Origin of the sequence: Mesorhizobium sp. B2-4-19 (assembly GCF_006441315.1) — a bacterium.
Classification (GTDB): Bacteria; Pseudomonadota; Alphaproteobacteria; order Rhizobiales; family Rhizobiaceae; genus Mesorhizobium.
The window spans coordinates 166,050-220,740 of sequence record NZ_VFUV01000003.1; the positions used below are offsets into that span (position 1 = coordinate 166,050).

61 protein-coding genes and 1 tRNA gene (2 of these 62 only partly in view) are annotated in these 54,691 nt (G+C 63.2%); 20 read left to right on the plus strand and 42 right to left on the minus strand.

Features of this window, described 5'->3' with window-relative positions:
- Together FJ546_RS06860 and FJ546_RS06865 are read left to right on the plus strand one after the other, a co-directional pair.
- Positions 1-457, plus strand: partial view of an O-antigen ligase family protein gene (locus FJ546_RS06860; RefSeq protein WP_140888644.1) — the 3' end only. 815 nt of this gene lie to the left of the window's left edge; 457 of the gene's 1,272 nt are visible here — the last part of the coding sequence; the start codon falls outside the window, past its left edge; it ends in the stop codon at positions 455-457.
- A gap of 54 nt (positions 458-511) precedes the next feature.
- Positions 512-588 (plus strand) — tRNA-Pro (locus FJ546_RS06865).
- A gap of 738 nt (positions 589-1,326) precedes the next feature.
- On the opposite strand, the gene FJ546_RS06870 is transcribed toward FJ546_RS06865, so the two are convergent.
- The 5 genes from FJ546_RS06870 to FJ546_RS06885 form a co-directional block, all read right to left on the minus strand.
- Positions 1,327-1,521: a DUF1059 domain-containing protein gene (locus FJ546_RS06870; protein WP_080643723.1), complete on the minus strand. Its 195-nt coding sequence runs from the start codon at positions 1,519-1,521 to the stop codon at positions 1,327-1,329.
- A gap of 118 nt (positions 1,522-1,639) precedes the next feature.
- Entirely contained in the window at positions 1,640-1,858 is a 219-nt protein-coding gene (locus tag FJ546_RS06875; RefSeq protein WP_140888645.1) for a hypothetical protein, read from the minus strand.
- Between the two features lie 70 nt (positions 1,859-1,928).
- Positions 1,929-2,105 (minus strand): hypothetical protein, encoded by a 177-nt coding sequence (locus tag FJ546_RS31100; RefSeq protein WP_181167838.1) that lies wholly within the window; start codon positions 2,103-2,105, stop codon positions 1,929-1,931.
- A 164-nt stretch (positions 2,106-2,269) separates the two neighbouring features.
- Positions 2,270-2,728 (minus strand): YbaK/EbsC family protein, encoded by a 459-nt coding sequence (locus FJ546_RS06880; protein WP_140888646.1) that lies wholly within the window; start codon positions 2,726-2,728, stop codon positions 2,270-2,272.
- A gap of 185 nt (positions 2,729-2,913) precedes the next feature.
- Positions 2,914-3,198 (minus strand): helix-turn-helix transcriptional regulator, encoded by a 285-nt coding sequence (locus tag FJ546_RS06885; protein WP_140888910.1) that lies wholly within the window; start codon positions 3,196-3,198, stop codon positions 2,914-2,916.
- 281 nt (positions 3,199-3,479) lie between these two features.
- Here FJ546_RS06885 and FJ546_RS06890 point away from each other — a divergent pair, with 281 nt between their 5' ends.
- Complete coding sequence (locus FJ546_RS06890; RefSeq protein WP_140888647.1) at positions 3,480-4,094, plus strand: hypothetical protein; 615 nt, start codon at positions 3,480-3,482, stop codon at positions 4,092-4,094.
- 163 nt (positions 4,095-4,257) lie between these two features.
- On the opposite strand, the gene FJ546_RS31105 is transcribed toward FJ546_RS06890, so the two are convergent.
- From FJ546_RS31105 to FJ546_RS06930, 8 genes are all read right to left on the minus strand, one after another.
- The gene (locus FJ546_RS31105; RefSeq protein WP_181167839.1) at positions 4,258-4,572 is read right to left on the minus strand and encodes a hypothetical protein; all 315 of its coding nucleotides are present in this window, start codon (positions 4,570-4,572) and stop codon (positions 4,258-4,260) included.
- A 129-nt stretch (positions 4,573-4,701) separates the two neighbouring features.
- Entirely contained in the window at positions 4,702-5,004 is a 303-nt protein-coding gene (locus tag FJ546_RS06900; RefSeq protein WP_140888649.1) for a hypothetical protein, read from the minus strand.
- A gap of 116 nt (positions 5,005-5,120) precedes the next feature.
- On the minus strand, positions 5,121-5,660 hold the full coding sequence (locus tag FJ546_RS06905; protein ID WP_027046741.1) for a MerR family transcriptional regulator: 540 nt from the start codon (positions 5,658-5,660) through the stop codon (positions 5,121-5,123).
- A 211-nt stretch (positions 5,661-5,871) separates the two neighbouring features.
- Positions 5,872-6,195 carry an integration host factor subunit alpha gene (locus FJ546_RS06910; protein WP_010915609.1) on the minus strand — a complete coding sequence of 108 codons (324 nt, stop codon included), beginning with the start codon at positions 6,193-6,195 and terminating at the stop codon, positions 5,872-5,874.
- 102 nt (positions 6,196-6,297) lie between these two features.
- Positions 6,298-7,269 carry a beta-ketoacyl-ACP synthase III gene (locus FJ546_RS06915; protein WP_140888650.1) on the minus strand — a complete coding sequence of 324 codons (972 nt, stop codon included), beginning with the start codon at positions 7,267-7,269 and terminating at the stop codon, positions 6,298-6,300.
- Between the two features lie 9 nt (positions 7,270-7,278).
- Positions 7,279-8,349, minus strand: a complete 1,071-nt coding sequence (gene plsX, locus FJ546_RS06920; RefSeq protein ID WP_140888651.1) for a phosphate acyltransferase PlsX — start codon at positions 8,347-8,349, stop codon at positions 7,279-7,281.
- A 113-nt stretch (positions 8,350-8,462) separates the two neighbouring features.
- A complete protein-coding gene (locus FJ546_RS06925; RefSeq protein ID WP_140888652.1) occupies positions 8,463-9,011 on the minus strand; it encodes a DUF177 domain-containing protein in 549 nt (182 codons plus the stop codon).
- Positions 9,011-9,556 (minus strand): ubiquinol-cytochrome C chaperone family protein, encoded by a 546-nt coding sequence (locus tag FJ546_RS06930; RefSeq protein WP_140888653.1) that lies wholly within the window; start codon positions 9,554-9,556, stop codon positions 9,011-9,013. Before FJ546_RS06930 ends, FJ546_RS06925 begins: the two co-directional genes overlap by 1 nt.
- A 115-nt stretch (positions 9,557-9,671) precedes the next feature.
- Between FJ546_RS06930 and FJ546_RS06935 the strand changes: the two genes are divergently transcribed.
- Positions 9,672-10,187, plus strand: a complete 516-nt coding sequence (locus tag FJ546_RS06935) for an outer membrane protein assembly factor BamE (protein WP_027046739.1) — start codon at positions 9,672-9,674, stop codon at positions 10,185-10,187.
- 234 nt (positions 10,188-10,421) lie between these two features.
- Here FJ546_RS06935 and FJ546_RS06940 read toward each other — a convergent pair whose 3' ends face one another.
- The 19 genes from FJ546_RS06940 to FJ546_RS07030 form a co-directional block, all read right to left on the minus strand.
- On the minus strand, positions 10,422-12,563 hold the full coding sequence (locus FJ546_RS06940; protein WP_140888654.1) for a sodium-translocating pyrophosphatase: 2,142 nt from the start codon (positions 12,561-12,563) through the stop codon (positions 10,422-10,424).
- A gap of 260 nt (positions 12,564-12,823) precedes the next feature.
- Complete coding sequence (locus FJ546_RS06945) at positions 12,824-13,573, minus strand: ABC transporter permease (RefSeq protein ID WP_140888655.1); 750 nt, start codon at positions 13,571-13,573, stop codon at positions 12,824-12,826.
- Positions 13,570-14,508 carry an ABC transporter ATP-binding protein gene (locus tag FJ546_RS06950; RefSeq protein ID WP_095788441.1) on the minus strand — a complete coding sequence of 313 codons (939 nt, stop codon included), beginning with the start codon at positions 14,506-14,508 and terminating at the stop codon, positions 13,570-13,572. Before FJ546_RS06950 ends, FJ546_RS06945 begins: the two co-directional genes overlap by 4 nt.
- Positions 14,505-15,668, minus strand: coding sequence for an ABC transporter permease (locus tag FJ546_RS06955; RefSeq protein WP_140888656.1), 1,164 nt, complete (start codon positions 15,666-15,668; stop codon positions 14,505-14,507). Before FJ546_RS06955 ends, FJ546_RS06950 begins: the two co-directional genes overlap by 4 nt.
- A 55-nt stretch (positions 15,669-15,723) precedes the next feature.
- Positions 15,724-16,635, minus strand: coding sequence for an ABC transporter substrate-binding protein (locus FJ546_RS06960; protein WP_140888657.1), 912 nt, complete (start codon positions 16,633-16,635; stop codon positions 15,724-15,726).
- 180 nt (positions 16,636-16,815) lie between these two features.
- On the minus strand, positions 16,816-18,033 hold the full coding sequence (locus FJ546_RS06965) for an MFS transporter (RefSeq protein ID WP_140888658.1): 1,218 nt from the start codon (positions 18,031-18,033) through the stop codon (positions 16,816-16,818).
- Complete coding sequence (gene nusB / locus FJ546_RS06970; RefSeq protein WP_019857616.1) at positions 18,030-18,530, minus strand: transcription antitermination factor NusB; 501 nt, start codon at positions 18,528-18,530, stop codon at positions 18,030-18,032. Before nusB ends, FJ546_RS06965 begins: the two co-directional genes overlap by 4 nt.
- Positions 18,527-19,021 carry a 6,7-dimethyl-8-ribityllumazine synthase gene (gene ribH, locus FJ546_RS06975; protein ID WP_140888659.1) on the minus strand — a complete coding sequence of 165 codons (495 nt, stop codon included), beginning with the start codon at positions 19,019-19,021 and terminating at the stop codon, positions 18,527-18,529. Before ribH ends, nusB begins: the two co-directional genes overlap by 4 nt.
- A 109-nt stretch (positions 19,022-19,130) precedes the next feature.
- On the minus strand, positions 19,131-19,748 hold the full coding sequence (locus tag FJ546_RS06980) for a riboflavin synthase (protein WP_140888660.1): 618 nt from the start codon (positions 19,746-19,748) through the stop codon (positions 19,131-19,133).
- Positions 19,749-19,760: 12 nt separating this feature from the next.
- Entirely contained in the window at positions 19,761-20,891 is a 1,131-nt protein-coding gene (ribD, locus tag FJ546_RS06985; protein WP_181167840.1) for a bifunctional diaminohydroxyphosphoribosylaminopyrimidine deaminase/5-amino-6-(5-phosphoribosylamino)uracil reductase RibD, read from the minus strand.
- A 2-nt stretch (positions 20,892-20,893) separates the two neighbouring features.
- The gene (nrdR, locus tag FJ546_RS06990; RefSeq protein ID WP_010915593.1) at positions 20,894-21,373 is read right to left on the minus strand and encodes a transcriptional regulator NrdR; all 480 of its coding nucleotides are present in this window, start codon (positions 21,371-21,373) and stop codon (positions 20,894-20,896) included.
- A gap of 95 nt (positions 21,374-21,468) precedes the next feature.
- Positions 21,469-21,798, minus strand: coding sequence for a GlpM family protein (locus FJ546_RS06995; RefSeq protein WP_019857610.1), 330 nt, complete (start codon positions 21,796-21,798; stop codon positions 21,469-21,471).
- 26 nt (positions 21,799-21,824) lie between these two features.
- Positions 21,825-22,403: a hypothetical protein gene (locus FJ546_RS07000; RefSeq protein WP_181167863.1), complete on the minus strand. Its 579-nt coding sequence runs from the start codon at positions 22,401-22,403 to the stop codon at positions 21,825-21,827.
- Positions 22,404-22,500: 97 nt separating this feature from the next.
- On the minus strand, positions 22,501-23,814 hold the full coding sequence (gene glyA, locus FJ546_RS07005) for a serine hydroxymethyltransferase (protein ID WP_095770440.1): 1,314 nt from the start codon (positions 23,812-23,814) through the stop codon (positions 22,501-22,503).
- A 193-nt stretch (positions 23,815-24,007) separates the two neighbouring features.
- Complete coding sequence (locus FJ546_RS07010; RefSeq protein ID WP_140888662.1) at positions 24,008-25,651, minus strand: Na+/H+ antiporter; 1,644 nt, start codon at positions 25,649-25,651, stop codon at positions 24,008-24,010.
- Positions 25,652-25,956: 305 nt separating this feature from the next.
- The gene (locus FJ546_RS07015) at positions 25,957-27,210 is read right to left on the minus strand and encodes a murein L,D-transpeptidase (protein WP_140888663.1); all 1,254 of its coding nucleotides are present in this window, start codon (positions 27,208-27,210) and stop codon (positions 25,957-25,959) included.
- 507 nt (positions 27,211-27,717) lie between these two features.
- Positions 27,718-28,233 carry a winged helix DNA-binding protein gene (locus FJ546_RS07020; protein ID WP_140888664.1) on the minus strand — a complete coding sequence of 172 codons (516 nt, stop codon included), beginning with the start codon at positions 28,231-28,233 and terminating at the stop codon, positions 27,718-27,720.
- Between the two features lie 238 nt (positions 28,234-28,471).
- On the minus strand, positions 28,472-28,894 hold the full coding sequence (locus FJ546_RS07025; protein ID WP_019857605.1) for a DUF6163 family protein: 423 nt from the start codon (positions 28,892-28,894) through the stop codon (positions 28,472-28,474).
- The gene (locus FJ546_RS07030; RefSeq protein ID WP_140888665.1) at positions 28,891-29,934 is read right to left on the minus strand and encodes an enoyl-CoA hydratase/isomerase family protein; all 1,044 of its coding nucleotides are present in this window, start codon (positions 29,932-29,934) and stop codon (positions 28,891-28,893) included. Before FJ546_RS07030 ends, FJ546_RS07025 begins: the two co-directional genes overlap by 4 nt.
- A 185-nt stretch (positions 29,935-30,119) precedes the next feature.
- On the opposite strand from FJ546_RS07030, the gene FJ546_RS07035 reads away from it, so the two are divergent.
- The 3 genes from FJ546_RS07035 to FJ546_RS07045 all read left to right on the plus strand — a co-directional run bounded on the left by FJ546_RS07035 (position 30,120) and on the right by FJ546_RS07045 (position 33,105).
- On the plus strand, positions 30,120-30,941 hold the full coding sequence (locus FJ546_RS07035; protein ID WP_140888666.1) for a DUF2066 domain-containing protein: 822 nt from the start codon (positions 30,120-30,122) through the stop codon (positions 30,939-30,941).
- A gap of 149 nt (positions 30,942-31,090) precedes the next feature.
- A complete protein-coding gene (gene hemB / locus FJ546_RS07040) occupies positions 31,091-32,122 on the plus strand; it encodes a porphobilinogen synthase (RefSeq protein ID WP_140888667.1) in 1,032 nt (343 codons plus the stop codon).
- Between the two features lie 335 nt (positions 32,123-32,457).
- Positions 32,458-33,105, plus strand: coding sequence for a dihydrofolate reductase family protein (locus tag FJ546_RS07045; protein ID WP_140888668.1), 648 nt, complete (start codon positions 32,458-32,460; stop codon positions 33,103-33,105).
- Positions 33,106-33,129: 24 nt separating this feature from the next.
- Here FJ546_RS07045 and ppk2 read toward each other — a convergent pair whose 3' ends face one another.
- Positions 33,130-34,050, minus strand: coding sequence for a polyphosphate kinase 2 (ppk2, locus tag FJ546_RS07050; RefSeq protein ID WP_044550210.1), 921 nt, complete (start codon positions 34,048-34,050; stop codon positions 33,130-33,132).
- Between the two features lie 279 nt (positions 34,051-34,329).
- Here ppk2 and FJ546_RS07055 point away from each other — a divergent pair, with 279 nt between their 5' ends.
- Complete coding sequence (locus FJ546_RS07055) at positions 34,330-35,373, plus strand: aldo/keto reductase (RefSeq protein ID WP_140888669.1); 1,044 nt, start codon at positions 34,330-34,332, stop codon at positions 35,371-35,373.
- An 18-nt stretch (positions 35,374-35,391) separates the two neighbouring features.
- Here FJ546_RS07055 and FJ546_RS07060 read toward each other — a convergent pair whose 3' ends face one another.
- A complete protein-coding gene (locus tag FJ546_RS07060; protein ID WP_140888670.1) occupies positions 35,392-36,363 on the minus strand; it encodes a glycosyl transferase family 90 in 972 nt (323 codons plus the stop codon).
- Positions 36,364-36,559: 196 nt separating this feature from the next.
- Here FJ546_RS07060 and FJ546_RS07065 point away from each other — a divergent pair, with 196 nt between their 5' ends.
- Positions 36,560-36,706 carry a hypothetical protein gene (locus tag FJ546_RS07065; RefSeq protein ID WP_140888671.1) on the plus strand — a complete coding sequence of 49 codons (147 nt, stop codon included), beginning with the start codon at positions 36,560-36,562 and terminating at the stop codon, positions 36,704-36,706.
- A gap of 54 nt (positions 36,707-36,760) precedes the next feature.
- Here the strand turns inward: FJ546_RS07065 and FJ546_RS07070 are convergent, their stop codons facing one another.
- Entirely contained in the window at positions 36,761-37,021 is a 261-nt protein-coding gene (locus FJ546_RS07070) for a DUF982 domain-containing protein (RefSeq protein WP_140888672.1), read from the minus strand.
- A 102-nt stretch (positions 37,022-37,123) separates the two neighbouring features.
- Positions 37,124-37,789, minus strand: a complete 666-nt coding sequence (locus FJ546_RS07075) for a GntR family transcriptional regulator (protein ID WP_140888673.1) — start codon at positions 37,787-37,789, stop codon at positions 37,124-37,126.
- Positions 37,790-37,906: 117 nt separating this feature from the next.
- Here FJ546_RS07075 and FJ546_RS07080 point away from each other — a divergent pair, with 117 nt between their 5' ends.
- Both FJ546_RS07080 and FJ546_RS07085 read left to right on the plus strand, forming a co-directional pair.
- The gene (locus tag FJ546_RS07080) at positions 37,907-39,160 is read left to right on the plus strand and encodes a multidrug efflux MFS transporter (protein WP_140888674.1); all 1,254 of its coding nucleotides are present in this window, start codon (positions 37,907-37,909) and stop codon (positions 39,158-39,160) included.
- A 24-nt stretch (positions 39,161-39,184) separates the two neighbouring features.
- A complete protein-coding gene (locus FJ546_RS07085; RefSeq protein WP_140888675.1) occupies positions 39,185-39,550 on the plus strand; it encodes a DUF423 domain-containing protein in 366 nt (121 codons plus the stop codon).
- A gap of 17 nt (positions 39,551-39,567) precedes the next feature.
- Here the strand turns inward: FJ546_RS07085 and FJ546_RS31110 are convergent, their stop codons facing one another.
- Complete coding sequence (locus tag FJ546_RS31110) at positions 39,568-39,717, minus strand: hypothetical protein (RefSeq protein ID WP_181167841.1); 150 nt, start codon at positions 39,715-39,717, stop codon at positions 39,568-39,570.
- A 362-nt stretch (positions 39,718-40,079) separates the two neighbouring features.
- Here FJ546_RS31110 and FJ546_RS07090 point away from each other — a divergent pair, with 362 nt between their 5' ends.
- Positions 40,080-41,156, plus strand: coding sequence for a substrate-binding domain-containing protein (locus tag FJ546_RS07090; protein WP_140888676.1), 1,077 nt, complete (start codon positions 40,080-40,082; stop codon positions 41,154-41,156).
- Positions 41,157-41,164: 8 nt separating this feature from the next.
- Here FJ546_RS07090 and FJ546_RS07095 read toward each other — a convergent pair whose 3' ends face one another.
- Positions 41,165-42,343 carry an OpgC family protein gene (locus FJ546_RS07095; protein WP_140888677.1) on the minus strand — a complete coding sequence of 393 codons (1,179 nt, stop codon included), beginning with the start codon at positions 42,341-42,343 and terminating at the stop codon, positions 41,165-41,167.
- Between the two features lie 201 nt (positions 42,344-42,544).
- On the opposite strand from FJ546_RS07095, the gene FJ546_RS07100 reads away from it, so the two are divergent.
- On the plus strand, positions 42,545-43,210 hold the full coding sequence (locus FJ546_RS07100) for an alpha/beta hydrolase (protein ID WP_140888678.1): 666 nt from the start codon (positions 42,545-42,547) through the stop codon (positions 43,208-43,210).
- Positions 43,211-43,239: 29 nt separating this feature from the next.
- Here the strand turns inward: FJ546_RS07100 and FJ546_RS07105 are convergent, their stop codons facing one another.
- Positions 43,240-44,094: a TetR/AcrR family transcriptional regulator C-terminal domain-containing protein gene (locus FJ546_RS07105; RefSeq protein ID WP_246686770.1), complete on the minus strand. Its 855-nt coding sequence runs from the start codon at positions 44,092-44,094 to the stop codon at positions 43,240-43,242.
- Between the two features lie 52 nt (positions 44,095-44,146).
- Between FJ546_RS07105 and FJ546_RS07110 the strand changes: the two genes are divergently transcribed.
- The 4 genes from FJ546_RS07110 to FJ546_RS07125 are packed head-to-tail and all read left to right on the plus strand — an operon-like array spanning position 44,147 to position 48,547.
- Positions 44,147-45,226: a toxic anion resistance protein gene (locus FJ546_RS07110; RefSeq protein WP_140888679.1), complete on the plus strand. Its 1,080-nt coding sequence runs from the start codon at positions 44,147-44,149 to the stop codon at positions 45,224-45,226.
- Positions 45,227-45,279: 53 nt separating this feature from the next.
- On the plus strand, positions 45,280-46,809 hold the full coding sequence (locus FJ546_RS07115) for a substrate-binding domain-containing protein (protein ID WP_246686782.1): 1,530 nt from the start codon (positions 45,280-45,282) through the stop codon (positions 46,807-46,809).
- A gap of 14 nt (positions 46,810-46,823) precedes the next feature.
- The gene (locus tag FJ546_RS07120; RefSeq protein WP_140888681.1) at positions 46,824-47,441 is read left to right on the plus strand and encodes a 5-bromo-4-chloroindolyl phosphate hydrolysis family protein; all 618 of its coding nucleotides are present in this window, start codon (positions 46,824-46,826) and stop codon (positions 47,439-47,441) included.
- Positions 47,441-48,547: a hypothetical protein gene (locus FJ546_RS07125; protein WP_140888682.1), complete on the plus strand. Its 1,107-nt coding sequence runs from the start codon at positions 47,441-47,443 to the stop codon at positions 48,545-48,547. Before FJ546_RS07120 ends, FJ546_RS07125 begins: the two co-directional genes overlap by 1 nt.
- Positions 48,548-48,550: 3 nt before the next feature.
- Here FJ546_RS07125 and sthA read toward each other — a convergent pair whose 3' ends face one another.
- Entirely contained in the window at positions 48,551-49,939 is a 1,389-nt protein-coding gene (gene sthA, locus FJ546_RS07130) for a Si-specific NAD(P)(+) transhydrogenase (RefSeq protein WP_140888683.1), read from the minus strand.
- A gap of 213 nt (positions 49,940-50,152) precedes the next feature.
- Between sthA and FJ546_RS07135 the strand changes: the two genes are divergently transcribed.
- From FJ546_RS07135 to FJ546_RS07145, 3 genes are all read left to right on the plus strand, one after another.
- Entirely contained in the window at positions 50,153-50,623 is a 471-nt protein-coding gene (locus FJ546_RS07135; RefSeq protein ID WP_140888684.1) for an RDD family protein, read from the plus strand.
- Positions 50,624-50,762: 139 nt separating this feature from the next.
- Entirely contained in the window at positions 50,763-51,527 is a 765-nt protein-coding gene (locus FJ546_RS07140) for an arginyltransferase (RefSeq protein ID WP_019857587.1), read from the plus strand.
- 128 nt (positions 51,528-51,655) lie between these two features.
- Positions 51,656-52,552: a DMT family transporter gene (locus FJ546_RS07145; protein WP_140888685.1), complete on the plus strand. Its 897-nt coding sequence runs from the start codon at positions 51,656-51,658 to the stop codon at positions 52,550-52,552.
- A gap of 39 nt (positions 52,553-52,591) precedes the next feature.
- Here the strand turns inward: FJ546_RS07145 and FJ546_RS07150 are convergent, their stop codons facing one another.
- Both FJ546_RS07150 and parC read right to left on the minus strand, forming a co-directional pair.
- Positions 52,592-53,809, minus strand: coding sequence for an AI-2E family transporter (locus FJ546_RS07150; RefSeq protein ID WP_140888686.1), 1,218 nt, complete (start codon positions 53,807-53,809; stop codon positions 52,592-52,594).
- Positions 53,810-54,037: 228 nt separating this feature from the next.
- Positions 54,038-54,691, minus strand: partial view of a DNA topoisomerase IV subunit A gene (parC, locus tag FJ546_RS07155; RefSeq protein WP_140888687.1) — the 3' end only. It continues 1,599 nt past the right edge of the window; only the last 654 of its 2,253 coding nucleotides appear in the window; its start codon lies off the right edge, out of view — the gene reads right to left on this strand; it ends in the stop codon at positions 54,038-54,040.

The window sequence follows — 54,691 nt, forward strand, 5'->3', positions numbered from 1 at the left end:
CGCGCATCTCGAACAGAGCTATGACACCGCCCGCCTCGGCCGCTTCGCCCGCTACGGAATCGGCTTCCAGATGGCTATGGAGCGTCCGTTCGGCATCGGGCCGCTGGTCTTCGGCAAGATGTTCGGCGAAGACACGCACGACATCTGGCTGAAAATGCTGATGGACTATGGCTGGCTTGGGTTCGTGTCGTTCCTGACGCTCGTCGTCTGGACCATGGTGGCCGGGTTCCGCATCCTGCTGCGCGACCGGCCCTGGCAGCCCTATCTGTTGTGCGCCTATGTCGCCTTCATCGGCAATATCGGCCTCGGCACCTTCATCGACATCGACCACTGGCGCCACATGTATCTGTTGCTCGGGCTGGTGTGGGGCGCCATCGCCCTGGAACACCGCCATCAGCGGCTGTCGCGGCCGGCATTTCCAGGCGCGCCCGCGATCGCATCCACACCCGTGGACTAAACGCCGAATTTCGGTTGACCCGGGCAGGGTTATCACGATACATCGCGCTCGGTCCGGAGTGTAGCGCAGCCCGGTAGCGCACTTGACTGGGGGTCAAGGGGTCGTCGGTTCGAATCCGGCCACTCCGACCATTTTGAGACAAGGACTTGCCCCCAAAAGTCCTCCTTCATTTCCATCTCCAGGGTAACGCAGAGGGTAACACTCTCCCTTTCGGTGACGTCCAGCGAGCCGGCGGCGCATCGTTCGCGTCTGCCCGTTGGTCGGGACTTCTTATCCCATTTGGATTCGGCACCGGTGCCTCTCGGACATCTCGCGGTGGTGGATCGACATGTTCAAGCTCCGAGGGCGATTGATTGTCGCGATGAGGGATTGGTGTCTTCTTCGGGTCGGGCTCCTTCGGAGGAGGATCTTTGATTTTGTTTTGCATATCCAGTTTCCTCCAACCCCTGTCGGCCGCGGGAGTAGCCGCGGCGCTGCTACAGGGAAAACCGAATCGTCAGCCTCTTGTTCCCGGGCCCATTAAAAACCCGCCACCATTAGGCAGCGGGTGCTGGCGCGGAACGAGGCTGCGGAAATGACGCTGAAATTCGTCAGGCGCACCCTGCGCTTGAGACACTACATCTGTCGGCGGCAGCCCATGCATATGCGCTCTGGCTCTACATTGGAGTGAGCGGACGCGTCGGGCCAGCCAGCACAGCGCTCTCGAGCCAGACTGGCCCAGCGGCCACCGCTGCCGGTATGCGTGCCCTTGTCGGTCATTGCCCGCCACCTTCCGAGAGGTTGCCGACGGACCGATCGCAAAGCTTCACCAATGTCGCGTCGGACGCTCGGCCAGAGCCGGGCGGAGCTTTACCCAGAGCCGCCTGGGCTCAGGGAGCAGGTGCGCCTTCGTGGATAGATTTCCTGACCTCGGAGCGGAACTCAGGCGTATCGTGTTCCCCATGAACAGACACAGCGTGTTGTACCGCAGCCTCGATCAGTTCGTCCTCCCGATCTGCGGAGATTGCAACGGTGCATTTCATTTCGCTCGGGAATTCTCGGCAATCAATGTATTTGCGTGCCATAGGTTCCTCCTGGAAACCTCGCTGTTTTTCGGCGACCAAACACCATACTCCTGTCCGCTGACGCAAACAATCTAGGTCTATCTCAGCTTGAAACTATTGCAGACAAAAGGGCGCCAGTTCAATCGAGCTTCTGGATGCGCCCCTTTTCGAGGCGGAACACCCCGTTGTTCCCGCCTTGGCGCTCGAAATCGCTCTGAAGTTCATCCCATGTGCCAAGATACTGGCCGCACTCGGCGCAGCTGATCGGCGTTGAAGGTTGAGCGTCTGTTGGGATCTGCAGACGGATGATGCCGCAATAGGGGCACTCCAACAGATGGTCAAGATACTCGCCGGCCATGATCACTTTCAGCACCCCGCCCGGAACTATCGGGCGAGCAAGCCGCGAACGCAAGGGCTGCAGTTCAAAATTACAAGCCGGCGCCGCCTGCCTTCTTCAAGGCGCGGGCGTGGAAAAGAAGCGAAGAAGAGTTAGGCCCTAGCAGTCGCACCAGGTCTAGCGCCTGCTCTTCTGATATCCCGGTTTCGATCACCAGGGCTTTTACGACCTGAGCCTGTCTGATTGAATTGGGATTGGTTTCCGCCACGTCGCGCGCTCCCTGGTGAGGCGGGAGCGCAATGCGGTCTCTCAGCCGGGCGCGCCTTTTGCTAGTTGCACCCGATATCATTCAAACTAGCGTAAAGATTCGATTAGGCAACTCTATCGGGCGAGGTCGTCGGATTTTCGGCCACGCGGAGCATCGCTCGATCGCTATTGGCAGACATCGATCCATTCGGCGCCGGTGAGGTCGACCATGCGCTGCGGTGTAACCCGTACCGCGGCGTTGGTGGCGCCCGCGGCGGGCACCACCTCTTGGAATTCCCGCAGCGAGACGTCGCAATAGACCGGCAGCGGTGCCGGCAGGCCGAACGGGCAGACGCCGCCGACAGGATGGCTCGTGGCGGCAACCACTTCGTCCGCGTCCAGCATACGCGGCTTGCCGCCGAACTGGTCCTTGAACCTGCGGTTGTCCAACCTGGCGATGCCGCTGGTCACCACCAGCATGGTGCGCTCGCCGACGCGTAGGCAGATTGTCTTGGCGATCTGCGCCGGCAGGACGCCATGCGCCTCCGCCGCCAGCGTCACCGTCGCCGAGCTTGCTTGCGTGACGATGACCTCGATGTCAGGCGCATGAGCGGCGAAGAAGGCACGAACGGAGTCCAGGCTCATAGCGAAAAAACCACGGTTCACCTCGGTACATGGCAGACGCGATCGGCGCGGATTTGGATGCCGTAGGTATAAACACGCGCGATCTGTAAGTCGGCAAGCCCGGCCTGCTGGAGAACGCCGTGGCATCAACAAGAAACCCGCCAGGCGGGCCTTGGCGGGTTCTTTTTTGCGTGGCTGGTCCTGGCCTATGCCAGTGGTCGGCCTTGCGCGGCCGGTTTCGGCGCGGCGGCAACGATGAGGGCGTCCTGAGGCAGGCGAAGCGCGGACGCAATACGACGCAGCTTCGACGGATCGGCCGCCAGGCCGTTCTCGATGTCCTCGATCTCGCCGACCGATAGGCCGCAAGTCAGGGAAAGCTCTTCCACACTGTATCCGCGGGTTTCCCGCAAGGCTCTGAGGGTGGTGTAATTCGGCCCGATCTCACTGGCTAACGGTTCGGAGAGGGCATGGCTTTTTGCATTGTTGGGCATTGGCAACTCCGCTGGCTGAAAGAGTTTGATCAAAAATGGAGCGTTGCCTGAGACGAGCGGGAACATGCCCGCTCGCCAGCGATTTGCCAAGAGCCAAACAGGCCGTCACGCTATCGTGAACCGGACCCGCGAGGCGATCCACGAACATCGACGCCATCAAGTTCTTTTGAACGGCCGGTACCTTTTTGCCCGGAGGTTTAGGCCCACCTGTTCGTTGTTCTGATGCGCCGGCGTGAAAACCATCCGGTTCCAGCCGGCCCGTTCCCAGAAGGATCCCCGCTATGAACTTCAAGACGTCCCTCCTCGTGCTCGGCACGATTTCCAGCCTTTTCATCGCCGGAGCGGCGACCGCCCAGGCGGCTGACACGCTGCGCGTGCGCGGCACGGTGGTCAGTTTCGAGCCGTCGCTGCTGACCGTCAAAACCCGCCAGGGCGACACCTCCGCGATCAAGCTCAATACCGGGTGGAAGATTTCCGGCGTCGCCAGCGCCTCGCAAAGGGACATCAAGCAGGGCGATTTCCTCGGCATCGCCTCCGTCTCGAAGGCGGACGGCGGCAGCGGCGCGCTGGAGGTGGTGATTTTCCCAGCCGCCCTGAAGGGCACTGGCGAAGGCGACCGTCCCTGGGATCTGCAGCCGAACAGCCGCATGACCAACGGCACAGTGGCCGACGTCACCGACATAAGCGGGCGCGCCGTGACGCTGACCTACGACAACGGGCAGACCAAGAAGATTTCGATCCCCGACGGCACGCCCGTTGTGACCTTCGCCCCGGCCACACCGGCCGATCTCAGGCCGGGCGCAACGATCTTCGCCGCCGCCCAGCGCGAGGCTGACGGGACGATGAGTTCCAGCCGCGTCGTGGTGGGAAATAATGGCGTGATCCCGCCGATGTAGCCAAAATCAGCGGCAAGAGCCGGCTTTTCGGCCCTCACAATAAAGTGTCGGGAAGCCGGTTCCCCAGAAACACGCCGGAAACAAAATTCTACAATCGGGAAATACTGACGAAAAAAATCAGGAGCGTAATTCCATTCGCGGCGATCGGGCCATCGACCCGATTTTAAGATCCGCAGGCGAAAGAAGGAAACGATCCATGAAGAAGTCCCTCCTCTCGGCCCTCGGGCTTGCAGTTGCACTCGCTTTCACGGCGCCGGTCATCGGTGCGACGAGCGCCGATGCGGCCCCGATGGCAAAGCATCATCGTCATCATCGGGTCCATCATCACCATGTTCGTCATCACCGCGTTCACCACTACGTTCATCACCGCCACCACATGAAGAAGGCCTACTAAATACAGACTGCCAACGAGAAGACCGGCCTTGGTTGCTTGTTCAAGGCTGGTCTTCTCCTGGTCCTGCAATGCCAGGCCCGACACCAGCCTTCGCAAACAGGACCAGGCATCCCGATGATGGCCAGGCCGATATCTCCTGGATGGACAGCATCGTTCTGCCGGTCGCGCGATTGCAGCTCACGCTTCGCCAACACTTATGACCGAGAGCGCCCCTTAGCGCCGGCTGAACAGCAGGCTGGCGATCAGACCAAGCACCACAAGCCCAACCGCGGCGGCCGCAGCCGGATGGTCACGAGCCGATTTCTCGACCGCCCTGCCCTGTTTGCGGATTGCCGGCATCGCATCGCGCAGGCGTCCCGCGAGATCCGAATATGTGTCGAGCGCGGCATCGCGGCCATCTTCATAGTAGGCGCCACCCCGCTTTGACACCGCCTTGCGCAACGCCGCGAGTTCCCTCGAGAGGGCCGCGACCTGCTTTTCGAGGTCGATGTCAGAAAGGGTCGAAAAAGATGCCATCATGCGTTTCCTTGTCTTGCCATGCGAGGTCGTCTTGCTGAACGACGTCTTGCGGAAGGAAACGTAACGCCTGACCCCAAGACGGGTTCCGGTCTCGAGGCTTCAAAGCGCGGCGGTCAGCGCACTTGGTCAAGAAGGCGCTTGCATTCCAGGAGGTCGAACAGCGCCTCCTGCAGCAGCGCGCGATTGTCGCGCGACAGTTTCGACGAGTCCGGCTGAACCGGACCTTCCTCATCGCTCTTGCCCAGGCCGAAAAAGCGACGGCTCGGCTTGACCCTTGGCTGGCCGACCAGCTCGTCATCGCCGCCGCGCGGCTGCGCCGCCGGCGTCAGCGGCACCTGATCGGCCTGCTTTCGTTGCGAGATCGCCTCGACGGCGGCCATGTCGCCATTGCCGATTGCAACCAGGAAATGATTGCCGTTCTCGCGCAGCAACTTCTGCACGCCCTTGATCGTGTAGCCCTGGTCGTAGAGCATGTGGCGGATGCCCTTGATCAGTTCGACATCCTGCGGCCGGTAATAGCGACGGCCGCCGCCGCGCTTCATCGGCTTGATCTGGTTGAAGCGTGTCTCCCAGAAGCGCAGCACATGTTGCGGCAGGTCGAGATCTTCGGCGACCTCGCTGATGGTACGGAAGGCGTCAGGGCTCTTGTCCATGGGCGAAATCCTCACGCTGGAGCGTGATCCGGAACGGTCTTCAGCGAGATCAGGCTCAACAAAGAGAAGCTCATTCCATTTGCGCGGAATGGACCATACGCTGAACACCAATCCGGCCATGCTGCCGAATCGGGCCTTATTTCAGCGGTTTGTGAAGCAATATTCAAGCCCGGCGTGATCGCGGGGCCGGTTTTCAACCGTACAATGAAGGCTATTTGCCGCCCTTTGCCTTGCTGTTCTGGTGAGAGCGCAAGATGCGGTTCTTAAGCACGTTGGACGATTTGAACGTCATCACCCGGCGCGGCAGGATCGGCACCTCTTCGCCGGTCTTGGGATTGCGTCCGATGCGCTCGTTCTTGGAGCGGACATGGAACGTCGCGAAAGACGACAGCTTGACCGTCTCGCCACGCACAATGGCTTCGCAGATTTCGTCCAGCACGGCTTCGACCAGTTCGGCGGATTCAGTGCGCGACAGGCCGACCTTTCGGTAAACGGCCTCAGCCAGGTCGGCACGCGTAAGTGTCTTTCCCCCCATGCGACCGTCCCATCAGTTCAAAACGCAAAATCGGCACAACAACGGCAGAGCCTAAGTAATTGATCCGGCAAGGTCAAGGACCGAAACCGAGCCGTTCGGCACTTACCAGCGAACCAGAACGGCGCCCCAGGTGAAGCCGCCGCCCATCGCTTCCAGGAGGACGAGGTCGCCCTTCTTGATGCGGCCATCGGCAACGGCCACCGACAGCGCCAGCGGCACGGAAGCAGCCGAGGTGTTACCGTGCAAATCGACCGTAACCACCACCTTTTGCTCTGCTATCCCGAGCTTCTTGGCGGATGCGTCAATAATTCGTTTATTGGCCTGGTGCGGTACGAACCAGTCGAGATCATCGGCCGTTATGCCGGCGGCGGAGAAGGTTGCCTCGATGACGTCAGTGATCATGCCGACGGCATGCTTGAAGACTTCGCGGCCTTCCATCCTGAGGTGACCGACTGTTCCCGTGGTCGACGGTCCGCCGTCGACGAAAAGCTTGTCCTTGTGCACGCCGTCGGAGCGCAGGCTGGCCGCCAGGACGCCGCGGTCGGCAATCGTGCCGGCCCCCTCGCCCGCCTCCAGGACAAGTGCCCCTGCGCCATCGCCGAACAGCACGCAGGTCGAGCGGTCGCTCCAGTCGAGGATGCGCGAGAACGTTTCCGAGCCGATCACCAGCACACGTTTGGCAAGCCCCCCACGGATGTAGAGGTCGGCTGTCGTCACCGCATAGACGAAGCCCGAACACACCGCCTGCATGTCGAAGGCGAAGCCGTGATGCATGCCGAGCCGGTTCTGGATCTCGACCGCGGTGGCCGGGAATGTGTTGTTGGGCGTCGACGTTGCCAGCACGATCAGGTCGATGTCATCCGGCGTCAGCCCGGCATTGGCAAGGGCGGCACGTGCCGCGGCCTCTCCCAGGGAAGCCGTCGTCTCGTCGTCGGCCGCGATATGACGCTGGCGGATGCCGGTACGCTGGGCGATCCACTCGTCCGAGGTTTCAACCATGCCCTCGAAATCGGCATTCTTCATGATGCGGCGGGGCAGCGCGGCGCCCATGCCGCGCACGACTGATCTGATCAAAGTTCTTTCCTATTCCTTCGCGTCGGTAACGACGTCGGATTTCCGGGATGACAGGGCACGTGGGTTGCGCGCATGAAACAGGTCCAGGTCGGCTTCGATGCGGTCGAGCAGATTGTTGCGCACCATGTCATAGCCGAGCTCGATCGCTGCGGCGAACCCGTCCGAATCGGCACCGCCATGGCTTTTGACGACAATGCCGCTCAGTCCCAGGAAGACGCCGCCATTGGAGCGGCCGACATCCATCTTTTCGCGCAGGCGATCGAAGGCGCCCTTGGCGAAGACATAGCCGATCTTGGCCATCAGGGTGCGGCTCATCGCGGCGCGCAGATAGCCCGCGATCTGTCGGGCGGTGCCTTCCGCGGTCTTCAGCGCGATGTTGCCGGCGAAGCCCTCCGTGACGACCACGTCGACCGTACCTTTGCCGATATCGTCGCCTTCGACGAAGCCATGATAGTTCATCGAGGCCATGTTGGCCTCGCGCAGCATGCGCCCTGCCTCCTTGACCTCTTCCTGGCCCTTGATCTCTTCGACGCCGACATTGAGCAGGCCGACGGTGGGCCGGGCAATGCCGAATACGGCGCGCGCCATGCCGGTGCCGAGAATGGCAAAGTCAATGAGCTGTTGCGCATCGGCGCCAATGGTGGCCCCGACGTCCAGAACCACGCTTTCGCCGCGCAATGTCGGCCACAATGCCGCGATCGCCGGGCGATCGATGGTGGCCATGGTGCGCAGGCAGAATTTCGACATCGCCATCAGCGCGCCGGTGTTGCCGGCGGAGATGCAAGCGTCAGCGGCACCTGACTTGACCGCTTCCACCGCCTTCCACATCGACGACTTCCAGCGGCCATGGCGCAATGCCTGGCTGGGCTTGTCGTCCATCCTGACCGCGATCTCGCAATGGAAGAATTCGCTCACCTCGGCCAATTTGGGGAACTTGCCCAGCTCGGGGCGCACAAGTTCCTCACGCCCGTAAATGACGAAGCGGATGTCGGGACGGCGAGTCGCGACCGTCATGAGCGCCGGAATGACCACGGCTGGTCCGTGATCGCCGCCCATGGCATCGATGGAAATCCTGATCACGCGGTATTCATCTCACGGTTAGGCGGCAGGTGGCTTTAGTGATCGCGAAGGTTCGGCGAAAATAGCGGTTTTGGCTTTTCACACAACCGGCTTTTCCATCGCGGGCGAGGTTTTCAGGATTTTCCCAGCAAGGATCGCAGCTTTTGCTGAAATTCATTCTCCACCGCTTCGGTATCGCCGCCGGCATCCAGCGACGCGCCCGACTTGCGCGGATAGGGGTCGATCGCCAGGCCGAAGAACTGCTCGGCGAGAGCGCCGACATCGATCGTGTCGCCGGAGAATGTTTCGGGGCTGTCGGGCCCGTCCGCATCGAGCAGGATCTCGCCACCGCCCTCGAACCCCTGCCGCCCGAGCTTGGAATCCTCGGGCAACAGCAGCGCCTCGACCGGCTCGTCGATATGCGCTTCAACGGGATCGAGCGTGACGATGCAGGCCTGCGTGATATCGGCCTCAACACGGCCGCTGACCTTGACGCCATTGCGCTTCCAGGAAGCGACAAGGAGTTCGGCGCGATAGGCTTCGACCGACAGCAGTCCGTGCTCCTCGGCGAGCGCGGCGCGCTGGGCGGCATCGGCCTCGATCACCACTGGCAGGCCCTTCTGCGGCAGCCGGGCGACATTGGCGAAAAAGGAAACCGGGCTTCGCGGATCAGCATGTTTCATCAAGCACCTCCCTTGGCGAGCGGAAACACCGCCGTGCCGGAAACGATCGATTCGGACGGCTGCGCGGCCAGTTGCCGGCAGGCGTCGGCGACATAGTCGGCCAATTGCGGCGCCTCCGGCCACGTGCCGGCATCGGGCCAAACATTGCGTGCAAGTGCCGCGGTCAGGCCGTCGCGATCGTTTCTTTCCAGCGCATCATCATAGGCGGCGGTGCGGCCATAGAACATCTTCGCCAGTTTCTTCATGCGCTTGGGCACGCCGACATCGCCAATGCCCAGTTCCCGCAGCGAATGATCGACGTCGAGAAAGAACTCGTCGATCAGCACCTGAGCGATCTCCTGCGCCACGCCGTCTTCGCCGCGCAAGCGATGCTGGAACAGGAACATATGCAGCGAAAGCATCTCGAAACGGCCGAGCGGCGTGTCCGGCACATTCCAGTGGGAATAAAATACGGTCTGCCGCGCCGCCGCCACGATTTGTGCGTAAAGCGCGTCCGTTATGGCGCGGTTGGCGTGGCGTTCGCGACCAAAAAGGCGCTGGAACATGGGGATGGTCTCCCGGGGACCTTTAGTTGAATTGGCCTTGTTGCATCGGCAGGCAAGCTGGTTTACCGGTTTTGCGGCCCAGCGCAAGTTGCGGCGATATAATGGAGAATTGTTGTTGCGCGCGCTGAATTTCAAGTCGACCTTCTCGTCCAGGCCTGCCGGCGCGATCTCGCTGCTGCTCGTCGTTTCGGCGCTTTCGGCGTGTCACACCAACAAGATGATCGGCGACCTCAATCCGAGCGAGACGTTCACGCAAGGTTATGTCTACGACCAGCAGGCCGTCGATTCGGTGCCAGTCGGTTCCAGCCGTGAGCAGGTGCTTCTGGCGCTTGGCACGCCGTCGACCACGGCGACTTTCGACAACGAGGCATTTTATTACATTTCGCAGACGCGCAAGCGCTATGTCGCCTTCGACAAGCCCAGGCTCGTCGACCAGAAAGTTCTGGCGGTCTATTTCGGCGCCGATGGCCGCGTCACACAGATCGCCAATTATGGCATGAAGGACGGCAAGATTTTCGACTTCATCTCGCGCACCACGCCGACTGGCGGCAAGGACCAGAACTTCCTCAGCCAGATCATCAACGGCGCCAGCAAGCTGGCGCCCGGCATCCCCGGCGGCGGCACTCCCTGATCATCAGACCCTGCTTCCCCTTGGGAAGGCAGCACCATCTCAGGCGACCAAAAGCCCGTGGGAGCGATCCCACGGGCTTTTGTTTGGCCAAGGCGAGCCAGGCTGGCGAGGACGGGGGCGAGCCGGCGCCAGATCGAGCGAATCTTTGGGGGAAGTGGACGGTGGAACCTGACGGAGCCAAAAAAACCGCGGGGATCGCTCCCCGCGAGTTTCTATCTGACGGGCACGGTCCGTTCAGCCATGCGCAAGCACGGCCAGAAGCAGGAGCGCGACGATGTTGGTGATCTTGATCGCCGGATTGACCGCGGGGCCGGCGGTGTCCTTGTAGGGATCACCGACCGTATCGCCCGTCACCGAAGCCTTGTGCGCCTCGGTTCCCTTGAGATGCTTGACGCCGTCCTTGTCGACAAAGCCGTCCTCGAACGACTTTTTCGCGTTGTCCCAGGCGCCACCGCCCGAAGTCATCGAGATGGCGACGAACAGGCCGTTGACGATGACGCCGAGCAGCGAGGCGCCGAGGGCGGCGAAGGCCGAGGCCTTCGAACCCGAGATCAAGAGCACGCCGAAATAGACGACGAGCGGTGCCAGCACCGGCAGCAGTGACGGGATGATCATTTCCCGGATCGCCGCCTTGGTCAGAAGGTCGACGGCACGCGCATAGTTCGGCTTGGAGGTGCCGGCCATGATGCCGGGATCCTCGCGGAACTGCTTGCGCACCTCCTCGACGATGGCGCCCGCAGCGCGGCCGACGGCCGTCATGGCGATGCCGCCGAACAGATAGGGGATCAGGCCGCCGAAGATCAGGCCGGCGACGACGTAAGGATTGGAGAGATCGAAGGAAATCTCGCCCATGCCCTGGAAGTAGGGATATTTGTCGCCGTTGGCGGCAAAGAACTTCAGGTCGTTCGAGTAGGCGGCGAACAGCACCAATGCGCCGAGACCTGCCGAGCCGATGGCATAGCCCTTGGTCACGGCCTTCGTGGTGTTGCCGACAGCGTCGAGCGCGTCGGTGGAGTGGCGCACTTCCTTGGGCAGACCGGCCATTTCGGCAATGCCGCCGGCATTGTCGGTGACCGGGCCGAAAGCGTCGAGAGCGACGATCATGCCGGCGAGGCCGAGCATGGTGGTGACGGCGATCGCCGTGCCGTAGAGGCCGGCGAGCTGGTAGGTCGAGATGATGCCGCCGACGATGACGATGGCCGGCAACGCCGTCGATTCCAGCGAGACCGCTAGGCCCTGGATGACGTTGGTGCCGTGGCCGGTGACCGACGCCTGGGCGATCGAGTTGACCGGGCGCTTGTTGGTGCCGGTGTAGTATTCGGTGATCACCACGATCAAACCCGTCACCGCAAGGCCGATCAGGCCACAGATGAAGAGGTTCTTGCCGGTGATGACCATGCCGGCGACCGTGCCGATCGCGCCCCAGCCAAGGCATACCGAGGTGGCGACGCCAAGGCCGACGATCGACAACAGACCGGTGACGATCAGGCCCTTGTAGAGCGCACCCATGATCGAACCGTTGGCGCCGAGCTTGACGAAGAAGGTGCCGACGATCGAGGTCAGGATGCAGGCGCCGCATATGGCGAGCGGATAGAGCATCGCGGCGCCGAGAACGGCGGTGCCGCCGAAGAAGATGGCACCGAGAACCATGGTGGCGACGACCGTCACCGCATAGGTCTCGAACAGGTCGGCGGCCATGCCGGCACAGTCGCCGACATTGTCGCCGACATTGTCGGCGATGGTGGCCGGGTTGCGCGGATCGTCCTCGGGAATGCCGGCTTCGACCTTGCCGACCAGATCGCCGCCGACATCGGCGCCCTTGGTGAAGATACCGCCGCCGAGACGGGCGAAGATGGAGATCAGCGAGGCACCGAAGCCGAGCGAGACCAGCGAGTCGATAACGATGCGGTCATTGGGCTGCAGGCCCATGGGACCGGTCAGGATGAGGTAGTAGATCGAGACGCCGAGCAGCGCCAGGCCCGCCACCAGCATGCCGGTGATGGCGCCCGACTTGAAGGCGATGTCGAGACCGGCGGCCAGACTGTTGGAGGCCGCCTGTGCGGTGCGCACGTTGGCACGCACGGAAACATGCATGCCGATGAAGCCGGCAGCGCCGGACAGGACGGCGCCGATCAGGAAGCCGATCGCGGCGGTGATCGAAAGCAGCCACCAGGCGAGCAAGAGCACGACCACGCCGACGATGGCGATGGTGGTGTACTGGCGCGCCAGATAGGCTTGCGCGCCTTCGCGGATGGCGGCGGAGATTTCCTGCATGCGTGCGTTGCCCTGGTCGGACGCAAGGACCGAACGTGTCGCCCAGATAGCGTACAGGACAGAAAGCAAGCCGCAGGCGATGACGGCGGAAATAATGGTCATTGCCGATTTTTCCTCGATTGTTGGCCCAAATGAACCCCTCCCTGGGCCGATGAGACAAAGATGGAATCCCGCGTACGGAATCCGCCTCTTCGCATCGGTGTATGCGAAACAGTGCCGCGAACGTCAAGATATTGTTCAGTTTTTGCCCGGCTTTTGCCCAAAAGACAAAAGTCGCGACGACCTGCCTGGCATGGTCCTTCATTTAGATCGATTGAAATGACGCAAGGGATGATGCCGACAGGCCATCAGCATCCAAGGAACTACTCCGCCTCGCGTCCCATGCGCCGCGCCGCATAGCGCTCGATCGCCGACAATCCGTCATAGATCAGCACGGCAAGGGCCGCCACGATCAGGCCGCCCTGCAGGATGAAAGCAAGATTGTTGGACAGAAGGCCAGCGATGATCACCTCGCCCAGCGTCTTGGCGGCAACCGTCGAGCCTATGGTGGCGGTGGCCAGGCTGATCACCACCGAGAGCCTGATGCCGCCCAGGATGATCGGCGCGCTGAGTGGCAGCTCGACCTTGGTGAGCCTTTGCCAGCCGGTCATGCCCGCGCCGCGCGCGGCCTCGACGACATTGGCCGGCAGCGTCGTCAGCCCGGTCAGAGCATTCTCGAAGATCGGCAGCAGGCCATAGAGAAACAGCGCGATCAGCGTCGGCTTCTCGCCGAAGCCGACAGCCGGCACGGCGAGCGCCAGAACCGCCACCGGCGGGAAAGTCTGGCCGATATTGACCAGGCTGCGCGACAGCGGCAGGAATTCGGCGCCAGCCGGCCTGGTGACTAGGATGGCCAGTGCCACCGCAACGATGGTCGCGGCGACGGTGGCGATCAGCACGGTGCGCAGATGCAGCAGCGTCAGCGTCAGCAGGCTGCCCTGATTGTAGATCACCGGCGCGTTGTTCTCGGTCAGCGGCTTGAGCAGCGGCTCAAACCAGTCCGGACTGGTGACGAACGCCACAAGCAACACCACCAGCGCAAGCCTGAGCAGCAAAGGCAGCCAGGCTTTCATGCCGGCCTCGCCGCCCGCTTGACCAGCCCATCCACCGTAACGCGGCCGAGCGGCTTGCCGTCAGCGCCTTTGACCGGCAGCGCCGGCCGGCCTGTCCACAGGAGTTCAGCCAGCGCATCGCGCTGGCTGGCATCGCCGGGGATGGCTTCGCCCTCGGCGGCGCCGATCTCCACCGCGTCACGCACCCGTCCCAGCGACAGCAGCCTGAACGGCCTTTCGCTGGCGCCGACCAGGGTCTCGACGAAGCTGCTGGCCGGGTTTGCCAGGATCTCGGCGGGTTTGGCGTATTGCACGAGCTTGCCGGCATCCATGACGGCGATCTTGTCGCCCATGTGCACGGCCTCTTCCATGTCGTGGGTGACGAGGATGATGGTGGTGCCGAAGCGCTTCTGGATCGCCAGCAGATCTTCCTGCGCCTTGGTGCGGATGATCGGATCGAGCGCGCCGAACGGCTCGTCCATCAACAGCACGTTGGGTTCGGCAGCGAGCGCGCGGGCCACTCCGACCCGCTGCTGCTGGCCACCGGACAGTTCGTGCGGGTAGCGCGGTCCGAATTCCTGGGGGTCGAGCTGGTAGAGCGTCATCAGCTCATCGACGCGCGCCTTGATGCGATCCTTGTCCCAGCCAAGCAGCACCGGAACAGTGGCGATGTTCTGCGCCACGGTGCGATGTGGAAACAGGCCGTGGCCCTGGATGGCATAGCCGATGCTTCGGCGCAGCTCGTAGCCCGGCACCGAACGATTGTCGGCGCCGTCGAGCTTGATTATGCCAGCGGTCGGTTCGACCAGCCGGTTGATCATGCGCAGCAGCGTCGTCTTGCCCGAGCCCGAGGTGCCGACAATGACGGCGATGGTACGTGGTTCGATGACCATCGAGACGTCGTCGACGACGGTGGTCGTGTCATAGCGCTTGGTGATGCCTTCGATCTCGATCATGCCGTTTCAACCCTGCGCTTGGTGGCGGTCATTTCGATCACTGCGTCGAGGATGATGGCGGCGGCGAAGGCGAGCGCCACGGTCGGCACCGCGCCGAGCAGCACCAGGTCCATCGCGGTCTGGCCAACGCCCTGGAAGACGAAGACGCCAAAGCCGCCGCCACCGATCAGCGCTGCGATGGTGGCAAGGCCGATATTCTGCACCAGCACGATGCGGATGCCGGTGAGGATCACCGGAAAGGCCAGCGGGAATTCGACGCCGAACAGGCGCTGGCGGTCGGTCATGCCCATGCCGCGCGCCGCGTCGTTGGCGGCGCGCGGCACACCGGCGAGGCCGACCACGGTGTTGGCCACAACCGGTAGCAGCGAATAGAGGAACAAGGCGACGAAGGCCGGCGCCGTGCCGATGCCTCGAATGCCGAGCGCGGCCGCTCCCGGCACATGCGTGGCGATCCAGCCGAGCGGCGCAATCAGCAGGCCAAACAGCGCGATCGAAGGAATGGTCTGGATGATGTTGAGCACGTTGAGCACACCGGCCCGCAGCCTTTCGACACGATGACAAAGTATGCCGAGCGGCAGGCCGACGACGACCGCCGCAAGCAGCGAGCCAAGCGCCAGCGTCACATGCTTGGACCCTTCGGCCCAGAAACTGTCGGCCCGGTTGGCGTATTCCTTGAGGATGGAAAGGTCGTTCCAGGCCCCCGACACCAAAAGCAGCCCAATGGCCCCGGCGGCGGCGGCCAGCACACCGACACGGGCCCATGGCGACAGGTTCAGCCTCGTCAGCACGTCCGCCAGCAAAAGCGTGAAGGCAAAGATGAGCGCCCAGAAGCCGGAGGCCGGCGATACCCTGGCAAAGGAGTTGCCGACCGGCGTCAAGAATGTGCCAGCGACGCCGACGAGCAGCGCGAGCGCGGTAAGCGCCACGACACTGGCCGCAAGGCGCAGCATAAGCGGTGTCCTGAAGAGCGCTACGAGCGCCGCGACGATCACGATAGCCATCAGCAATGGCCCGGCGGCTGCTGGCAGCGCCTCGAGAATCGAGCGCGCCTGGCCCGGAACGATCCGATTGGCGCGGAACGTGGCGAAGGGAGCGAGGAATGCCGCATAGGCCGCGATCGCGGCAGTGACCACGCCGAGCTTGTCGAAACGGATGTTCACGCCCTCCCCCGTCGGTCGTTCCGGCGCGCCACGTGAGCGGCGCGCCGGAATCGTCCTACTTCAGAAAGCCGTTCTTCTTCAGGAAGTCCTCGGCGACGCCCTTGACCGGCTCGCCGCCAACCTGCACACGGCCGTTCAGTTCCTGCAGCGTGACCAGGTCAAGCTTGGCGAAGACCGGCTTCAGCAACGTCTCGATCTCGGGATGTTGCTTGAGCACGGATTCGCGGATGATGGGCGCCGGCTGGTAGACCGGCTGCACGGCCTTGTCGTCCTCGAGCACGACAAGGCCCGACGGCGCGATGCCGCCATCGGTGCCGTAGACCATGGCGGCGTTGGCGCCACTGGTCTGGTTGGCGGCCGCGGCGATGGTCGCCGCCGTGTCACCGCCCGATAGCGTGATCAGTTGGTCCGGCTTCAGCTTGAAGCCGTAGGTGGTCTGGAAGGCCGGAAGGGCGGCCGCCGAGTTGACGAACTCGGCGGAAGCCGCGAGCACCACCTTGCCGCCGCCGGCGACGTATTTGCCGAAGTCCGACAGCGTCACGAGCTTGTTCTGATCCGTCACTTCCTTGCGCAGGGCGATCGCCCAGGTGTTGTTGGCCGGTGCCGGCGACAGCCAGACGATCTTGTTGGCGTCGTAGTCGAGCTTCTTGGCCGTCTCGTAGGCCTTGGCGGCGTCCTTCCAGACCGGGTCGTCGGCCTTCTCGAAGAAGAAGGCGGCGTTGCCGGTGTATTCGGGATAGATGTCGATCTCGCCGGCGGTGATCGCCTTGCGCACCACAGGCGTGCCGCCGAGCTGGATGCGGTCTGATGTCTTGATGTTGTTGGCGTTGAGAACGAGCTGGATGATGTTGCCGAGCACGCCGCCCTCGGTATCGATCTTCGAGGAGACGACCACCTGAGCACTGGCGGAAGCGGCCGTGATGGCCAGCGCCAATGCCGCGCCGGCGAAAACCTTGACTGAAAACATCGTGAAAACCCTTTGCTGTGAACCGGAATGCGGCGGCCGCATATGAGCATGGCTTCAACGGCCAGTCGGGGCACACGGTTTCATAACAATAGGCACAGACGCAATAATTTTGTTTCGGATCGGCAGTTTCAACCGACGCAATCCTGACAGCATCACGTCAGCTCGACAGCAGTTTTGGGATCAGGTGCGCGCGTTGCGCGGGGCCGTCAACTTGAGCGTGCCGAGGGCCACGAAGCACAGAACGGTGACCGGAAAGATCATCCAGTTCAGCATCTCCCAACCCCAGGCGTTGTAGACCATGCCCGACAGCAGCGACGCGCAGGCGACGGAGCCGAACAGGACGAAGTCGTGGAACCCCTGCACCTTGCCCTTTTCCGACGGCCGGTAGCTGGCCGCGACCATGGCGGTGGCGCCGATGAAGCCGAAATTCCAACCAAGGCCGAGCAGGATCAGCGAGGTCCAGAATTGCCACAGCGCCAGGCCCGACAAGGCAACGGCAGCACAGCCGATGAGCATGATCAGGCCGATGGCGACAATGCGCTCGGCGCCGAAGCGATGGATCAGCGAGCCGGTGAAGAAGCTCGGCGCGAACATCGCCATGACGTGCCAGGAAATGCCCAGCGTCGCATCGTCCTCCGACAGGCCGCAACCGACCATGGCCAGCGGCGCGCCGGTCATGACGAAGCTCATCAGCGCATAACTGCCGACGGCGCAGAACAGCGCGGCGACGAAGCGCGGCCTGGTGACGATTTCGGACAGGGGCCTGGCATCACCGCCGGAAACGTCAACCTTGCTCGCCACCTTCGCCGGCAGGCGCAGAAACGACAGGATCATCGCGCCGACGGCTGCCAGCGGCAGGATGGAGGCGAACGATCCGGCAAACATCACCGGTGCGAACAATTCCCGGGTGAAGATGACGATCTGCGGCCCGAGGATGGCGGTGATAATGCCGCCTGCCAGCACGAAGGAGATGGCGCGCGCCTTGAACTGCGGCGGCGCGTTGTCGGCGGCGGCGAAGCGGAATTGCTGGACGAAGGCGCCACCGATGCCGATCACCAGCAAAGCGAACGCGAACAACCAGAAACTGCCGTGGAAAAGCGCTAGTGTGGCAATCAGGCCGCCAAGCGCGGTGACGACCGTTCCGGTCATGAAGCCGCCGCGCTGGCCCAGCTGGCGGATAATGGCCGCGGCGGGCAAGGCACCGAGCGCGACGCCGATGTTGAAGCCGGTAATAGGCGCCGTCGCCAGCGATTTGTCGGCACCGAGCAGGTATTGGCCGGCCAGCGCGCCCATAGAAATGGCGATGGGTGCCGCCGAGCCGATAATCGCCTGCGATGCGGCGAGGATCAGCGTGGTGCGCCGCGCCTCCCTGCCCGTCTCGATGGCGATGGCCGTCACGATGCGTCCTTGCCGCGCCCCTCGCCGCGCACCCGGCGTGACACGCGGTCGAGCACGGCATTGACGAGTTTCGGCTCGTCTTCCTCGTAGAAGGCCTTGGCAATGTCGACATATTCCGAAACGATGACCGCCACCGGCACGTCCTCGCGCTTCATCAATTCATAGACGCCGGCGCGCATAATGGCGCGCAGCGTCGAATCGAGTCTCGACAGCGGCCAATCATCGGTCAACGCCTGGCGGATGACTGGATCGATGGTCTTCTGGTTCTCGACGACGCCGGTCAGGATGGCGCGGAACCATTGCGCATCCGCCTCGCGATAGAGCGCGCCGTCGACTTCCTTGCCAAGCCGGAACGCCTCATATTCGGCGGTGATCTCGAAGACACCGCTGCCGGCGACATCCATCTGATAGAGCGCCTGCACGGCGGCCAGACGGGCCGCGCCACGCTTGTTGGCATGGCGCACAGCGGGCTGTCCGGGCGAAGCGGGTTCGCTCACGATCGCGCTCCCAATTGTTCCTTGAGCGCGATCATGGTCAGCGCCGCACGCGCGGCAAAGCCGCCCTTGTCGCCTTCCGAGCGCTTGGCCCGCGTCCATGCCTGGGCATCGTTCTCGGTGGTCACGATGCCGTTGCCGACACAGACCGAGTCCTGCACGGACAGGTCCATCAGCGCACGGCTGGATTCATTGGCGACGATATCGAAGTGATAGGTGTCGCCACGGATGATCGTGCCGAGCGCGACAAACCCATCGTAATTGGTGCCGCCTTCCGCCGCGCCGTCCAGCGCGAAGGTGATCACTGCGGGAATTTCGAGCGAACCTGGAACGGTGACGACGTCGTAAGTCGCGCCCGCTTCATCGAGCGCGCTCGTCGCGCCGTCGAGCAGCGCGTCGGCAAGGCCGTCGTGAAAGCGCGCCTCGACAATCAGCAGATGCGCCTTCGCCTTCGGACGAATAAAGGCTTTGCCGTGTTGGGATGTACCAGCCATAAAAGTCTCCGGGGGGTTGCCGGTGACTTAGGCCGAAGCCGGATTGATCGCAAGCGGAAGATTGCTGGAGGGTGTCGGACGCGTTGGACCGGCTGGTCCGGCAGACTTTCTAGAGCCCCTCTTTCGCCGCCTCCGCCAGGCGCGCGGCGTAACGGGCCATGGTGTCGATCTCGAGATTGACGCCGTCGCCGACCTTGCGCTCGCCCCAGGTGGTCACGGTCAGCGAGTGGTGGATCAACAGCACGTCGAAGCGGGTGCCCTCGACCTTGTTGACGGTGAGCGAGGTGCCGTCGAGCGCGACGGAGCCCTTCGGTGCGATGAATTTGGCCAGATGGCGCGGTGCCTCCAGCGTGAAGCGCACCGCGTCGCCCTCGTCCTTGCGCTCGACGATCTCGGCGGTTCCGTCGACATGGCCCGATACGATGTGGCCGCCGAGTTCGTCGCCGATCTTCAGCGCCCGCTCGAGATTGAGCTTGGTGCCGGATTTCCAGCTCGAGGCCGTGGTCAGCCGCAAGGCCTCTTCCCAAGCCTCGACCTCGAACCAGCGCGCGTTCGAGCCATGTTCGGGCAGCGCCGTGACCGTCAGGCAGACGCCGCCGCAAGAAATCGAGGCGCCAATGGCGATGGTTTCGGGGTCATAGGCGGTATCGATGCGCAGGCCGACGCCTTCGCTGAGCGGCTTGATGGCCGCGACGGTGCCGATATCGGTGACAATTCCGGTAAACATCGATGCTGATCCCTAGAGGTCCCTTACCCACTCGGCGTAGCTGTCCTCGCCGAAGCGCATCTCGCGCAGTTTGCGGAAGCCTGCCGGGATATGGTCGGCATCGACCGGCGATGCAATGCCATCCTCGCCAATCGCCTCCGGCCCCTGGAACAACACGATGCGGTCAACCAGATCTTCGTCCAGGAATGCCTTGGCGACCTGGGCGCCGCCCTCGACAAGCACGCTTGCCATGCCGAGCGCCGCCAGGTCTTCGAGCAGTTCCGGCAAGGCGACGACGCCGTCATGGGTTTCGGTGCCGATGAAGCGTACGCCGGCGCGTTCGAGTGCCGAGCGACGGTGCGGATCGGCTTCAAGACAGGCGGCGACATAGAGCGGCACGCGGTCGACACCGGAAACCAGCCTCGAGGCTTCCGGCAGCCGGATCTGGCGATCGAGGATGATGCGCGCCGGCGAACGGTTTTCCAGCCCCGGCAGGCGAACGGTCAGCGCCGGATCGTCTTCCAGCGCCGTGCCGATGCCAATCAGTATGGCATCGGACTCCGCGCGCATCAGATAGACGTCGCGGCGCGCGATCTCGCCGGTGATCGCGACCTGGCCGGCGCCTTTCCTGCCGATCTTGCCATCGCTCGAAAGCGCAAGCTTCAGCGTCACTTCCGGCCGTTTTCGCAGAGATCGAATCAAATAGCCCGCCATCTGCTCGGCGGCTTCCGCAGCCAGGACCTTCTCCACCACCTCGATGCCGGCGGCGCGCAGGATGGCATAGCCCTTGCCGGAGACGCGCGGATCCGGATCGCTGGCAGCCCCCACGACACGCGCAATGCCGGCATTGACCAGTGCATTGGCGCAAGGCGGCGTGCGGCCGTGGTGCGCGCAAGGTTCTAGCGTGACATAGGCCGTGGCGCCACGCGCCAGTTCACCGGCCTCGGCGAGCGCCTCGGTCTCGGCATGCGGCCGGCCGCCGACCGCGGTGACGCCGGTACCGACGATCATCGACCCCGCGCCGTCATCGCGCACGATCAGCGTGCCGACGGAAGGATTGGTGGAGGTGCGGCCGGCATTCCTGCGCGAAAGCCGCAAGGCGGCGGCCATGAAACGGCGATCAAGGGCCGCTTGTTCGGCCTCGCTCAGTTGCGATGCTGCCATGCTCAGCCGGCGTCCTCTTCACTCTTGTCTTCGTCGCCCTTCAATTCGCCCAGGAGTTCATGGAAATCCTTGGCCTCGCGGAAATTGCGGTAGACCGAGGCAAAACGCACATAGGCGACGTCATCGAGCGACTTCAGCGCCTCCATGACCAGCCGGCCGACCTCGCCGGAGGCCACTTCCGTCTCTCCGGAGCTTTCGAGCTGGCGCACGATGCCGGTCACCGCGCGGTCGATGCGTTCGGGATCGACATTGCGCTTGCGCACCGCGATCTCGACCGAGCGCAGCAGCTTGTCGCGGTCGAACGGCACTTTACGGCCCGACTTCTTGACCACGACCAGATCGCGTAGCTGCACGCGCTCGAAGGTGGTGAACCGGCCGCCGCAATCGGGGCAGACACGCCGCCTGCGGATCGCCGCGCCATCCTCGGCGGGGCGCGAATCCTTCACCTGCGTATCTTCGGACTGGCAATAGGGACAGCGCATGGAGAGCCTTGGGTTCGCGAATCTGGTGAGGCGAAAGGCTTAGAGCCTTTCCCACCGGGATTGAAGCTGTTCCGTCTCTTCAACGGACTGCAGCATCAGAGATAGCGAGGCGCGAGGAAGATTGCCAGCGCGGCAACCAGCCAGACGGCGATGCCGCCGGCAACAGCCAGGCGATAGTCGACCTTGTCGATGAACAACCAGCAGGCGCCGAGGAAGGCAAGATAGGCGGGAATTGTCTTCATTCCGGCAAGGCAGGCATCGCGGAAGCCGCCCGGATCGCCCTTGGCGCCGACGGCGAGCAAGGCAATGACGGCAAAGGTCGGCGCCAGCGGCAGGATACCTGGCAGGACATTGCCGCGCTTGGACGCCCAGACGATCAGCGCCGTCACCAGCCCGCCGACCACACCCTTCCAGACAATGTCCATCCGCGGTCCCTACTGCGGCCGAGCCGTCACGGCGCGACATCCTTGGTCGGGAAGCCACAAGACGTTCCGAGGTTGCGGTAGGCCTTGGTGAAGCCGTCCATCGGGATGCTGGCGAAGGCCTGCTTGCCGAAAGTCACGTCGAGCGAGGCGACCTGACGCATGGCTCGCAGCAGCGCGAGACTGGTCTTGGCCTGATTGTCGACCGTCCAGCTCGGACGGCCGATGCCGGCATCGTTGGAATAGACGGTTGCCGAAACCTTGACGCCGGGATCGCCGAACGTCGCCGCGATCTTCTTGCCGGTCGGCAGTTGCTTGTTGTCGACGGTGAGCATGATGGCGGGATAGGCATCAGGCGGCAGCGGATCGCCGGTCGAGATCGACAAGGTCAGCGTGCCCGAATTGCCGCTCGCGTCGAAGAACGCCGTCGAAGCCGCGCAGGTCTTGTGCGCATCCTGGCCGGTATCGAGTGTATCGACCATGGTTGTCCATCGGCCGAAGGTGCTCGTGGCAGGCATGTCCGGAGCGGGCTGTGTCTGCGCCGAAGCAAGCCCACAGACAGCCAGCCAGCCGATAGCGCCGAGTAAGGCGATACGAAAATTGCGCATCATCGTTTCTCCAGTTCCATGCGCCACCCGATCAGGGGTGGCGCACCGACGGCGGATAAAAGATGACGCTTCGCGCCTGGTCAATCGATAAGGATGGTCAGCCGAGATAGGGATAGAGCGGAAAACGATCGGTCAGCGCCACGACCTTGGCCTTGACCGCCGCCTCGACCGCGGCATTGCCCTCGTCCGAATTGGCGACCTTGAGACCATCCAGCACTTCGGCGATCAGCTTGCCGATCTCGCGGAATTCGGCCTGGCCGAAGCCGCGCGTTGTGCCGGCCGGCGTGCCGAGGCGCACGCCCGAGGTGACGAAGGGCTTTTCCGGGTCGAAGGGAATGCCGTTCTTGTTGCAAGTGATGTTGGCACGGCCAAGGGCTGCCTCGGCGCGCTTGCCGGTGGCGTTCTTGGGGCGCAAATCGACCAGCATCAGATGGTTGTCGGTGCCGCCGGAGACGATGTCGAGGCCCGTCTCCTTGAGGCTCGAAGCCAGCGCCTTGGCGTTGGCGGCCACACTCTCGGCATAGACCTTGAAGCTCGGCTTAAGCGCCTCGCCGAAGGCCACCGCCTTGGCGGCGATGACATGCATCAGCGGGCCGCCCTGCAGGCCGGGGAACACCGCCGAATTCATCTTCTTGGCAATCTCTTCGTCGTTGCACAGGATCATGCCGCCGCGCGGGCCGCGCAGCGACTTGTGCGTCGTGGTCGTCACCACATGGGCGTGCGGCAATGGCGAGGGATGCACGCCGCCCGCCACCAGGCCAGCTATGTGGGCCATGTCGACCATCAAATACGCGCCGACCGCATCCGCGATCTCGCGAAAGCGCTTCCAGTCCCAGATGCGCGAATAGGCGGTGCCACCGGCCAGGATCAGCTTCGGCTTGGTCTCATGCGCGGTCTTCTCGATCGCGTCCATGTCGAGCAGATGGTCTTCCTTGCGCACGCCGTAGGAGACGACCTTGAACCACTTGCCGCTCATGTTGACCGGCGAGCCATGGGTGAGATGGCCGCCGGAATTGAGGTCGAGGCCCATGAAGGTGTCGCCGGGTTGCAGCAGCGCCAGGAACACCGCCTGGTTCATCTGGCTGCCGGAGTTCGGCTGGACATTGGCGAAATTGCAGCCGAACAGCTTCTTCGCCCGCTCGATGGCCAGTTCCTCGGCCACGTCGACGAACTGGCAGCCGCCATAGTAGCGCTTGCCCGGATAGCCCTCGGCATATTTGTTGGTCATGATCGACCCCTGCGCCTCGAGCACCGCGCGGGAAACGATGTTTTCCGAGGCGATCAGCTCGATCTCGTGGCGCTGGCGACCGAGTTCATTGCGGATGGCACCGAAAATCTCCGGATCGGCGTCTTCCAGCGTGGTTTCGAAGAAGGATTCGAATTTGTTCGACGCTGCCGCTGCTGTTGCCATGGCCTGAAATCCTCCGGTTCGGGGCAATTTGTTTATGCTTATCGTTGCCCCAAAACCGCTGCGCACTTTTGGGCGACACGCATTGCCGCGCCATTAACACAGTTGTTTTCGACCCGCCACGTTTGCGGCGCGAAATTTGCTGGCCGGTTTGCGGCAGAGACTGCAAATCCGCAGCCGCCGAGCACCGCCGGTGCTATTTCCGTGTCTGCCTGCCGTTCAGAAGGGCTTCCGTCAGGGTGATCTCGGTGAACAGCGCCCGAGCTGTGTGGTCGTTGATCTCGCCGCGGCGAAGCATGGCGCGCAAGGCGTCACGCTCGGCAGCGATGCCGGCGAGCCTCAGATCGATCTCCAGCCTTCCCGCCTCCCGCACCTCGGCGCGCGCCTCATCGGCCTCGTCGGACGCCGCGATGCGGCGCCGGTAGGCCGCGACAATGCCGTTGGCGGCGGCGAGCTTGAGGCCGGGCACATCGCCCTCCTCTTCATCCGTCTGGGCGATGCTTTCGAGGTGGGCGATCGCCGCCTTCGCAGCGCCGACGCGCGCCATGCGTTCCTCGGCGGCAGCGGCGTCTTCGCCGGGCTCGACCAGCCCGCGCGCGATCACCGGCAAGGCCAGGCTGGCGATCACAAGGGAGCAGATGATGACCCCGGCGGCGAGGAAGATGACCAGGTCACGCGCGGGGAATGGCGAACCGTCCTGCAGGGCCAGCGGCAGCGACAATATGCCGGCCAGCGTGATGGCGCCGCGCACGCCGGCCACCGATCCGGCGAGCCGCACGCGCAGGCCGAACGGTTCGGCCTTACGCTTGCCGAGCCGCGCCGCAAAACCCGCCGTGATGTCGCCAATCCAGATCCAGAGGAAACGGAGCGCGACCAGGCAAAGGGTCAGCAGCAGGACCGTCAGCACCGGCTCGAGCAGCCAATGGCGGCTGGACAGCTCCGGTGGCACCTTGCGGATGATTTCGGGAAGCTGCAGGCCGAGCACGATGAACAGCGCGCCGTTGAAGACGAAGGAAAACGTCGTCCAGAGCGAGATCGTCTGCATGCGCGCCGAGACGCCGAGAAAGCGGAATATGCCGGTGCTCCCGGTCAAGAGACCGGCGGTCACCGCGGCCAGGATGCCCGAGGCCCCGAAATGCTCGGCGCCGAGATAGGCGACGAAGGGAAGCAGGATGGTGATCAGCACCTGCGCCTCGGCAGGCACGCCGCCGATGCGGTTCAAGAGTTGCAGCGCCTTGGCGGCGACGAACAAGGCCGCCACGCCGGCCAGGATACCGACCGCCACGGCGTAGACAAAACTCAGCGAAGCGGCGGCGAAGGAAAAACTGCCGGTCAATGCCGCCGCGACGGCAAAGCGGAACATGACCAGGCCCGACGCATCGTTGAGCAGGGACTCGCCTTCCAGAATGTGCATCAGCCGCGCCGGAACGACGTTCCGGTCGACGATCGAGGAGACGGCCACCGCATCGGTTGGCGATAGCACGGCCGCGAGCGCGAAGGCCACGACCAGCGGAATGCTCGGCACCAGCCAGTGCAGGGCATAGCCGAAACCGACAATGGTGAAGAAGACGAGGCCGATGGCAAGGTCGAGGATCGGCCCGCGCAGCGCCATCAGCTCGCGCTTGGGCGCGGCGAAGGCGTCGCTGAACAGCAGCGGCGGAATGAACACCAGCAGGAACAGTTCCGGATCGATCTCGACATGAATGCCGCGCACCGGCCAGGCAAGGGCAGCACCTATGGCGATCTGCAGGACCGGCAGCGGCACCCGCACCAGCCGCACCAGGGCGCCGGAAACAGCGACGAAGACCAGCACGACGAGGACGAAGATAGCGGCTTGCATGGCACGATTCCGGCTGTTTTGCGAACCATGCGCAATCGTCGTCCTCGCGTCCAGACAGCGCCGGGACGGCGATGGCCGAGGCCGGCCTATATTCGCGGTATAGAAAACGGACCGCGCGGACGGCAGGCCGTCTATGCAAAAGGCATTGCCGAAGCGACAGTCCGCTTCCGTGTCGACAATGCTGCAAACTCGGCGCCGTCAACCGCGCGCAAGCGGTGGCGCGGTGGTCAACCAGCGGCTGATCTAACCATCCCGCAAACGAAAGGCCGCCCCTCGAGCGGCCTTTCGTCAAAACTATCAATCTCTTAGAGCGAAGAGGTAATCTGCAGTTCGCTGGCGCCGTCCAACGCGTAGACGTCGTCGCGGAACTGGACGACGCCGGGTCCGGTCGACCAGGCCGAGAGATAGAGGAAGTGCACCGGCACCGGGTTGGTGACCTGGATCGGCGTGTTCTGGCCGGTCTTGATCGCGGCCTCGAAATGCTGACGGTCCCAGCCGGGCGTGTCGCGCAGAATCCAGGTGACAAGATCGCGCACATTCTGGACGCGCACGCAGCCCGAGGAATCGAAGCGCATCATCTTGCCGAACAGGCTCTGCTGCGGCGTGTCGTGCATGTAGACGCCGTCCGGGCTCGGGAAATTGATCTTCACCGACGCCATGGCGTTTTCCGAGCCCGGGTCCTGGCGGAAACGGTACTTTTCCGCATCGTCCGTCGACCAGTCCACATTCATCGGATCGACTTCGCTGCCATCCGGCGCGAACAGGCGGATATGGCTGTTCTTCAGATAGTCGGGGTTCTTGCGCATCAGCGGGATGATGTCCTTGCGCACGATCGAGACCGGCGCGTTCCAGTATGGATTGACGATGATCTCGTTGATCTTGGAATTGACGATCGGCGTCTGGCGATCGATCTTGCCGACAATCGCGGTGTGGCGAAGCACGACGCGGTCATTCTCGACCGCTTCGATCTGTGCGGCCGGAATGTCGACCAGCACATAGCGGCTGCCCAGCGTGCCGGCCTTCTCCTTGAGCCGCTGCAGGTTGGTCTGCAACTGGCCAAGCCGGATCTGCGCCGAAACGTTCATCGCGGCATAGGTGTACTTGCCCATGGAGCCGTCGGCCGGCAGGCCATGGCGCAACTGGAAGCGCTTGACCGCCGAGTCGACATAGGAATCGAAGGCCGTCGAAATACCGGCGCTCTGCGACAGGTCGCCAGACACCATCAGCCGCTTGCGCAGCGGGACGACATCGGGATCGTCGACGCCAAGTTCCAGTTTCTTGGTCGCGGGAACCTCTACCCAGCCGCCCTGCCCGACAATGTTTTGATATTGCGCTACGGCCTGCTCGGTGAACGCAACGGTCTGCGGGCTGAAGATCGGCAGCGTCGAGGCCACCTTGCCGCCCTCGCTGGCGCGGGCGTCGAACTGGTCGTCCCAATTGCCGCGGGCCGAGGATTTCAGGATATCCCCTATCACATCCTGCGCGCTCGCACGGCCGGCCACCATGGCGGCGGCGAGCAACGAGGCCCCGGAAAGGAAAAAGCGGCGGCTGGTTCTCATGGACGTTCCAGACATTCTTGTAGCATTCGATCAGGGGCGATTTTGCCCGCACTCTAAAGTTGGCAATCTTAACAATTAGCCAACCATGTCCGCGTCGGTTCGGCCACAAACACACGTGACGCACCGTCCGGTTCCAGGTGAACACACGGCCTGGACCGCAGCTTCACCGGCATCCTCGGTTCCATTGGAATATGGCGGCAACGTGGCCTTGGCCCGCGATTTGCGCCGCCCGGCATGGCGAAATGAAAGGGGCGTGGTTTTTCGGCATCGAAGCCGCCCTGTCGCGCATTGCCAGGCCGGGGCGCCAAGCACAGGAACCGCGGCATTGTGGCGGCGAAAGCAAAGTGCGCGGCCGAACTCGCCGCTTACCGGTCAAGCGACGGCCACCAGAACTGCTGGCCGGCTGTCCATGATCAGAAAAAGGGCCAGTGCTTTCGGCACCAGCCCCTGACTGAAGGTCGCTGTTCGGGCCGTGCTTCTGCGGCACGGCTGCCGTTCGTGGATGGCTTACATGCGGTAGGCGATGGTGTCGTTCCAGAAGCGATCGAGCCGCTGCAGGGCGCGGTTCATCTGCTTGAACTCGTCGGTGTTGATGCCGCCGACCTGCTCGATCGAGCCGACATGGCGCTCATAGAGACCGGCAACGACCTCGGCCACCTCATTGCCCTTCGGGGTCAGCGAAACGCGGACCGAACGGCGGTCGATGCGCGAGCGCTGGTGGTTGATGAAGCCGAGATCGACCAGCTTCTTCAGATTGTAGGAGACGTTCGAGCCGAGATAGTATCCACGCGAGCGCAGTTCGCCGGCGGTCAGCTCGGAATTGCCGATGTTGAAGAGCAGCAGCGCCTGGATGGCATTGATGTCGGAACGGCCGTTTCGGTCGAATTCGTCCTTGATGACATCAAGCAGACGGCGGTGCAGCCGCTCGACCAGCTGCAGCGATTCCATGTACAGCGAGCGGATAGCCTCGCGGCGGTCGTCGGAAACGTTGGCGGCCTTCGCCGCCGGACGCGAATTGATCATTGTCTTTGCCTCTCGTTTGTCGCCCTGGTGATTTTTTGTTTTTCACCTTGATCGCGACACTATCGAATACTCATAAAATTCGACTTAAACGCTAGGGCTAACAAGAGCTTACCGGTAAGAGGTTTCGGAAGAGGCTTAACGAACGGTCACCCGAGTAAGGATAATTAACCTAAAGGCTTAGGCACTTATCGCAGGGCTCGATCCGGGCGTTTGCCAAGTCGTCAACGGCCTCAACGGCTTAGTGCCGGACGGGGCGTTTCTGCAGCCAGATGACGACGCGAAAGACGATGTAGAGCAGCGCCACCGCCGCATGCGAGACGACGATCAGCGGCCGATGGCCAAAAAGCTCGGGAAAGCCGGCATACATGACGGTCTCGGTGACCGCGCAGATGAACCAGATCACCGGGCCCCACGAGGCCAGCATCCACAACCCCGCCGCGGCAAAGGGGAAAAACACGGCGAGCATTACCGCCGCCACCTGCCAATGCACCGGCATCAGGTCGAAGCGCCACAGCGGGCCCGGATAGAAGCCGATCAGCTTGATCCAGTACAGGATGCCGAACAGCAGGCAGTAGCCGGCGATGACGCGCTGGAACCAGGCGAAGATCACCTCGACCGTCGAGGGCTGTAGCACGACGCGTCTCGACGTCACCTCGCTCATAGCGGGAGTTCCCGTTCGCCGAGCGGGGCGAAATAGGCCTCGACATCCGCCTCGCCGACCGCATCGAGCGTTGCCGGCAGCCATTGCGGCTTCGATCCCTTGTCGATGATGGCGGCGCGGATGCCTTCGTAGAAATCGTGGCCGGCAAGCATGCGGTTGAGGATGCGGAACTCCATCTTCATGCACTCGTCCATCGACAAGGTCTGCCCGGCGCTGATCTGCCGCCAGGCGACGCGAAGACTGGTGGGCGAGCGCGTGCGCAACGTCGCCAGCGTCTTTGCCGCGAATTCGTCGGCGCCCGCCGCGCGGTCCAGACTGTCGATGACATCCTGCAGCGACGGCTGGGCGAAATGGCGGGAGATCGCTTCCAGTGCCGCCCTGTCAGTCTCCCGCTTTGCCGGGACGAAGAAACCGCGCAGCACCGATTCCGGATCGCCGGTCAGCACCAGCCGATCAAGAAAACTGGCCTGGTCTTCGGCCTTGATGGTGTGGGTGGCCAGCCCCGACCACAGCGCATCGCCATGGCGGATGCGGTTGCCGGTCAGGGCCAGATACATGCCGAAGGAGCCACCAAGGTCGGGCAGCAAATGGCTGGCGCCGACATCCGGGAAAAAGCCGATGCCGACCTCCGGCATGGCGAACTGGGCATTCTCGGTCATCACCCGGTGCGAGCCGTGAAAGGAAATGCCGACGCCGCCGCCCATGACGATGCCGTCGATGAGCGCCACATAGGGTTTCTTGAAGCTGTTGATGTGGGCGTTGAGCCTATACTCGTCGGCGAAGAACTCGACCGGCGGCTTTCCAGCCCGGCCGGCTTCATAAATGTGCAGGATATCGCCTCCGGCCGAAAACGCCCTGCCCTCGGCCTTGACCAGGACGACGTCCACGCCGTCGTCGCGCTCCCAGGCATGCAGGGCCTTGCCCAGCGCCCTGACCATGCGATGGGTGACGGCATTGAGCGCCTGCGGCCGCGTCAGCGTGACGACACCGGCCCTGCCCAAGCGCTCGAAGCGAATTTCGTCGCCTCCATCAAAATCCATCGCCAGAGAATCCCTCCCCCGCGCCTGCGGGACTGAAGTGCTAAAGGCGGCGCATGGGTGCGTCAATGGCAGCAGCCTCCGCGCCGTGGTCTTGGCGACCGGCGGCGGGCGGTGCTACGAAGATCGCCGCCGTTGCAAGCGACGCGCCGATATTGCCCACAGACGGCGTCGGGGAACAGTTGGCCATGCCCGGATTTCTTCGTGCCGTGCTTTTGACGATCGGGGTCATGATCGCTGGCCTGGCGCCTCGTGCCGCATTGGCCATCACGACCGACGATCTCTACCAGTCGCGGACCATCGTCACCGGCCAGGGCGAGGTGAACCGCCGGATAGGCTTCAAGGATTGCCTGGACCGGGTTCTGGTCAGGGTTTCAGGCGATCAACGCCTGCTGGAGAAACCCGAAATGGCGGCTCTGCGCGACAAGGCTGGCGATTTTGTCGACGCCTTCCGCTACCATGACCGGCTGGAAGGCATTCCGATCCATGACGAGCAAGGCACGCATGACCGGCCGCATGATCTGACCTGTCTCTACAAGCCCGCCACGGTCAACAAGCTGCTCGCGCAGCTCGGCAGCAAGCCCTGGCTTGGCGAACGGCCAACGCTTGCCGTCTTTCTCACCGTCGAACAGGGCGCGAGGCATTTCGCGCTCAGCGCCGGGGAGGAGCGTGGCAAGACGATGCGCGAGTCTTTCGCCAATACCATCGATCCGCTGTTGATGCATATCGTATTTCCGAAGGCGGTACAGCTGGCCGAGCTGGGCGAAAAAGGGCTGCGCACCGACGACATGGCAAGGCTGGATCTGCTGGCCAAACAGGCCGGTGGCACGCAAGCGCTCGCCGGCAGCATCGTCTGGAGCGACAAGGATCTCGGCTGGATCGCCGATTGGCGCCTGGCCGATCACGGCAAGACCTATCGCTGGCGGGTGCGCGGCGTCAGCTTCGACGAGGCGTTCCGCGTGGCGATTGGCGGCGCTGCGCAGATTCTCTCGGGTAATGGGCAGCCGTGACCGGATAGATATGGCGGGACGCGCCTATCTCTGCTTTGCCGAGCATCTGCCCACAAGGCGGAGATTGGCGGCTTCGGCCTGGCACAATCGTGTCGCATTGGTCAGCGGCAAGGGCTCGTGATAAAACCCGCTGATCCGGAGTATTGGCCATGAACAAATTCACCCCGACAAAGCCAGCCGGCGCGCGCAGCGTCGACGACGTGACCGGCAGCCGCCGCCTGCGCCGCATGCGCAAGGCCGACTGGTCGCGCCGCCTGGTACAGGAGAACCGGCTTTCGGTCGACGACCTGATCTGGCCGATCTTCGTTGTCGAGGGCAGGAATGTGCGCGAGCCGATCGCCGCCATGCCGGGCGTCTTCCGCCTGTCGGTCGATCTTGCCATCAAGGAGGCCGAACGCGCGGCAAAGCTCGGCATTCCGGCCCTCGCCACCTTCCCCAATGTCGAACTGGCCTTGCGCGACGGGACCGGCTCGCACATTCTCGACCCGGAAAACATCATCAACCGCGCCACCCGCGCGATCAAGGACGCGGTGCCCGGGATCGGCATCATCACCGACGCGGCGCTCGACCCGTTCACCAGCCACGGCCATGACGGCATCCTGCGCGACGGCATCATCGTCAACGACGAAACGGTCGAACAGGTCGCGGCGGCGGCCGTCATCCAGGCAGCGGCCGGCGCCGACATCATCGCGCCATCCGACATGATGGACGGCCGCGTCGGCGCCATACGCGACGCGCTCGACGCCAACGGTTTTCAGGACGTGGCGATCATGTCCTATGCGACGAAGTTCGCCTCGGCCTTCTACGGCCCCTATCGCGAGGCGGTCGGCACCGCAGGGCTGCTCAAGGGCGACAAGAAGACCTATTATATCGACCACGCCAATTCGGACGAGGCGGTGCGCGAGGCCGAGCAGGACATCGCCGAGGGCGCGGACATGCTGATGGTCAAGCCCGGCCTGCCCTATCTCGACATCATCCGCCGGCTGAAGGACGAATTCCAGATGCCGACCTTCGCCTATCAGGTGTCGGGCGAATATTCGATGATCAAGGCGGCGGGCGCCAATGGCTGGATCGACGGCGAGAAGGCCATGCTGGAATCGCTGCTCGCCTTCAAGCGCGCCGGCTGCGACGGCATCTTGACCTATTTCGCGCCCGAAGTGGCCGAAATGCTGAAGGGGTAGTCCGGCCTGGCCAGCAAAAGCCTTTCAGTAGATGTCACCACTCTTTCGACCGGTCGGCGTTTCTTTCGAATTCCCGCAGACAAGAACCGACAGCCGCGGCTATGATAGCCGCCTCCAGAGGATGCGTCCTGATCCGCTTCACCGGTCGGCGATCGGCGGCCGTCCCAGCGGCCGGTTATCATCCGAACCGATCATCACGAAACAATTGGGACATCGCTTGGAGGCGAGATCCGGTATGTGTCTTTTTCTCCTTAGAAAATAGCGCTTGCAATTTGCAATTGGTTTGCTAAACAACAACCGATTGCAAAATACAACTGGTTATCGAGGAGGCTTTCATGTCCATGCTGCGTGTCAATGCATTCACCCTATCGCTCGACGGCTATGGCGCCGGCCCCGATCAGGATCTGCAAAATCCGCTCGGCATCGGCGGGGAATCCTTGCACAAATGGTTTATCGACACCCGCACCTTCCGTAAGATGGTGCTTGGGCGAGAGGGCGGCACCACCGATATCAACGAGGCGTTCGCGGCGCGCAGTTTCGAAAATGTCGGCGCCTGGATCCTCGGCCGCAACATGTTCGGACCGATCCGCGGCGAATGGCCTGACGACAGCTGGAAAGGCTGGTGGGGCGACAACCCGCCCTACCATGTGCCGGTGTTCGTGCTGACGCACCACCCGCGGTCACCCATCACGATGGAAGGCGGCACGACCTTTTATTTTGTGACCGACGGCATGCATTCGGCGCTTGAGCAGGCGAAAGCGGCGGCGGACGGCAAGGATGTACGGATCGGCGGCGGGGTCGCCACCATCCGGCAATATCTGCAGGAGAGCTTGATCGACGAGATGCATCTGGCAATCTCGCCGGTGCTGCTTGGCAAGGGCGAGCACCTCTTCGCCGGCCTGGATATGTTGAAGCTTGGCTATCAATGCACCGAGCAGGTGGCGACGGCGCTTGCCACGCATGTGGTGATCAAGCGGGGTTAGGTGGAGATTACAGCTTCATCCGCCTCAATACTTCTCCGGCACGTAGAGCTCGCGCGGCAGCGTCTGGCGCTCGTATTCCGGGTTGAAGACGCGTTCCGGCAGCGTGATCTCCTCGTGCGGCACCTCTTCATACGGCATCTGCTTGAGCAGATGATCGATGCAGTTCAGCCGCGCCCGCTTCTTGTCATTGCCCTCGACGATGAACCAGGGCGCCTCGGGGATGTTGGTGCGGGCGAAGGTCTCTTCCTTGGCCTTGGTGTACTGCTCCCAGCGAACGCGCGACTGCAGATCCATCGGCGACAGTTTCCACTGCTTCATCGGGTCATGGATGCGCATCAGGAAGCGCATCTGCTGCTCTTCGTCGGTGATTGAGAACCAGTATTTGACCACGGTGATGCCGGAGCGCACCAGCATCCGCTCGAACTCGGGAACGTCGCGGAAAAATTCCTCGACCTGGCCGGCATCGGCAAAGCCCATCACCCGCTCGACGCCGGAGCGGTTGTACCAGGAGCGGTCGAACAACACGATCTCGCCGCCCGCCGGCAGATGCGGGACATAGCGCTGGAAGTACCATTGCGACTTCTCGCGTTCGGTCGGCGCGGGCAGCGCCACGACACGGCAGATGCGCGGGTTGAGCCGCTGGGTTATGCGCTTGATGACGCCCCCCTTGCCGGCGGAATCGCGGCCCTCGAAGATCACCACCAGCTTCTTCTTGTGGTAGGCGACCCAGGACTGCAGCTTGATCAGTTCGGACTGCAGGGTGATCAGGTCGCGAAAATATTGCATGCGGTCGATCGAAGGCGGATGCGCGTTCTTGTAGATCTTGGCGATCTCCATCGACAGCGCCGGCTCCGACATTTCGAGCTCATAGTCTTCGTCGAGCGTGTCGGCGAGTTCGGCTTCGAGCCAGTCCTTGGCGGGAGAATTCTGTCTTAGCTCAGTCATTTGCACTGCTCCGCTTGCAAGCCCTGTCGGTTCCCATACGGCGCCCCAAATTGCTGGCCAGCGGCCTGGAAGGGAAACACCTGAGCCGACTTCAATATAGACCGGCAGTGACGGTTTTATTGCAGCCGGACGCTATCGCGGCCGCCGCGGCAGCCGCCATGTCCAATCGATCCATCGCCATGGCACGGCGACAAGCCGGCCGAATTGTCCTACAAATCCTCTCGCATTCCGGGCTGCCCTTTGGCCCCGCCCCCATTCAACGCAATCGCGAGGACTGACATGGAATACCGCACCCTTGGCCGTTCCGGCCTGAAGGTTTCGACACTGACTTTGGGCACCATGACCTTCGGCGGCACCGGGCCCTTCGCCGCGGTCGGCAACAGCGATCTTACCGAAGCCAAGCGCATGATCGACATCTGCATCGATGCCGGCATCAATCTCATCGACACGGCCAATGTCTATTCCAACGGCCTGTCGGAGGAGATCATCGGCGAGGCACTTGGCGGCAAGCGCAGGAACGACGTGCTGATTGCCTCCAAGGCGCGCATGCGGATCGGCAGTGGACCGAACGACGAAGGCCTGTCGCGCCACCATCTGATCCGCGAATGCGAGAAGAGCCTGAAGCGGCTGAAGACCGACGTCATCGACATCTATTTCGTCCACCAGTGGGATGGGCTTACCCCGGTCGAGGAAACGGTCGCGGCGCTCGACACTTTGGTCAACCAGGGCAAGGTGCGCTATATCGGCTGCTCCAACTGGTCCGGCTGGCAGGTGATGAAGGCGCTGTCCATCAGCGACAGCCGTCACCAGCAGCGCTTCGTCACCCAGCAAATCCACTACACGCTGGAGGCACGCGAGGCGGAATATGAATTGCTGCCTATCTCGGTCGACCAGGGGCTGGGCGTGCTGGTCTGGAGCCCGCTCGCCGGCGGCCTGCTGTCCGGCAAATACCATCGCGACAGCCCGACCGCACGGCAACTCGCCGGCTGGTCCGAGCCGCCGATCCGCGACGAGGACCGGCTCTGGCGGATCGTCGATGTGCTGGTCGAGATCGGCAAGGCCCGCGGCGTATCGGCCGCACAGGTGGCGCTGGCCTGGCTGCTCGGCCGCCCCGCCGTCTCCTCGCTGGTGATCGGCGCCCGCAACAATGCCCAGCTCGAGGACAATCTCGCGGCCGCAAGCCTGGCGCTCAGCCCTGAGGAACGCCAGCGCCTCGACGCGGCCAGCCGGCCGCCCGTGCTCTACCCCTATTGGCACCAGCAATTGACGGCTAAGGATCGCTTCGGCCCCGCCGACATGGTTCTCGACCGCAACGTCATCTGACCATCAGCTGGAGGCGCGCTAGCCCTTGATGAAGCGCCAGAGTTCGGGATCGGGCCCGATCTGACCGCTGAGCACGAAATATTTGTAGAGCACGAGCAGGGAGATCGCCTGCTCGTCCCGCTCATTGGAGAATTTCCGGCAATAGGCATTGGCCGCGGCAATGATGCGCTCTGCCTGCGCCGGATGCCGTTCGAAATAGCGCACCTTTTCGCCGAGATCGGCGAAATCCGGATCGAGCGGCACATAGTGGACATTGGCCTCGAGCTGGCGCTCCGCGAACCATGTCTCGTATGTCGGCGGCGGCATCAGGCAAAGCGACTTCGAGCTCAAGATCCATTTGAGGTTGGTCGCCACGTCATTGCCCTCGAGCGAGACGATGTAGCGGTAGCGCTGGTGCTGGCCGATGCTGAGAAAGGGCTTGGCGTATTCGGCCGGTGCGTTCGGCTTGTGCGAGCCGGCATCGCAGAATGGCAGGTCGCGCACCGCTTGCAGAAACCGTGTCCTGATCGGATTGTTGAGATCACCGCGCCAGACCACCATCGGCAACTTGTCGGCGAACGAGATGGTGTCAGCCGGCATCTGGAAGTGACGGAATTTGTCGAGCTTCATGATGACCGCGTTCTGGTCGTCATCACGAATCGGCCTATCCTTGACGATCGTCGGCACCTTCGGCACGTCCCTGACGTCGCCGAATTCGACGTCGATGAGCAATCCGGGATCGAAATAGCGGGCGAATTCCTTCAGGTCGTAATAGTACATGGTCGGCGTGAACGGCAGTTTGCTGATGCGCACCGCATTGGCGCTTGGCGCGAAAAAGTCCTGCAGCTTGTTGTAGTAGTTCAACCGCCGCCGCGCCGCCTCGTCGGAACGCATGGCCTGTTCTAGACGAATAGCCAGCCTGCGGCGGAACAGGGCTTGGGGAATGACATCGCGCACGACGTTTCGCGCATAATAGAAAACCCGTGCCGACGTCCGCGCAATTGTTGCCATGATTCACTTGGTCAAAACAAACGGGCTGCTCTCAAATACGCTGGCGCCCCGCGTTTCCTACATCATTATGGCGCTGATCTGGCAAGCCCCTCGATCTCCGGGGCCGCGCCCGCGCACTGTCGTTTCAGCTGTTGTGTTTGACGGCTAATGCTCCTAGGCAGGGTCGGAGCCGCAAGGCAGGTCAAAAGGAGCCGATATGGCACGAGCACCAAACTACGATCAGGAACGCAAGGAACGCGACCGGCAGAAGGCGGCGAAGAAAGCCGAAAAGCTGGCGGCCAAGGTCGCCGCACGCGAACGTTCCAAGCCCGAGGCAGAGAACGAAAACGAAACGGCGGAATGACGGCAAAAGGCCCGCATATGCGGGCCTTGCGTCAATCCAGGCTGTGGCCTTGCGTCAGGCAGGAGCTTTGTCGCTGACAAAAACGTCCACTTCACGCGCCGCGGCGATAAAGGCGCGCCGGGCGTTCATCGCCGGCTTGTCGCCGGCCAGTGCGTCGTGGCAGGCCTGCAGCGCCGCGCGATGCTTGGGACTGCGCTTGCCTGGCCAGCTGTTGAGGAGATATTCGGATGCCTCGCGGGCCGTTCGCAAGATCTGAGTGCTTCCCGCGGTGACGGACTTGACGGTCACTGGTGTTTCAAATCGGTTGTTTTCCATCGCCGCTCTTACGCCATCGGCGTCCGTGAAGCGAGGCCCAAAGTGCGCTCGGCGTGAGGCGTCGCCTGTTTTTGCCGGCGAGCGCCCTGCCCTATAGCGGTGCTAGGCAGCCACGACGGCAAATCCCCTGGCGCGAAGGCCGCGTCGGTCGTTGGCGAGCGACGTCACCAGCCGGTCGCGGCTGCCGACGATGTGCGCAGAAAGCAGGCGGGCCGCTTCATCGGCATCGCCAAGGCGTGCCGCGGCCAGAATGGCGCGGTGTTCGGCCCAGGCGCGACCAAGGGCCGCTTCGTCACGCACTTCCAGCCAGCGAGCGCGCGATAGGCGGGTCATGGCATCGCGCACTGCCCTGAACAGAAATTCGTTGCCCGACAGGCGCGCCAGCTCGATGTGAAAATCCATGCCGACACGATGCCACTCCTCGCGCGGCGTATTGTCGTCGCAGGAATCGAGCATCGCCTCGATGACGTCGATGGCGCTGCTTTCGGCATGCATGCATGTCAGCCGGACAGCCGCGACCTCGACTGCTTCGCGAAAGACCGCGATCTGCTCGAGCTCGGCAAGGTTGATGGGCGATACCGTCCAGCCGCGGCCATCCCTGCCCACCAACCCCTCGGTCTCCAGCCGCAGAAGTGCTGCCCTGACCGGCGTGCGCGAGGCACCGAAGCGGCCTTCGATCCAGCGCTCGGTCAATTTCTCGCCTGGACCGATCTCAAGCCCCAGGATCATCTCGCGCAACTGCCGTTCGACATTCTGCATCTGCGACATAGCGCTTCCTTGTTCCGAAGCCGCATTGACAGCAGCCGGGTTGGAGTTCATGACGGATACCAATTTGGTATCCCAAAATGGTATCCGCAACAAGCGCTGATATCGGGCAGGCAGGACATGACACAGGAAGACACACAACAGAGCGGCTACAACATCCACTGGCGGCGCAATCTCGCCGTCTGTTTCGGTGGCTCGTTCAGCACGCTCATCGCCATGACCCTGCTGTTGCCGTTTCTGCCGCTTTATGTCGAACAGCTTGGCGCGCAGGGCCATGCCGCCATCGTGCAATGGTCCGGCATCGCCTACGGCGCCACCTTCTTCGCCGCGGCCTTGGTCGCGCCCTTGTGGGGACGGCTGGGCGACCGCTACGGCCGCAAGGTGATGCTGGTGCGCGCCAGCTTCGGCATGGCGATCTGCATGTCGCTGACAGGCATGGTCGAGACGGTCTGGCAACTGGTGCTGCTGCGCCTGATGATCGGCTTTGCCGGCGGCTATTCCTCGGGATCGACCATATTGGTGGCCATGCAGACGCCCAAGGACCGTTCCGGCTGGGCGCTGGGCGTACTGTCGGCGGGAATAACGGCGGGCTCGCTGGTCGGGCCCCTGCTTGGCGGTGCGCTGCCGCCAGTGATCGGCATTCGCGCCACCTTCCTTCTGTCCGGCGGCGTCATCTTCCTGGCCTTCCTGGCAACGGCCTTCCTCATCAAGGAGACACCGCGCCCGAAGCCGGTAAAGGCGGGATCGGACGCCAGGCCGAAAAGCGGCTGGTCACGGATTCCAGACAAGCGCCCGGTCGTGGCCATGCTGATAACCGGCATGCTGCTGGCCTTCGCCAACATGTCGATCGAGCCGATCATCACCGTCTATGTGCAGCAGCTCATCGAGGATCAGAGCCGGGTGACGATGGTCGCCGGCGTGGTGATGTCGGCGGCGGCGCTGGGCACCATCCTGTCGGCGTCCTGGCTCGGCAAGCTCGCTGACCGCGTTGGTCACTGGAACGTCGTCGTCGGGGCGCTGACCGTCTCGGCCCTGCTGCTGATACCGCAAGCCTTCGTCACCAATGGCTGGCAACTGATCGGCCTGCGCTTCCTGATGGGTTTGGCGCTCGGCGGCTTGCTGCCCTGCATCACCAGCGTCATCCGCCACAACATCCCGGACGGCGTCGGCGGCAATGTGCTTGGCCTGGCGATCTCGGCGCAGTATGTCGGGCAGGTTGCGGGACCATTGACCGGCGGCTTCGTCGGCGGTCATTTCGGCATGCGGGCGGTGTTTCTCGGCACATCGGCGCTGATGGCCGGCGGCGCCGTCTACAACTGGATTGTCCAGTCGCGGCGCATACGGCATATGGCGCTGGAAGCAAGTAAGTCCTGAGAGCGTTAGAGGGAGCTGGCCGACATGAATTCCGCCGAACCAAGCGCCAGCCGTCTCCTCGTGCTTGCCGGCGGTCTCGCCGGCGCGGCGGGCGTGGCGCTGTCGGCAGCGGCCGCGCACCGCGGCGGCGCCTTCACCGGCACGGCCGCGTCGTTCCTCTTGATGCACGCGCCGGTCTTCCTCGCCGTCGGCCTCATCGGCGCGAATCGCTGCCTGCGGATCGCGAGCCTTGTCCTGCTTGCCGGACTCCTGCTTTTCGCGGGCGATCTCCTCGCCCGCGATTTCCTCGGATCGAGACTGTTTCCGATGTCGGCGCCGATCGGAGGCACCCTGCTCATCGCCGGCTGGCTGGGGATAGCGATTTCCGCCCTGGTGCGTCCGCGTTCCTGAGACCGACTACGCGGGTATCAATCCCTGGGACGTTCGGTACGCACCCAAAGATCGCGATTGCGCGCGGCCGGCTTCGTCAGGCGCCGCACCCTCGGCCGCTCGGCGGCCGGGGCGATGCCCCAGTAGTTGCGATAGATGTCCTCGAACAAATGCTTGATGGGATGCATGGTTCTTTTCCCTTTGAATTGAATCGATCCAATCGGCGAGCAAAAAAATGCGTCGCTCAGCTGCGCTTGCGCTCCACAAGGAAGCGAAGGTCACGAATCCATGGGCCGGTCCTGCCCCGAAGCCTGGAGCTGTTGGCGCCCGATCCAATACGCCAGTCGTTGCGATAGATGTCTTGGAACAGATAATTGACGGGATGCATAGCGTACCTTCCCCTTGTCATTCAGCAGGGCAAATCTACAGTTTGGATCGATTCAAACATAGGTCTTCAAGCATCTTCAGTCAAGCAAAATTTGAATCGATCCAACGAAAGTGCTAGATGCAAATCCGGAACGTGCTAAATGCATGTCAGGAGGCACGCACAATGGCGTCACTCACCGCAGGCAATCGAAGACCCGTCCGGCTGGCCGACATCGCCAAGGCCGCCGGTGTTTCGCACGGCACCGCATCCAATGTCTTCAGCCGCCCGGAGATCGTGCGCGAGGAAGTCCGCGAAAGGGTCAAGGCGGCGGCCGAAGCGATGGGCTATGGCGGGCCGGATCCCAAGGGCCGCCTGTTGCGGGCGGGCAAGGTCAACGCCATAGGCGTCGCCACGGCCGAACCCCTCTCCTATTTCTTCGACGATCCTTTCGCGCGCGTCATGATGGCGAGCATCTCCCAGGCCTGCGACGCGACGGGAGCCGGCATCTCCCTGGTCTCGGCCGCCAACAATGAACAACTGGCCTGGAACATCCAGAGCGCCCTGGTCGACGGCTTCATCGTCTTCTGCATCGAAGGCGGTTCGCGCCTGGTGGAACTGGCACGCGAGCGCAAATTGCCCTTCGTGGCGCTCGACCTGGACTCCGAGGATGGGGCGGTTGCGGCCATCGGCGTCGACAACATCGCCGGCGCCAGCCTGGCGGCTGGCCATCTGACAGATCTCGGACATCGCCGTTTCGCCGTCCTGGCACTGCCTTTTGCCGACGGCAGGACAGGTCTCGTTTCACCCGAGCAGGTTCGATCCGCGACCTATGCGGGAACGCGCGACCGCCTCACCGGCTATCTGCAGGAACTCTCGCGGGTCGGCATCGACACATCCAAGGTGCCCGTCTACGAGACCGCCAACGATGCGACCAGCACGAAAGCGGCGCTCGAAACCATCTTCGCCGCCAAGGAGCCGCCCACGGCCATCCTGGCGATGTCGGACAAGATAGCCCTGGTGACGCTCGAATGGCTGAGCGCGCGCAAGCTCAACGTCCCCAACGATGTTTCCATCGTCGGATTCGACGGTGTTCCGGAATCCGCCATGTCCGAGCCGCCCTTGACCACGATCGCCCAGCCGATCGCCGAAATGGGCCGCCTTGCCGTCAAGGCGATCCTGGAGAGTGATGGCAAGGTCAGCCGGCAATTGCTGCCGGTCGAGCTGATCGTGCGCGCCTCGTCGGCTCCGCCGCGCGGCTGAACCGCCCCTCAGCGATTGGCCCTTGCTACCGCCGTGATGCCGAAGGACGCACGCGCAGGCGTGACGTCCTTTTGCGGCGCGCGAACCTTGCCCGAGCCGCCGATGGTCGACAGCCATTCGAGATAGAAGGCCAGCGCGAACTGCATGGCGATGCCGGCCGACAGCAGCAGGGTGTCATAGGCAAGCCCGCCCGGATTGATCAGTTTCATCACCTGCGCGACCATCGCGATCACCGTGCCGGCGATGAAGACGGGCAGAGAGCGCTTGCCGAGTATAGCCAGCGGGTGATCAGGGCCGGTGCGGAACAGGTTCGACAGTGCCGGCAAGGCGACGAAGAGGTAGCTGACCGCCAGTATATGCAACAGCCGCGGCAGCGACAGGAAGGTCTTGTCGAAGCCACCGAGCACCACGGGAAGCTTGAACCAGGTTATCTGCCCCCAAAGCGGGCTGTGCACCCAGACCAGCGCCGTCGCCACATAGGCCGCGGCCGCGCCGACCAGCCAGCGGTTGACCGGAATGACTCCGCCACGCCTGACATGCAGCATGGCGGCAAGGCCGATGTTGAACAGGAACTGCCAGGACAGCGGGTTCAGGAACCAGAAGCCGGGTTCAGGATAATTGGGCGGAGCGATCTGCCAGATGCCGGCAATCAGCCACAGCGTACCGGACGCGGCAAGTGCCGCGGCAGGCCGGTAGCTGATGAGCAGGACGAAGGCCGGAGCCATCAAAAGCAGCGCGGCGTAGACCGGCAGGATGTTGTTGTAGCCAAGCTGATGGCCGAGCGTGACGATGCCGACCAGCACTTCCGGCGTGTTCTTCATCAATGGCTCGATGTTGATCAGTTTCAGGAGCTCCGGGCGCCTGGTGAACACCGCCACGGTGCAGAACAAGCCGATCACCACCATCGTGGTGACGATGTGGGCGACGTAGAGCACGCCTGCGCGCCGCCACATCTTCAACGTGGCCAGAAGCCGGCCACCCGGCCGGAACTTGGTGCCGTAGGCGAGCGCGACCGAGATGCCGGAAATCAGCACGAAAGCCTCGGCCGCGTCCGAGAAACCGAAATTCTTATAGGTCAGGGTTTCGAAAGCCGTGCCGGGCACATGGTCGATGAAAATGACGATCAGCGCCAGCGCGCGCAGCACATCGATACGCGTATCGCGTTCGGGCGAAATAGGGGTAGTCATCGACAAAAGGCCTCAAAGCTGGTTGTTCATGTCCAGCAATGCGACCCCCGGCGCACCGCTTCGATTCCTCCCACGCGGAGTATATCGGCGTATAAACGGGCCGGAATACGCCCGGTTCAATCAACTTTCGCGGAGCATGAAAATATTGCGTTTTGAAGCCGGCAAATTGAGCGGAACCTCATATAATCAAGAGGATGCGGGATGATCGGCGACGGCCCCGAAAACGCCCCCCTGGTCACGGATATGGCCTTTGCCTATCGCCTCCTGGCCGCTGGCGGAGACAGCCGTGAGTGCCTGTTTCTGCTGCATGGGTCGGGTGTCGACGAGACGACCCTGATACCGCTGGCAAGACGGATCTCGCCCCGCGTCAGCCTGGTCGCGGCGCGTGGCCGCATCCCCCAGGAGGACGGTTTTCGCTGGTTCGAGCGGATAAACCCGACGCGCTTCGAACAGAAGAGCATCCTCGCAGAGACAGCGGCTTTCGCTTCATTCGCAAGCGAGGCAGCCAGACGCCATGGGCTCGATCTCGATCGCGCAACGTACCTCGGCTATTCGAACGGCGCCAATCTGGTTTCCAGCCTGATGCTGCTCCATCCAGGCATCGTCCGCCAGGCGGCGCTGCTGCGGCCGATGCCCGTCCTCGACCATGTGCCGGCGACGGACCTGGCGGGAACAAGGACGCTGATCATCGCCGGTGCCACCGACGAGACCTACGGACCGTTCGCGCCGGCGCTGGTGACGATGCTCAGCCGCCACGGCGCCGAGATGGACGCCCGGATCATTCCCTCGGGCCATGAAATCGGCGATCCGGACGCCGCGATCGTCAGGCAATGGCTGGCCGGACCGGCGACTGTGCATATGAGCTGACAGGCTGAACCGGACGGGCGCTCGCACGATCAGCGCTCGGCCACGATCCGCGCCTCCGCTCCGGCAATCAGCAGAGCAAGTCCACTTTCGAACAGCGCTTCGTGGCCGCCGGCCCGATAATGGTCCAGCGCCTGGCGCAAAAGCGGGTAATCCTGCGCGGCGGCGTCCAGCGTTTCGCCGCGCCCAGGTCCCGAGGGATACTCCGCCTGCTCCTCCATTACGCAGCCGACCGTGTAGCGCCCGATCGTCATCAGCAGGTCCGTCGCCGACATGGCGGACAGGCCTTCGCCACCGAGAAACTCCAGCAAGCGCTCGAAATGCCCGAGTTCCTCCGGATCTGCTTCCGTACCGGCGTGGACACGGGCGCCATCGCGATAGGCAATCAGCGCGCCGCGGAAACTGCGGGCATTCTTGCGCACAAAATCCTGCCAGGCCTCGCCCGGCTGCGGCGTCCGATGCCTGTGACCCTGCCGCAGGATTTCCTCATTCATCGCATCAAGCAAGGCTCGCTTGTTCCTGAAATGCCAGTAGAGCGCCGGCTGCTGGACCTTGAGGCGCTGCGCAAGCACGCGGGTCGAAAGAGCATCGATACCGACTTCGTTGAGCAGCTTCAGCGCTTCATCGACGATCAGTACCTTGTCCAATTTCATGCGAATCCTCCCGTTTTCGGGCCCTTGGTCATCGCCACGCTCTACTTCCGCACGCCGACAGTCTTTCCGGGAACGGTGTGGGTCGCGGGCGCGGCGCTGTATGTGCTGTGCCTGTCTCTGCTCTTCGGCACCCGGCGAGCCGAACCGCGGCGGGAAGCCGCGAAATAAGTGTGACAAAAGCAACTGTTCACCAACGAAATGGCTCGTGGCTTCCATTGTCCACAGCGGCGACATATGTCTGTTACATCAGGTGTATCGAGATACTGTTCACTCAGGGGAGGTCTGCATGGCCGACAAGAACAGCGTCACTCTGCTCGACGACACTTCGCAATTGCCTGTCATCGCGGCCAATCCGGCCGAGATCGCCAGGATTGAAACCAGCATCGACGTGCGCGACCGCGCCGCGATATCGGTATTCGGCGACCGCGCCCAGCAGGCCGTCAGCGACTACGCAGACAAGATCCTGTCCCAGTTGCGCAATCGCGATCTCGGCGACACGGGCGACCTGCTGACCGACATCATCATGAAGGCCAAGAACCTCGATCCGGCTTCGCTGAAGGATCAGGGGTTTTTGAGCAATCTATTTTCCTCGTTCAAGGCGCGGCTCGAGCGCTTCAAGGAAAAATACGAAGATGTGGCTGGCCAGATCGACCGCATCGGCCTGGAACTCGATCGCCATAAGGATACGCTGCGGCGGGACATCGCCGTTCTCGACGACCTGCATGAGCAGACCAAGGATTCCATCGTCAAGCTCGATGCCTATGTGCAGGCGAGCAAGAAATTCGTCGACGATTATCGAACCAATGAGTTGCCGAAATTGCAGGCGGCCGCGGATAAGGCGGGCGGCGACGTCGGCGGCACGCTGGAGGCGCAGACCTACCAGGATGCGGTGCAAGCCCTGGATCGTCTGGAAAAGCGCGTCTTCTACCTAGTGCAGGCGCGCCAGCTCGGCATCCAGCAATTGCCGCAGATCCGCATCGTCCAGTCCGGCGACGAGACGCTGATCGAGAACCTTCAGGCGACCTCGGCGCTGACCGTGCCGGCCTGGAAGCAGAAAATGGTCATCCTGCTTGGGCTGACCAACCAGAAATCGGCGCTTGAACTGCAAAAGACGGTGACGGACGCCACCAATGAGATGATCCGCCAGACCTCCAAGATGATGAAGGACCAGGCGATCTCGATCGAGGAGCAGGCGCAACGCGGCATCGTCGATGTCGAAACGCTGGCGCAGGCCAACCGCGACCTCATCGATACCGTGCAGGGCGTGCTGAAGGTCCAGCAGGAGGGCCGCCAGAAGCGGGCCGACGCTGAAAAGCAGATGGACCAGATGACGCTCGATCTGAAGAAAGCGCTGACCCAGGCCTGATCGGAACCGCCATGCCGAAGACGCTGACGTCCGTTCTGCTGCTGGCCATCGCGATGCTTTTGGCCGCCTGCAATTCGAGCAACGTCAAATTCTCGATCGTCTCGGGTTCCGAAAACACGGTGCTGGAGCCGATCGTGCAGGAATTCTGCACCACGCAAGGCGCGACCTGCACCTTCGCCTATGAGGGTTCGCTCGACATCGGCCTTGGCCTGCAACGGCCCGCCGGCCTCGACCAGGATGCGGTCTGGCCGGCCTCGAGCGTGTGGGTCGACCTGTTCGATTCCGGCCGCAAGGTGCGCAATTTGACCTCGATCGCGCAGATGCCGGTCATTCTGGGCGTGCGCAAATCCAAGGCCGAAGAGCTTGGCTGGGTCGGCAAACCGGTCTCCATGAAGGACATCCTGGCCGCGGTGAAGGACGGCAAGCTCAAATTCCTGATGACCTCGGCGACGCAGTCCAATTCCGGCGCCAGCGCCTATCTCGCCATGCTGTCCAGCGCGCTCGGCGGCAAGGAGGTGATCGAACCCGGCGATCTCGACAATCCCAACGTACGCGAAACGGTGAGTGCGCTGCTGCAGGGCGTCGAGCGTTCGTCCGGCTCGTCGGGCTGGCTCGCCGATCTCTATGTCGACAGCGCCGGCAAGGGCTCTGTCTACGACGCGATGTGGAACTATGAGGCGACGCTGAAGGAGACCAACGACAGGCTGAAGCAGATGGGCAAGGAGCCGCTCTATGCCGTCTATCCGGCCGACGGCATCGCGGTCGGCGATTCCCCGCTCGGCTTCATCGATCACGGGCACGGCCCGGACGTCGAAAAATTCTTCACCGACCTGCTCGCCTATCTGCAGTCGGACGCCGTGCGCAAGCGCATCGCCGACACCGGCCGGCGGCTGCCGCTTGGCGGTGCGGCGATCCAGGCCGCGGCCGAACCCGAATGGAATTTCGACCCGGGCAAACTGGTGACGTCGATCCGCATGCCGGAGCCGGCGGTGATCCGCAAAGCGCTCGACCTCTACCAGGAGGCGCTGCGCAAGCCGTCGCTGACGGCGCTGTGCTTCGACTTCTCCGGCTCGATGGAAGACAAGGGCGAGAAACAGCTGCAGGCCGCCGCACAGTTCCTGTTCACGCCGGAAAAAGCCAGCGAGGTGCTGGTGCAGTGGACGCCGTCCGACCACATCTTCGTGCTGCCGTTCGACGGCGTCGTGCGCGCCAATTTCGCGGCGACCGGCGATGCGGCGGGGCAAGCCCAGCTGCTGGCTGCGGTCGCCGACCAGCACGCCGGCGGCGGCACCGACATGTATGCCTGCGCCCAACAGGCGCTGCAGCAGATCACCGCGACGCCGGATCTGCCCAAATACCTGCCGGCGATCATCATCATGACGGATGGCAGGACGGATGGAAGCGCCGACTTCTTCCTCCAGCAATGGCGCAACGCGCCGGTGCGCGTGCCGGTGTTCGGCATCACCTTCGGCGACGCCGACAAGAGCCAGCTCGACAGCCTTGCCAAGGCGACTTCGGCACGCGTATTCGACGGCAGCGGCGACCTTGCGGGCGCCTTCCGCGCCGCTCGCGGCTACAACTGAGAAGCGCGGCTGGGATGCGTGGCTTGTTCGGCAACGACTGGAACTGGATCGCGGCGGGCCTCGTATCGGCGGGTTTGCTGATCGGGCTGAGCCTGCTTACCCACTTTCCGTTCCTGGTGTCTGCAATCATCGCCGCGCTGGTCTTTGCCGGATTGGTGTTCGTGCTGGCGCCACGCCAGCTGTTCGAAGGCCTCGATCTGAATTCGTTCTCCGGCAGCCGGGTGGCGTTCGCCCGCGAGCTTTTGGCACAGGCCCAACCGGCCGCGGATAGACTTGCCGCGGCGGCCGGCACGATTGGCGACAAGGAGATGAAGGCGAAGGTGAAGAACCTCTCCGACATCGCCGCCGATGTGATTTCCAGGGTCGAGGCCAAGCCCGACAGCGCGCCTTCGGTGCGGCGGTTCCTCACCTATTACGTGCCGCAGGCGGCAGAGGTAGCAGAGGGCTATGCGACGCTGGCCAACCGGCGCGCTCCCAGTCAGGCCCGGCTGGCGAATGTCGGCGCGGTGATCGCCAAGCTTCAGGATGCTTTCACGCATTATGCAGACAGCCTGGCCGATACCGAACTCGGCACGCTCGACGTGGACCTGCGACTCATTCAGGAGTCGCTGAAAGAGGATATTGGTCGCTGATGGCCATTTCGCGCCGCGCTTTTGGACTGGGTCTGCTGGGTGCGGCCGCCGCCGGCACCGGAGGCTATCTGACACTCAAGGATCGCCCCGAATTCCGAGGCTATCTCGGCAACAAGGCGCATCTGTTCGGCTTCATCGGCGGCGAGAAGCAGGCTTTTCTTGCCGATCCGGACGTGGCCCATGCGCTCGGTGGCTATGGGCTTGGGCTGGACGCGCGCGTCGCAGGTTCCGTCGAGATGGTGCGGGAAGCGGCACTTCTGTCGCAGAAGCCACAATTCCTGTGGCCATCCTCCTCGATCATGGTTGATCTCGCCCGCAAGAACGGGGTGTCGATCCGCAACGACCAGGTGGTGCTCAACTCGCCGATCGTCGTCTACACCTGGGGGCCGGTGGTCGAAGGGCTGAAGAGGAGCGGACTGGTCACGGTAGCCGCCAAGGGCGGCTACAACCAGCTCGACCTCAAGGCCTTGCTCGACGCCGTTCTTGCCGGCAAGAACTGGTCGGATCTCGGCATCGGCGAGCTTTATGGCCGGGCGCGCATCGTCTCCACCGATCCCAATCGCTCCAATTCCGGCTTCATGTTCGCCGGCCTGGTGCTGAGCCTGATGAGCGGCGATGTGGCGACGCAGGAACTGCTGGCCCAGCACGGCGATGAGGCCAAGGCGATCTTCCGCAGCATGGGCCTGAAGTCGTCCTCGTCGGGAAAACTGTTCGATCAGTACATCGCCGGCGGCCTTGGCGCCGAGCCGATGGTGGTCGGCTACGAAAACCAGCTGGTCGAATGGGCGCTAGCCGACCCGGCGCGCTGGCAAAGGGTACAGGCCGGCATAGGCGCCAAACCTGAGATCCTCTACCCCAGACCGACCGTCTACTCCGCGCATCCGTTGATCGTCATCGATCCGGCGGTCGACCGGCTGCTGGAGGCGCTGACCAGCCCGAAGCTGCAGCAGCTTGCCTGGTCCAAGCACGGGTTCCGCGGGCCGCTTGGCACCGTGGCGGGTGATGCCGACGCCATAGCCGGTGTAAGACCGGCGGAGATCGAAGCGGTGCTGCCGATGCCGTCGGCCGATGTGATGCTGGCGCTGCTCAACCAGATGGAAGGGTAGAGGTCAGCCCCGCCCCATGCGATTCCAGGCATCGAGCCCGGCTATCTTGTAGGCTTCCGCCAGCGTCGGATAGTTGAAGGTGTTGTTGACGAAGAAGTCGACGGTGCCGCCCAGATTGATGACGGCCTGGCCGATGTGAATGAGCTCTGTGGCGCCCTCGCCCACGATGTGCGCGCCGAGCAGGCGGCGCGTTTCGATCGAGAACAACAGCTTCAGGAAGCCGGTGTCGACGCCCATGATGTGGCCGCGCGAGGTCTCGCGGAAGCGCGCCACGCCAACCTCATAGGCACCGCCGCTCTGGCGCACCTGTTCCTCGGACTGGCCGACGGTCGAGATCTCCGGCACCGCATAGATGCCATAGGGGAAGGTTTCCGGCGGCGGCGGTAGCGTCACGCCGAAAGCGTGGCAGGCGGCCACCCGGCCCTGCTCCATCGAGGTCGAGGCCAGACTCGGAAAACCGATGACGTCGCCGGCGGCGTAGATGTTGGGGACGCTGGTCTGGAAGGTCTGCGGATCGACCTTGATGCGGCCTCGGGAGTCGGCCTCGATGCCGACCACGTCGAGGCCCAGGCTGCCGACATTGCCGGTGCGGCCGGCGGCGTAGAGCACGACTTCCGAACGGATGGTGCGGCCATCGGCCAGTTCCACTTCGGCGGCTTCTGGCTTGGAGCGGATTTCCTTCACCGCGCTGCCAAGCCTTATCGTCATGCCGCGATCGCGCATCTGGTGGATGAAATCGTCGACGATCTCGCGGTCGACGAAATCGAGGATGGAATTGCGCGGCTCGACCAGCGTCACCGGCACGTCGAGCGCGGAAAAGATCGTGGCGTATTCGACGCCGATGACGCCGCCACCGATCACCGTCAGCGTGCGCGGCAGGCGGTCGAGTTCCAGCATCTCGTCGCTGTCGAAGACGCGGGTCTTGTCGAAGGGCACATCGCGCGGCCGGTGCGGCCTGGTGCCGACCGCGACCAGCGCGTTGGCGAATCCGACTTCGCTGTAATCGTCATTGTCTGATGTCAGGCTGACCTTGTTGGGGCCGAGAAATTTCACCGCCGCGCGGGCGCTCTTGACGGTGTTGCGCATGAACTGGTGCTGCAGCACCTCGACCTCGTGATCGAGCGTCTTGTGCAGGCGCTCGATCAGATCGCCGACGGAAATGTCCTGCTTGACCCTGTAGCCGCGTCCATAAAAACCGCGCTCGCGCCAGCCCGAGAGATTAAGCACGGTTTCGCGTAGCGTCTTCGAGGGAATGGTGCCGGTGTGTACGGAGACCCCGCCGAGGCGCCGGCCGCGGTCGACCACCAGCACCGATTTGCCGAGCTTGGCCGATTGCACGGCGGCGCGGCGGCCGGAGGGGCCGCTGCCGATGACCAGCATGTCATAGTCCATAGTGCCCCGTCCCTCTGCCCCTGGGCGCTTTTGTTGCGCCGCAGCAAGCTAATGCCATCCGCATGGCAAATTCAACCGATTCGGATCGTATCCTGTGTCGCTCGCGCCTTGCGCCCCCCGACAGGATCCCGACCTTGATTCCGACACAGGCCTTCACCATTTCATTGGCGTGCGGCCCGCACCCTATGTCGGGCCCTGTTACGAGGAAATGACATGAACGCGCGCGTTCTCGACGGCGAAATCATCAACACCCGGCTTGACGGTGTCAGGGCCTATGAAGGCGTGCGCACACGGCGCATCCTGGCCTTCGTGCTCGACTACATCATCGTCGCCCTGCTCACCATTCCCTTCGCCATACTGGTGTTCTTCCTCGGGCTTTTGACGCTCGGTCTCGGCTGGATGCTGTTCGGCGTCCTGGTGCCGGCCGTCGCCATCCTCTACATCTGGAACACGCTGGGCAGCGCCGACCAGGCGACCACGGGCATGAAGATGATGGGTGTCCGCCTTGATCGTCTCGACGGGCGGCCGATCGACGGCCTGACCGCGGTCGTCCATTCCGTGCTGTTCTGGGCGGGCAACGTCATCCTGTCGCCGCTGGTCCTGCTGGTGACCTTGTTCTCCGACCGCAAGCGTACGCTGCATGACCTTTTGCTTGGCACGGTGGTCAGCCGCACCGACCGTTAAAGGCGTTTTTCGGGAGCGCTTGCGCCTTGTCGGCGCAAATGTGAAGGCGTTCGCATGCCTGCGCCTTCACAATCCTGTTGAATTTTTCGCTTTCCGCGCCAAAGGTAGAGCGACTCGAAGGAGCGTTTCCAAGACTTAAATGACGCAGCATCCGACCCAGTCGCCGCAGTTCTTCCTGACAGCGCCGTCACCGTGCCCCTATCTCGACGGCCAGTTCGAGCGCAAGGTGTTCACGCATCTGGTCGGCGACAAGGCGTCGGAGATGAACGACCTGTTGACGCAAGGCGGCTTCCGGCGCTCGCAGAACATCGCCTACCGGCCGGCCTGCGAGACCTGCCGCGCCTGCGTTTCGGTGCGCATCCTCGCCCAGGAATTCACCGCCAGCCGCAACATGAAGCGTGTGCTGCAGCACAATTCCGACCTCGTCGGCGCCATGCACAATGCCGAGCCCTCGACCGAACAATATTCGCTGTTCCGCAGCTATCTCGATGCCCGCCACCGTCGCGGCGGCATGTCCGACATGACGGTGCTCGACTACGCCATGATGGTCGAGGATACCCATGTGGACACCAAGGTGATCGAATACCGGCGGCGTGGGCCCGACACCTTCATCACCGGCAAGGGTCAGGGCGAACTCATTGCGGTGGCGCTCACCGACAAAATGGCCGACGGCCTGTCGATGGTCTATTCCTACTTCAATCCCGATTTCGAGGAGCGTTCGCTCGGCACGTTCATGATCCTCGATCACATCGCCCGCGCCAGGGCGATGGGCCTGCCCCATGTCTACCTCGGCTACTGGGTCAACGGCTCGCGCAAGATGAATTATAAGATGCGCTTCATGCCGCAGGAGCATCTCGGCCCCAAGGGCTGGGAGCGCTACACCAACGAAGCGGTTTCACGCTGAGTTTATCCACGATCCGCGCTTAAACAGTTTCAAGGCAGGGGATGCTGGTCTTTCAGCCGGTCGGCTGGAGAGAGTGCGCCATTGCACCGGTCAGCCCTCGGCCTGCATTTCATTGCGAAAGTTCCTGCATGTCCGCTCACAACCACCACCAGAAGGGCCTCTTGATAACCGCCATAGGCGGGCTGACTCTGACCGTCGACATTCCGCTGATCCGCCTCGCCGATGGCGGCGCATGGACGATCCTCATGTTGCGCACCGGCACCACTTTCGTGGCTGCCCTGGTCATCTGGGCAGTCTGGCGCTCGCTGAGCAAGAACGCGCCGCAACTCATTCCGGGCTGGACAGGACTCGTCGTCGCCGCGTTCTACGGGCTTGGCTCGATCGCCTTCATCACCGGCGTCTTCAATACCTCGACGGCCAATCTCGTCTTCATCCTGGCTTTCACCACCATGTTCTCCGCGCTGCTGTCATGGCTGTTCCTGAAGGAGCGGCCGCGGCCTCCGACGCTCGCCGCGCTGGCGCTGATGATCTTCGGCGTGGCCATCATCGTCGGCGATTCGATCGGCGCCGGACATCTGTTCGGCGACCTGATGGCGCTGTGTTCGGCCTTCTGCATCGCTTCGGCCATCACCATCTCGCGCGCCAGCGGCAAGGACATGGGTTTCACGGCCCTGATCGGCGTCATCCTGCCGCTTATCGTTGCGGTGTTCATGGTCTCGAAGACCGGCTTTCACGTGAACGCGCCCTGGTGGATCATCTTCAACGGCGCCGTCATCATGCCGATCTCGTTCTTCTGCCTCGCCGCCGGGCCGAAATACATTTCGGGGCCGGAAGTGGCGATGTTCTACCTGCTCGAAACCGTGCTGGCGCCGGTCTGGGTGTGGATGATCTTTGCCGAGACACCGACCCGCAACAGTCTGATCGGTGGCGCGATCCTGATCGTCACGCTGGTCGCCCATTCACTCTGGCAACTGCATGACGGCCGTAGGCAACGGGGTGACCTTGCGGTGCACCATCCGGTCTGACTTGTAATTGATGGGCCTAGCGCAAGTTGCGTTTCGGGATCAGGCGCTGGCCTTCTTCGCCACGCCGGGTTCCGGCAGGATTTCGATCTGCGGCGGCCCGCCTTCGATTTCGGCTGCCGAGTCGGCGGTCAACTCGTCGACCAGTTCCACCTCGCGCAGCCACTCGCGCCAGATGGCGACCAGCAGCGCCATCAGCACCGGGCCGATGAACAGGCCGAGGAACCCCATCGTCTTGACGCCGCCGATGAGGCCGAAAAAGGTCGGCAGGAAGGGCAGCTTTATCGGCCCGCCGACGAGCTTCGGGCGCAGTGTCTTGTCGACGATGAACAGTTCGACGGCGCCCCACAGGAACAGCGCCAGACCGGCCATGGGCGAGCCGCTGGCGGCCAGATAAATCGAGACAAGGGTGAAGGACAAAGGCGCCCCGCCGGGGATGAGCGCCATGACGCCGGTCAGGGCGCCAAGCGTCACCGGCGACGGTACCCCGGCCAGCCAGTAGGCGATGCCCAGCACCAGCCCCTCGCCGATGGCGATGACGGTCATGCCGGTCACCGTCGAGGAAATGGTCGCCGGGACGACGCGCGAAATCCGCTCCCATCGTGTCGGCAGGATGCGTTCGCCCAGGCGATCGACCTGGCCGGCAAAATGCTCGCCGTCGCGATAGGCGAAGAACAGGGCGATCATCATGAACAGCAGCGTCAGGAGCAGCCCAAAGGCACTGCCGCCGGCGGCGAGCGCGCCGCGATAGATGCTGCCTATGTTTGCGCCGCTGATCAGCTGGATCAGTTCACCAATGCCGCCGGGATGACCAAAATTGGTCGTCCATTGCTCGTTCAGCCAGTCGCCTACGACAGGCATGGTCGCGATCCAGCGCGGCGTCACGGCCCCATGCCGATTGGTCTCGATCGCCCAGCCGACCCACTCGCGCACCTCGTTGATGGCGTAGGTGCCGGCAAGCGCGATCGGGATCACCAGAAAGGCGAGGATGAACAGGATGGCCAGAGTGGCGGCGATGGTGCGGTTGCCGCCGACGCCAGCCAGCAGCCGCTGGTAAAGCGGCCAGCTGGCGAAAGCGATGACAAGTGCCGCCAGCACCGGGAACAGGAAACCGTGGAAGAAATAGACGCCGGCGGCGACGATCAGCACCAGCAGCCAGCGCGCCGCCGACAACGGCGGAATGACAGCCGACCGCAGCGGCGTCGACAGGCCGAACAGGCGCTGCTGCCGTTCCGGTTTCTGGATCCTGGATTCCTTCAAACGCCCGTCTCTCCCAAACACCTTTCCCCGTTTATGCACTGATATAGTGCAGCAATCGTGACGATACTCCAAATGCCCTGGAATCTGCCCCCTTGAGGGGGAGATGGCCGGCAGGCCAGAGGGGGTTGCCGCGTAAAGCGCCAGCGTTCTCTGCTCAAAGTATCAGGTCGCGTCCGTTCGACCCCCTCTGTCGCCTTTGGCGACATCTCCCCTCGAGGGGGAGATCAGCTACCCGAATTTGCCCGTCCTCGGGAAACCCTTCGGCACCATGCGGCCGGCCGATGCCCGGGCGCCGAGCCATTCGGCCAGCTCCTCGCGCGACCTTGTGAAGGTGCGGTCGGCCGAATCCTGCCAGGACAGGCCCGTCTCCAAGCTGAACGGCTTGAGATCGAGCAGGCCGCCATCCTTGTATTTCTGCAGCCGCACGCCCTTGCCGCGACCCATCTCGGGAATTTCGGAAAGCGCGAACACCAGCATTTTCCGGTTCTCGCCGACGATGGCGAGGTGATCGCCGGTGACCGGCATGCAACGCTTGGCCTCGTCCGGCGCCTTGACGTTCATCACCTGCTTGCCCTTGCGGGTGTTGGCGACCACTTCCTCCTCCGGCACGATGAAGCCATTGGCGTCATAGGAGGCCAGCAGCAGCTTGCGCTTCGGATCGTGGACGAAGGCGGTGACGATGTCTTGGTCATTGTCCATGTCGACGATGATGCGGATCGGCTCGCCATGGCCACGCCCGCCCGGCAGCCGGTCGGCGCCGATTGTGTAGAACTTGCCGCCGGTGGTGAAGACCAGCACCTTGTCGGTGGTCTGCGCGTGGAAGGCGAGCTTGAGACTGTCGCCTTCCTTGAAGGCCAGCGTCGAAAGGTCGGCCAGATGCCC

Coding starts and splice junctions, on each gene's coding strand:
- FJ546_RS06875 (WP_140888645.1), bottom strand. CDS start 1,858: ATGGCCGGCGAGTATCTTGACCATCTGTTGGAGTGCCCCTATTGCGGC.
- FJ546_RS07015 (WP_140888663.1), bottom strand. CDS start 27,210: ATGAGAACCAGCCGCCGCTTTTTCCTTTCCGGGGCCTCGTTGCTCGCC.
- FJ546_RS06960 (WP_140888657.1), bottom strand. CDS start 16,635: ATGTTTTCAGTCAAGGTTTTCGCCGGCGCGGCATTGGCGCTGGCCATC.
- FJ546_RS07125 (WP_140888682.1), top strand. CDS start 47,441: ATGGCCATTTCGCGCCGCGCTTTTGGACTGGGTCTGCTGGGTGCGGCC.
- FJ546_RS07080 (WP_140888674.1), top strand. CDS start 37,907: ATGACACAGGAAGACACACAACAGAGCGGCTACAACATCCACTGGCGG.
- FJ546_RS07055 (WP_140888669.1), top strand. CDS start 34,330: ATGGAATACCGCACCCTTGGCCGTTCCGGCCTGAAGGTTTCGACACTG.
- FJ546_RS07010 (WP_140888662.1), bottom strand. CDS start 25,651: ATGCAAGCCGCTATCTTCGTCCTCGTCGTGCTGGTCTTCGTCGCTGTT.
- FJ546_RS06910 (WP_010915609.1), bottom strand. CDS start 6,195: ATGGGGGGAAAGACACTTACGCGTGCCGACCTGGCTGAGGCCGTTTAC.
- FJ546_RS07070 (WP_140888672.1), bottom strand. CDS start 37,021: ATGGAAAACAACCGATTTGAAACACCAGTGACCGTCAAGTCCGTCACC.
- hemB (WP_140888667.1), top strand. CDS start 31,091: ATGAACAAATTCACCCCGACAAAGCCAGCCGGCGCGCGCAGCGTCGAC.
- FJ546_RS07035 (WP_140888666.1), top strand. CDS start 30,120: ATGCCCGGATTTCTTCGTGCCGTGCTTTTGACGATCGGGGTCATGATC.
- FJ546_RS06995 (WP_019857610.1), bottom strand. CDS start 21,798: ATGGACATTGTCTGGAAGGGTGTGGTCGGCGGGCTGGTGACGGCGCTG.
- FJ546_RS07090 (WP_140888676.1), top strand. CDS start 40,080: ATGGCGTCACTCACCGCAGGCAATCGAAGACCCGTCCGGCTGGCCGAC.
- FJ546_RS06980 (WP_140888660.1), bottom strand. CDS start 19,748: ATGTTTACCGGAATTGTCACCGATATCGGCACCGTCGCGGCCATCAAG.
- FJ546_RS07140 (WP_019857587.1), top strand. CDS start 50,763: ATGACGCAGCATCCGACCCAGTCGCCGCAGTTCTTCCTGACAGCGCCG.
- FJ546_RS07110 (WP_140888679.1), top strand. CDS start 44,147: ATGGCCGACAAGAACAGCGTCACTCTGCTCGACGACACTTCGCAATTG.
- FJ546_RS31110 (WP_181167841.1), bottom strand. CDS start 39,717: ATGCATCCCATCAAGCATTTGTTCGAGGACATCTATCGCAACTACTGG.
- FJ546_RS07115 (WP_246686782.1), top strand. CDS start 45,280: ATGCTTTTGGCCGCCTGCAATTCGAGCAACGTCAAATTCTCGATCGTC.
- FJ546_RS07060 (WP_140888670.1), bottom strand. CDS start 36,363: ATGGCAACAATTGCGCGGACGTCGGCACGGGTTTTCTATTATGCGCGA.
- FJ546_RS07030 (WP_140888665.1), bottom strand. CDS start 29,934: ATGGATTTTGATGGAGGCGACGAAATTCGCTTCGAGCGCTTGGGCAGG.
- FJ546_RS07085 (WP_140888675.1), top strand. CDS start 39,185: ATGAATTCCGCCGAACCAAGCGCCAGCCGTCTCCTCGTGCTTGCCGGC.
- FJ546_RS06880 (WP_140888646.1), bottom strand. CDS start 2,728: ATGAGCCTGGACTCCGTTCGTGCCTTCTTCGCCGCTCATGCGCCTGAC.
- FJ546_RS06945 (WP_140888655.1), bottom strand. CDS start 13,573: ATGAAAGCCTGGCTGCCTTTGCTGCTCAGGCTTGCGCTGGTGGTGTTG.
- FJ546_RS07065 (WP_140888671.1), top strand. CDS start 36,560: ATGGCACGAGCACCAAACTACGATCAGGAACGCAAGGAACGCGACCGG.
- FJ546_RS06890 (WP_140888647.1), top strand. CDS start 3,480: ATGAACTTCAAGACGTCCCTCCTCGTGCTCGGCACGATTTCCAGCCTT.
- FJ546_RS06885 (WP_140888910.1), bottom strand. CDS start 3,198: ATGCCCAACAATGCAAAAAGCCATGCCCTCTCCGAACCGTTAGCCAGT.
- FJ546_RS06940 (WP_140888654.1), bottom strand. CDS start 12,563: ATGACCATTATTTCCGCCGTCATCGCCTGCGGCTTGCTTTCTGTCCTG.
- FJ546_RS07145 (WP_140888685.1), top strand. CDS start 51,656: ATGTCCGCTCACAACCACCACCAGAAGGGCCTCTTGATAACCGCCATA.
- FJ546_RS07045 (WP_140888668.1), top strand. CDS start 32,458: ATGTCCATGCTGCGTGTCAATGCATTCACCCTATCGCTCGACGGCTAT.
- FJ546_RS07025 (WP_019857605.1), bottom strand. CDS start 28,894: ATGAGCGAGGTGACGTCGAGACGCGTCGTGCTACAGCCCTCGACGGTC.
- sthA (WP_140888683.1), bottom strand. CDS start 49,939: ATGGACTATGACATGCTGGTCATCGGCAGCGGCCCCTCCGGCCGCCGC.
- FJ546_RS07120 (WP_140888681.1), top strand. CDS start 46,824: ATGCGTGGCTTGTTCGGCAACGACTGGAACTGGATCGCGGCGGGCCTC.
- FJ546_RS06925 (WP_140888652.1), bottom strand. CDS start 9,011: ATGAAACATGCTGATCCGCGAAGCCCGGTTTCCTTTTTCGCCAATGTC.
- FJ546_RS06950 (WP_095788441.1), bottom strand. CDS start 14,508: ATGATCGAGATCGAAGGCATCACCAAGCGCTATGACACGACCACCGTC.
- ribH (WP_140888659.1), bottom strand. CDS start 19,021: ATGGCTGGTACATCCCAACACGGCAAAGCCTTTATTCGTCCGAAGGCG.
- FJ546_RS06905 (WP_027046741.1), bottom strand. CDS start 5,660: ATGGACAAGAGCCCTGACGCCTTCCGTACCATCAGCGAGGTCGCCGAA.
- ribD (WP_181167840.1), bottom strand. CDS start 20,891: ATGGCAGCATCGCAACTGAGCGAGGCCGAACAAGCGGCCCTTGATCGC.
- FJ546_RS07020 (WP_140888664.1), bottom strand. CDS start 28,233: ATGATCAATTCGCGTCCGGCGGCGAAGGCCGCCAACGTTTCCGACGAC.
- FJ546_RS07075 (WP_140888673.1), bottom strand. CDS start 37,789: ATGTCGCAGATGCAGAATGTCGAACGGCAGTTGCGCGAGATGATCCTG.
- FJ546_RS06930 (WP_140888653.1), bottom strand. CDS start 9,556: ATGTTCCAGCGCCTTTTTGGTCGCGAACGCCACGCCAACCGCGCCATA.
- FJ546_RS07105 (WP_246686770.1), bottom strand. CDS start 44,094: ATGTCGCCGCTGTGGACAATGGAAGCCACGAGCCATTTCGTTGGTGAA.
- glyA (WP_095770440.1), bottom strand. CDS start 23,814: ATGGCAACAGCAGCGGCAGCGTCGAACAAATTCGAATCCTTCTTCGAA.
- ppk2 (WP_044550210.1), bottom strand. CDS start 34,050: ATGACTGAGCTAAGACAGAATTCTCCCGCCAAGGACTGGCTCGAAGCC.
- FJ546_RS07095 (WP_140888677.1), bottom strand. CDS start 42,343: ATGACTACCCCTATTTCGCCCGAACGCGATACGCGTATCGATGTGCTG.
- FJ546_RS06870 (WP_080643723.1), bottom strand. CDS start 1,521: ATGGCACGCAAATACATTGATTGCCGAGAATTCCCGAGCGAAATGAAA.
- nrdR (WP_010915593.1), bottom strand. CDS start 21,373: ATGCGCTGTCCCTATTGCCAGTCCGAAGATACGCAGGTGAAGGATTCG.
- FJ546_RS07135 (WP_140888684.1), top strand. CDS start 50,153: ATGAACGCGCGCGTTCTCGACGGCGAAATCATCAACACCCGGCTTGAC.
- FJ546_RS06900 (WP_140888649.1), bottom strand. CDS start 5,004: ATGGCATCTTTTTCGACCCTTTCTGACATCGACCTCGAAAAGCAGGTC.
- FJ546_RS07000 (WP_181167863.1), bottom strand. CDS start 22,403: ATGCGCAATTTTCGTATCGCCTTACTCGGCGCTATCGGCTGGCTGGCT.
- FJ546_RS07100 (WP_140888678.1), top strand. CDS start 42,545: ATGATCGGCGACGGCCCCGAAAACGCCCCCCTGGTCACGGATATGGCC.